Here is a 54,673-nt window from a genome sequence, read left to right on the forward strand (position 1 = left end):
GGGAAATTGAGGTTCGAGTAGCGAAAGTAGGCGCCGGGCGGATGCGCCGCGTCGAACGCCGCCGGCGACCCCGCCACCGCGCGCACCTCCGTGCCCAGCGGCACGGCATAGTCGACATTGTCGGTCAGCGAAGAGCGGTGCGACAGCAGCAGCCGGAGCGTAATCGGCCGGTCCGGAAAAGCGGGATTCCTGAGCGACCAGCCGAGATAGTCGGACACGTCCCGGTCGAGATCGATCTGCCCGTCCTCGACCAGCCGCATGACGCCGAGCGCCATCACCAGCTTCGAGATCGACGCGATCCGCACCGGATCGTCGATCGTCAGCGCCCGCCCGCGCCCCGGATCGGCAAGGCCGGAGGCGCCGGACGCGGTGACCCCGCCCCGGTCGAACGTCGCCCAGACGTAGGCGACGTTCGGGGCGGGCACGTCCGGCACCGTTGCACAGGCCGAAAGCACTGAAAGGGTGAGTAGGAGCCAAGGCCGCATCGCCCTATCGTCATTCCCGCGCACGCGGGAATCCAGCTTTTTCTTTCTTATGAGCCAAGATCGTCACCTCGGGGTTGACCCCAGGGTCCATCTTGAACACGGCCGCAAAGACAGCTGGATGCCGGATCAAGTCCGGCATGAAGAACCAAGCGCGGCTAAGGCTTGTGCGCCATGCCCACAAGCGCCGGACGCAGCAACCAGTCCTTGATCGTGTAGCCGGCCTGCATCTCCTGGACGATCGTGCCGGGCTCGGCCTCGTCCGACGGGACCTCGATCATCGCCTGGTGGAGATGCGGATCGAGCGTCTCGCCCATCATCTCGACACGGGCGATGCCATGGCGCTGGAAGACGCTGTCGATCTCACGGCCGGTCGCCTCGATGCCGGTCGAGCCGGATCACCTTTCCGTCGGCCTCGTCGGTGAGGATGTAGAGGGCACCGTCCGGTCCCTGCGTGACGTTGCGCAGCCGAACCGGCGCGTCCTCCAGCAGATACTCCACGCCGCGCACTGTGCCATGCTCCACGTCGAGGCGCATCAGGTAACCCCGCCTCAGTCCGGCGACGATCAGATCGCCGCGCCATTCAGGGAAAACATTGCCTGTATAGAAGGTGAGACCGGTCGGAGCGACGGTGCGTCCGCGCCATTCGTGGACGGGATCGGTGTAGGCGGCGCCCTCCAACCCGCGCGGACGATAGGCTGGGTCGCGATAACCGCCGCCCGTGCGCACCGGCCAGCCATAATTGGCGCCCGGGGCAAGGATGTTGATCTCGTCCCCCTGGGTCGAGCCATGTTCGGAAAACCAGATGCGTTCCGTGCCCGGTTCGGCCGCCATACCCTGCGCGGCACGAATGCCGAGCGCGTAGAGCGCCGGATGCGTGCCGGGCCCGAAATCGGGATTGCCCTCGGCCGGACGACCGTCCAGTTCGAAGCGGAAAATCTTGCCGCGCCGGTCGGTCACGTCGAGGGAAACCGGCAGCGGCGGATTGTCGCTCTCCATATAATGGCGTTCGCCCACCGTCAGGTACAGCTTGCCGTCCGGTCCGATCAGCAGTCCGCCGCCATAATGGAAGCGGTCGCCCGAACGCGGCGTCGCCTCGAACAGGGATTCGATGTCGCTCAACCGGTCGCCGTCGAGCCGCGCCCGGATCAGCCGGGTCGTCGTACCCCCCTCGCCGCGTGACGCATAGGAGAGATAGAGCCGCCCGTTCGCCGCGAAGTCCGGATGCAGCGCGATACCGAACAGGCCCGAATTGTCGCGCGGGTTCTGGCGGACATTGTCGAGATCGTCGGGAAGACCCGCGATTCGCGTCACCGCGCCGCCCGCGTCGATCCGCACCAGCCCGCCATCCTTCTCGGTCACCAGCATGCCGCCATGGGGCAGGAAGGCGATGCTCCACGGATGCCGCAGCCCGGCCGCGATCGTCACCCGCTCGATCCGGATCGCGGACACCGGTGAAGGCGGCGCGCTGTCCTCCAGGAAGCGGGGATCCTGTGCGGCGCCGATCAGCGCCGCCGCGATCAGCCAGCTCAAGGCTTCTTCGCCACGCCCACCAGCGCCGGGCGGAGCAGGCGGTCCCTGATCGTGTACCCGGCCTGCATCTCCTGGACGATCGTGCCGGGCTCGGCCTCGTCGCTCGGCAGCTCGATCATCGCCTGATGCAGGTGCGGATCGAGCTTCTCGCCCATTGCCGCGATGCGGGCGATGCCGTGGCGCTGGAAGACGCTGTCGATCTCGCGCCCGGTCGCCTCGATGCCGGCGACGAGGCCCTTCATCCGCTCGTCCTCCCGGAGATCGGCGGGGATGGCGGCGAGCGCACGCTCGAGATTGTCCTTCACGCTCAGCACGTCGCGGGCGAAGGCGGTGGCGGCGTAATTGGCCGCATTGACCTTCTCCTGCTCCAGCCGGCGGCGGACGTTCTGGGTCTCGGCCTGGGCATAGAGCACCTGCTGGCGCACCTCGGCCAGCTCGCCTTCGAGCGTCGCCAGCGGATCCGACTGGTCGTCGGCCTCCGGAATTTCAGGGGTCTCTTCGATCTTGGTCTCGTCTTCGTTCATGCCATCAATCTCGACAATGCTTTCGCGGTGAAATCCACCATGGGAACCACCCGCGCATAGTTCAACCGGGTCGGGCCGATCACGCCGACAACGCCGACGAGCCGGCCGTCCGCCCCGCGATAGGGCGCGGCAATAACCGACGAGCCGGACAAAGCGAACAGTTCGTTTTCGGAGCCGATGAAGATCTTCATCGCCGCACCGTCGCGGGCGCGATCGAGCAGGCGCGCGATCTCCGCTTTGCCCTCCAGTTCGTCGAGCAATTGGCGGACCCGGTCGAGATCGGCTGCCGCGCTCTCGTCGATGAGGTTGGCCTGGCCGCGAACGATCAGCACCGGGCGGCGGGCACCGTCCTCGGACCACAGCGCCAGGCCGCGGGCGATCAACTCCTGCGCCGCCTTGTCGAGCGCCGCCTGACCGGCGCGAATCTCCTCGGCGAGCCGCGCCTCGGCATCGCGCAGCGTCAGGCCGGACAGGCGGGCGGACACGTAGTTGCCCGCCTCGGCCAAGGTCGACACGCTTACGCCCGGCGGCAAATCGATGACGCGGTTCTCGACGCTGCCGTCGCCGCCCACCACGACCGCGACCGCCTGCCGGGGCGACAACGGCACGAAGGCGAGCTGGCGAAGCTGCGGCTCCTCCTTGGGCACCAGCACGATGCCGGCGCAGGCGGAGAGGCCGGAGAGCGCGGCGGTGGCGGCGCTGATCGCCTCCTCGATCGGCCCGCCGCGGTCGATCAGCGCCTCGATCGCGGCGCGGTCCTCGGCGCGTGGCTCGGCGACCTGCATGATCCCGTCGACGAAGAGCCTCAGGCCGCTTTCGGTCGGCACCCGCCCGGCCGACGTGTGCGGCGCGGCGAGCAGTCCGGTTTCCTCCAGATCCTGCATGACGTTGCGGATCGAGGCGGGCGACAGGTTGAGCGTCGAGGTCCGCGAGATGGTGCGCGAGCCGACCGGCACGCCGCTCTCGATATAGGCCTCGACGACGAGACGGAACACGTCCCGCGCGCGATCGCTCATTTCGCCGATGCTTCCGGTCATGGGTCCGAATGTAGGCATCGCCATGCGGATTTGGCTAGCGCCGCGGGCCGATCATCTCCGCGATGGGAAGCAGACCCGGCGCCTCCTCGAGCGCCTGCGCCAACGCCCGGTTCCCCTCGTCGCGGCAGCCGAAATAGAATCCGAGCCGGTCGTTGCGCCCCCCGCCGGCCCAGGTGACGGTCGCCGACGGATGATCTGTCGCGGCCAATTGGCAGCGCGCATGACCCATGTTGATCTCCTCCGCGCCGCGCGGCCGATAGGGCGCGAGCTTCGCGATGAAGGCCTGCCATTGCGCGGGCGTCAAGGTGAACCGCCGCTCGCCCTCCACCGCGGTGAACCGCTCGCCCACGAACACACCCGTCCCGTCCGCATTCACCGTCACCCGGTAGATCGGGCAGGCGCCGAAGCAGGGACCCCGCGTGTAGCTGATCGTCTGGGTCGGCACCTCGTTCGCGGCGGAGCTGGCGCAGGCCGCCAGGAGAAAGGTTATGGCAAGGACGAGGCGGGTCATGGCGCGTTCCTCCCGCGCCGCCCGAGCCAGATCAGCGCCGCCCCGCAGAGCGCCAGCAGGCCTCCCCAGAGCGTCCAGACGGAGGTGTCGATCATGAAGCTTTCCGCCGGCCAGCGGATCAGCCCGGTCCCCTGCCCCATCCAGAGCAGGCCCATCAGCAGTGCGAGCACGCCCAGGATCGTGAGCAGGGTCTTCATCGGGCTTCTCCTGCGACATGACTGGCATGGCGCGCCCGCTTTGGCTAAAGCCCGCCACCAATCATCACCGAGGAGTTTCTATGCGTCCCTCCGGCCGCGCGCCAGACCAGATGCGCGTCATCACCATGGAACCCGGCTTCACCCGTCATGCCGAGGGCAGCTGCCTGGTGAGCTTCGGCGACACCCGCGTGCTGTGCACCGCCTCGGTCGAGACCAACCTGCCCGCCTGGCTGCGTGGTAAGGGCAAGGGCTGGGTCACCGGCGAATATGGCATGCTGCCGCGCGCCACCCATACCCGCGGCCGGCGCGAGGCGGCGGGCGGCAAGCAGTCCGGCCGGACCCAGGAGATCCAGCGGCTGATCGGCCGCAGCCTGCGGGCGGTGGTTGACCTCGAAGCCTTGGGTGAGCGGCAGATCACGCTCGACTGCGACGTGATCCAGGCCGACGGCGGCACCCGCACCGCCTCCATCTCCGGCGCCTGGGTGGCGCTGCGCCTCGCCGTCGACGCCCTGCTCCAGAAGGAGCTGATCGCGGCCGACCCGATCCGCCAGAAGGTCGCGGCGGTGAGCTGCGGCATCCATGACGGAACCGCCGTGCTCGACCTCGATTATATCGAGGATTCGTCGGCAGGGTCGGACGGCAATTTCGTCCTGACCGGCGACGGCAAGCTGGTGGAGGCGCAGATCAGCGCGGAAGGCGAGGTGTTCGACGAGGAAGGGCTGCTGCGGCTCCTCCGCCTCGCCCGCATCGGCTGCGCGGAGATCTTCGCGGCGCAGGACAAGGCGACCGGCCGGTGACCCACAAGCTCCTGCCGGGCAAGCTGGTCATCGCCAGCCATAATGAAGGCAAGGTCCGCGAGATCCGCGAGCTGCTCGGCCCCTACGGGATCGAGCCGGTCTCCGCTGCGGAGCTTGATCTCCCGGAACCGGATGAAACCGGCGTCACCTTCATCGACAATGCCGACCTCAAGGCGCGGCAGGCCGCAGACCTCTCCGGCCTGCCGGCCCTCGCTGACGACAGTGGCCTCTGCGTCGAGGCGCTGGGCGACCGGCCGGGCATCTTCTCGGCGCGCTGGGCGGTGGTCGACGCGCATGTCGATCCTGCCGCCGATCCGGGCGAGGTGCAGGGCGGCCGCGATTTCGGTTTCGCCATGCGGCGCGTCCATGACGAGCTGGAAGCGCTGGGCGACGATGCCAGCCGCAACGCCCATTTCGTCTGCGCGCTCGCACTCTGCTGGCCGGACGGGCACAGCGAGTGGTTCGAAGGCCGGGTCGACGGCACGATCGCCTGGCCGCCGCGGGGCGACAACGGCTTCGGCTACGATCCGATCTTCGTTCCGGCCGGCCACGACATCACGTTCGGCGAGATGGACCCGGCCGAGAAGCACGCGATGAGCCACCGCGCCGACGCCTTCCGCAAGCTGGTGGTGGCGCTGCTCTAGGTGGATCATGCGCCCGCCTCGCTGATCCCGAGCGCCGGTGAGGGACGTCCGGATGCGCAGGCTGCGGGAGAGGAAACCGACCTCGCCCTCTACATCCACTGGCCGTTCTGTGTCTCGAAATGCCCTTATTGCGACTTCAACAGCCATGTGCGGGAGTCGATCGACCAGGGGCAGTGGCGCGACGCGCTGCTCGCCGACCTTGCCTATGAGGCGACGCAAACACCAGGCCACAGGCTGACCTCGATCTTCTTTGGCGGCGGCACGCCCTCGCTGATGCCGCCGAAAACCGTCGCGGCGCTGATCGAGGTGGCACAGCGTCATTGGGAGTTCGCCGACGACATCGAGATCACCTTGGAGGCCAATCCCTCCTCGGTCGAGGCACGCCGCTTCGCCGACCTTGCCCGCGCCGGTGTCAACCGCGTCTCGCTCGGTATCCAGTCGCTCGACCCGGCCGCCCTCAAGTTCCTCGGTCGCGCCCATGACGTGGAAGAGGCGCTGATGGCGCTCGGCACCGCCCAGTCGGCGTTCGCGCGAACGAGCTTCGACCTGATCTACGCCCTGCCCGGCCAAAGCGCGGAGACTTGGGAAGCGCAGCTCCGCCAGGCGCTCGACTTCGGCACCGACCATCTCTCGCTCTACCAACTGACGATCGAGCCCGGCACGCGCTTCGCGGCGCTCGCCGCGAAGGGTGAGCTGGAGTCGATCGATCCGGACCGCGCCGCGGAGCTTTACGAACTGACCGGCGAGATCACCGGTGCGGCAGGCCTGCCCGCCTACGAAATCTCCAATCACGCCCAACCGGGTCAGGAGAGCCGGCACAATCTCGCCTACTGGCGCTACCAATCCTACATCGGTGTCGGGCCCGGTGCCCATGGCCGACGCGGCGGCGCCTCCACCCAGCGCCACAAGAAACCGGAGAACTGGCTCGCCGCGCTCGGTCGCAACAGCCACGGCATCGTCGAGGAACGCATGATTGCCGCAGAAGAGCGCGGCATCGAGGCCTTGCTGATGGGTCTCCGGCTCCGCGAAGGCGTCGATCTCTACCGTATCGCCAAGCTGGCCGGGCGTGACCCTGTCGATCGCGCCGCCATTGCGCGGCTCGAAGCGCAGGGTCTTCTTGTCCGCGACGATGAGCGCCTGCGCGCCACGCCCGGCGGGATGCTGGTGCTCGACGCTCTGCTCGTCGAGATCATTTCCGCCTAGCGCTGTCGCGCGATGTCTTCGGGCTCCGCTATTGCGGTCAGGTTTGATCAGATCACTGTCGTTGTTTGACTAGACAGTCAAAAATAGGACCCAACCTCGCGACAAATGTGCCGCAACATTGACAGACGCATCCCATCGAATACTCTATCACTCCCAATATAATGAAGACAGGAAAGAGGATAGCATGAGAGCGATCATTTGTTCAGCGGCATTGATTATTTCTGCGATCTCGGTTCCGGCTGTCGCTCAGACGGCACCCTCGGCTGGCCCGGTCGCGTACGACGATCTTCCGCCGGGCTGCTATTGGGTGATGGGCAGAATTATCTGCGTGGATATGCCGATGGGCTGACAGAGATAGAAGAAGCTCCAACCTCTTGGACGGGGTCGATGCTGGGTCCTCGGGTGAGCCACATCGATCCCGTCCTTCTTACTCGAACCCGCGGGGTGCGGGCGAAACGACGCCTACGCCGCTTGCGCCAACCTCACGCACTTCCAGTGCCCGCTCCGCGACATTGTCGCGGCCGAAGCGGAAGGCGCCGTCGACGCCGGCGAAGCCGGTGGATTCGCGAAGGGTGCGCGCCGGAAAGCGGCGGCCGATCGGCCAGTTTTCGGCGATCCGGACGGTGAGCAGCACCGCATCATAGCCGAGGCTCGCGAGCCGGAACGGGTTCGCGTTGTAGCGCGCCCGGTAGCGCCGGCTGAAGGCGCCAAAATTGCCGTCGGAGGGTGCGGCGAACCAGGACCCGCGCAGCGCGACGTTGCTGCCGAGATTGGCGTCGGTCGCCCACAGCTCGGTGCCGAGGATGCGCGGCTGCGGCGAGGACTGGCGGACGATCGGAATCGCCGCCAGCGCGACCTGCGATCCGTCCGCGATCAGCACGGCATCGGCGCGGCCCCGCGCCGTCAGCCGGTTCGCCGCGGTGCGGAGGCTGGCGGTGCCGCGCTCGTAGCTCTCCATGCCGACCAGCGTTCCCCCGGCGGTTTCGACCGCCCGCGTCAGGGCCTGACCCGTGCGCTGGCCATAGACGCCGGTCGGCACCAGCGCGGCGAAACGCTGCGCGCCGCGCGAACGCGCATAAGCGACGACGCGCTCGACCGACTGCCCGGGGTTGAAGCCCAGCACATAGACGCCATCGCTGGCGATGCTGACGTCGTTCGAGAAGGCGAGGACCGGCACCCGCTCGCGCGCCGCGATCGCCGTCACCGCGCGCACGTCCCCGGCGAGCAGCGGGCCGAGGAAGAGGCCGCTGCCGTCCTCGATCGCCTCGTTGGCCGCGGCCTGGGCGCCCCGGGCGGTATCATAAGCGGTGATGCGGATGCGCTGGCCGCCGGTGTCGAGCAGGGCGAGATTGGCAGCGTTGAGGATCGACTGGCCGAGGCCGGCATTCGGCCCGGAAAGCGGCACCAGCACGGCGACGCGATTGCGCGTCTCGTCCGGCGGCAGGCGCGACGGCCCTTCCGGCTGCTCGATCGGCCCTTCCGGCTCGGGCGGCGGCGCCGGGCGGCTGCGCGGCACGCAGCCCGCGATCACCACAGCCAGGAGAAGGAGCAACAGGAGCCGCGCCAGCGACAGCACGGCCTTTCGATCCTGTTCAGGACATGCTTGCGGGCTGAGCGACAGCGATGCCATGACGTTACTCCTGATGGACGACCCACTCGAACCCGGCCTCTATATCGTTGCGACCCCGATCGGCAATCTTTCCGATCTTTCGCCGCGCGCCGCGGCGGTGCTGGCCCGCGCCGATCTGATCGCGGTCGAGGACAGCCGGGTGACCGGCAAGCTGCTCAACCATATCGGCGTGAAGCGGCCGATGACGCCCTATCACGATCACAATGCCGACAAGGTCCGGCCCGGCCTGATCGCGCGGATGGCGACGGGAGCGGTGGCGCTGGTCAGCGATGCGGGCACGCCGCTCATCTCCGATCCCGGCTACAAGCTGGTGCGCGACGCGCGGGCCGCGGGCGTGACCGTCACTACCATCCCCGGCCCCAGCGCCGTCATCGCCGCGCTGACTTTGGCGGGTCTGCCGACCGACCACTTCGCCTTCTTCGGGTTCCTGCCTGCCAAGGGTGGCGCCCGAGCGTCCGCGATCGCCGAGGCGGCCGAGTTCAGGGGCACGCTCGTCTTCTACGAAAGCGGGCCGCGTCTCGGCGCCGCGCTTGCCGCGCTACGCGACGGGCTCGGCGATCGCGATGCCGCGGTCGCGCGCGAGATCACCAAGGCCTTCGAGGAGGCCGTCACCGGCACTCTTGCCGAACTCGCCGCACGCTATGCCGTCGCGCCGCCCAAGGGTGAGATCGTGATCGTCGTCGGGCCGCCGGGCGAAGCGCCTGCGGCCGATGCCGACACGGTCGATGCCGCGCTTGCCGACGCGATGACCCGCCTCTCCGCCTCGCGGGCCGCCGCCGAGGTGGCCCAGGCGCTCGGCCTGCCACGTCGCGACGTCTATGCCCGTGCATTGGACCTGAAGGAGCAATCACAATGAGAGTGGCCCTCCTGGTTATCCCCGCCCTGTTGCTTGCCGGCTGCGCGACCACTTCGGGGCCATCGTCGACTCCGTGGCTCTCCGGCCTGTGGATCGGCATGGAGGAGGGCGTCGAATATCCGCTCGCCTGCGCCAGCGGCCTGCCGATCCGCTACCTCGCCGGCGGACGCTACGAGATTTTCGAGGAACGGGGCACCTGGCGGCTCGACGGTGACCGCCTGACCGAAACGGCGACCGAGGCCACAGGCGCGGGCGACGAGGGCACGCCCGAGATCGGCCGGCCCTACGTCTCGCGGATCGCCCGCGACGGCGACGGCGCCTTCGTCAAGACCTATGCGGACGGCGCCCAGACACGCTTCCGGCGCTGCCCGGAATGAGCCGCCGGGCGGCCGAGCGCGGCGGCCGGCGGGCCGAGACGCTCGCCGCCTGGTGCCTCAGGCTCAAAGGCTGGCGCATCCTCGCCCGCCGCGTCCGCACGCCCGTCGGCGAGGTCGATCTGATCGCCCGTCGCGGCCGCATCGTCGCCTTCATCGAGGTCAAGGCGCGTGCAACCAATGCCGGCGCCGAGCTCGCGCTCGACGACTGGCGCCTCAAACGCGTTGCCCGCGCCGCCGAGGCGCTTGCCGCGCGTTATGTGAAACCGGGTGACGACGTGCGCATCGACGCGGTCTTCGTGGTGCCGCGCCGCTGGCCCCGCCATCTCGAAAATGTCTGGCACGGGTGACAGCGGGGGTGTGGCTCTCTAATTGGGCGCCATGACATTGCGCGTCGCCGTCCAGATGGACCCGCTCGAAGGTATCAACATCGCGGGGGATTCGACCTTCGCCATCATGCTCGGCGCGCAGGCGCGCGGGCACAAATTGTGGCACTATACCGCCGATGCGCTGAGCTGGGTCGACGGGCGGCTGTGGACGATGGGCTATCCCGTCACCGTGCAGCCCGTCGCCGGCAACCACTTCTCCTTCGGCGAACCCGAAATCCTCGATCTCGGCCGCGACACCGACGTGGTGCTGATGCGCCAGGACCCGCCCTTCGACCTCGGCTACATCACCGCCACCCATCTGCTCGAGCGCATCCAGGGCGAGACGCTGGTGATCAACGATCCGGCCAGCGTCCGCAACGCCCCGGAAAAGGTGTGGGTGCTGGACTACGCCCGCTTCATGCCGCCGACCGCGGTCACCCGTTCGCTCGGCGTCGCGCGCGAATTCCTCGAGCGGCATGGCGAGATCGTGGTGAAGCCGCTGCACGGCAATGGCGGCAAGGCCGTCTTCAAGATCGGCCGCGACGGACAGAATCTCGCCTCGCTGATGGAGGTGTTCAATACTGCCTATCGCGAGCCGCACATGCTCCAGGCCTTCCTGCCGAGCGTGGCGGAGGGCGACAAAAGGATCGTCTTCGTCGACGGCGAGGTGGTCGGGGCGGTCAACCGCATTCCGGGCGCGGGCGAGATCCGCTCCAATCTCGCGGTCGGCGGCAAGGCAGCGAAGACCGAGCTGACCCCGCGCGAGGAGGAAATCTGCGCCGCGCTCGCGCCGGAGCTCAAGGCGCGCGGCCTGTTCTTCGTCGGCATCGACGTAATCGGCGGCGAGTGGCTCACCGAGATCAACGTCACATCGCCCACCGGCATCGTCGCGATCGATCAGTTCAACGGCACCGACACGCCGGCGCGCATCTGGGACGCAGTCGAATCGAAGCTCGCCTGAGCGCATGACCGACTGGGCCTTCCGCCTGATCGACGCGACCGGTTACTTCGGCGTCTTCCTGCTGATGATGCTGGAGACGGTCTTCCCGCCGATTCCGTCGGAAGTGATCATGCCGATCGCGGGGGTTCGCGCCGCGCACGGGCCGATGACCCTGCCCGGCGTGATCGCCAGCGGCACCGCCGGCGCGATGGCCGGCAATCTCGTCTGGTACGGGTTCGCGCGGCGGATCGGGCTGGAGCGCTTCAAGCGCTTCATCGACCGGTACGGACGCTGGCTGACACTCGACTGGGGCGATGTCGAGAAGGTCCGCCGCGGCTTCCGTCGCTATGGCGGCGCGATCGTCTTCTTCGCGCGATTGACCCCGAACTTCCGGACCTTCGTCTCGGTGCCTGCCGGCCTCACCAAGATGAAGCTGCTGCGCTTCCTTGCGTGGTCGACGCTGGGGACTGCGGTCTGGAGCGGACTGCTGGCGGCCGCGGGCTATGCGCTCGGATCGCAGTTCGAGAAGATCGAGCGGATCATCGGTCCGGTCTCCACCGTCATCGTCGTCGCGATCGTCCTTTTCTACATCTGGCGGCAGGTCACCTGGACACGCCGGCATGAAAGCTCCGGATCGGACTCCGTAGCGGATTAAACAGTTGAAATATCTGGATTTTACTTCCGGTCATTAACCAATTCTTGCCCGCTTGGCCGTATCCGGATCCCCTCACCGAGGAGGACCGGACATGCACCGCAAGATCCTGATCGCTCTCCCGCTGCTCGCGCTCGCCGCGCCCGCCGATGCCGTCGAGATCCGGCTGACCGGCACCCTGCTGTCGAGCTGCGTCCTGTCGCTCGCGACACCGGGCCAGCTCGCCCTATCGAGCGACGCGGGCGTCTACGGGTCCGAGCAGGTCGGCGGTCTCGCCGCCACCATGACCGTCGTCGCGATCGGCACGGTGCCGACGATCACCTTCACCGCCCCCGCCATCGATGCACCGGCCGGCTTCTCGCCGACCGCCCAGGCGCAGATCCGCTACACCTCGCTCGGCGGCTCGAACCAGGCCTATACCAGCGCGGCCTCGTCGAGCTCGGCCGTCACGCTGCTCGACACCTTCACCATCAACGGCCGCATCCTGAGCAGCGAGGGCTTCAAGGCCGGCAGCTATGCCGTGCGGACGACGGCGACATGCCAGCAATGAGGCATCTCGGTCTCGCGGTCCTGGCGCTGGCGCTCGCCACAGCGCCCGCCGCCGGAGTCGGGCTCGGCCCGCTCGCCAAGTCGGGCATCACCGACGGGCCGCGCAAGGCGTTCTACCTGACTCTCATCAATCCCTATCCGACCGCGACGGCCTTCCGGGCCTATGCCGTCGGCGAAAGGGATGAAACCGCCCAGCCGAGGGTCACGATCTTCCCGGGCGAGACGACGCTCGGCGGGAACGCCAACCGCCGCCTGCTGGTGATCGCCGATGATCTCGCGGCCGGGGAGACCTACGCGTTCCGCGTCTGCGCCGAACGTGCCGAACCGAGCGAGGGACTGATCCATGCACGCGTTTGCTCGCATCTCGCTGCTCGCCGCCTGCCTGCTGCCTAGCGCCGCGGCACTGGCCGGGCCGACCGGCATCTACCTGCCGCCACCGCCGAGCGGACCGGGCGGCGAGGATTCGATCGAGACGTCCGGCGGGACCCGATGCCGCCAGAGCATGAACAGCAACGGCGCCTATCTCGACGTCGGCGCCACCGGCAGCGCCGCGAGCCCGCTCGACGACGTCTCCCGCCAGTTCGTCACCGACAGCCGCGACCGCGAGGCGACCGCCTACGTCCGCGTCACCATCCCGCTCGGCCGCCGTCCGCAGCGGATCGACTGCCAGCAGGTCTACCAGCTCGAAATCCAGCGCCTCCAGCGCGAGATCGAGCTGTTGAGGATGGCGGTGGAATAGGGTCAGGCGCGCGGATGGGCGTGTCGATAGACGTCCATCAGGTGCGCTGCATCCACCGCGGTGTAGATCTGGGTCGACGACAGGCTGGCATGGCCGAGCAACTCCTGCAGCGCGCGCAGGTCCGCGCCACGGCCGAGCAGGTGGGTCGCGAAGCTGTGGCGCAATGCATGCGGCGTCGTTCGCTCCGACAGTCCCAATGAGCGTCGCGCCTTGCGGACGGCACGCCGCACGATTTCGCCCCGCAGCGGACCACCGCGGGCCCCGCGAAACAGGGGCTGGTCCCTCTCTAACGGCCAGGGGCAAAGCGCAAGGTAGCGCTCGATCAGCGCCCGGACCTGCGGCAGCAATGGCACGATCCGGGTCTTGTTGCGCTTGCCGGTAACGGTGAGCGCTTCGCCCAGTGGCAGGGCTGCGCCGGCGAGGCCCAATGCCTCGGCGACGCGCAGGCCAGAGCCGTAAAGCAACATCAGCACCGCCTCGTCGCGCGCCGCGATCCAGGGCAACGAGGCATCCTCGCCCGCTTCTTCCGCCAGCGATACCGCCTCGTCCGGCGAGATCGGCCGCGGCACGCTGCGCGGCTTCTTCGGCCCCCGGAGCCGCGGCAGCGACGCCTCGCGCCCCTGCTCCGCCGCGACGAATGCCAGGAATCCCCGGACTGCGGACAACTCCCGCGCTGCCGAAGCGTTGGACAGCCCCGTCGTCCGGCGCCGCGTCAGATAGGCCCGCAGATCCGTCGGCCGCAGCCTCAGCAGGGCGTCGATCCCGACGCTGCCGCCAAGATGTTCGCTCAGAAAGGCGATCAGACGATGCGCCGTTGCTACATAGGCACGCACCGTGTGCTCGGACCGGCGCCGTTCACGCGAGAGATGATCGTGCCAGCGCAGCGCCAGCGCCGAAGCCGGATGCAGGCCTAGGGAATCAACCACCGGCCCATGCAACGGGTCAGGACCCGCCCGAGGAAGAGCAGCAATTCGGAGCCATGCGGCGTTTCGAAACATTGCGGCCCGCGCTGGCCGAGCGCCAGCAGGCCGCTCGGCAAGGGCGGCTCGCTGGCCAGCCGGATCAGCGCCTCGGCCCGGATCAACTCGCAGGCCGGCCCGAACAGAGGATGACCCCGTTCGACCCCGCGCAGCAGCACCCCATCGAAATCCCGGACCGAACGCTCGATCAGCCGCGGATCGACGAACTGGAGGCCCGAGGCATCCGCGCGCACCCCGGTCTCGCCCGCCCACAAGGCGACCGCGACCGAATCGAGGCCCAGGACGTGCGGCCATTCCTGGGTGACGATATGGATCAGATGATCGAGCCCCTCGGCCTCGATCGCGGCGAGCACCGCCGCGTGAATCGAGGCGACCGCGCCCGAATGACCGCGCGCGAAGGCGATGAGGTCCTGATTGGCCTCCTCCGCCGCCGCGATTCGCGCCCTCAGGGTCGCAACCGCCCGGTCCTCGAAATTGATCACCCTTCCCATGAGGTTGAGCCTAGCCCGGATATGGTTAAGAAGCGATGGCGAAATGACATTCCGGCTCGCCACGTCCGCGACTCGGTCACTGTTCAAGGGGCACCGAGTCTTCATTTCTCCGCCGGCAAGAGGCGGCTGATGGAACCCGATCGGATCACCCGCCTGACCGAGATGCAGCGCAAATGCCTGCGGCTCGTCTATGCGCATCTCTCGTCCAAGGAGATCGCGCCACGGCTCGGCGTCGAGCCGGGGACGGTCGATCAGTATATCAAGGCGGCGATGCGCACCCTGGGCGTCAGCGATCGGCGCAAGGCCGCGCGCATGCTCGCCGAGCAGGAGGGAGCGGTCGCCCAGCCGTTGGTATACCAACCGCCGGACATTGCCCGTGGGCATGAACCGGAGAAACTGACCCCATCGATCGGAGAGCGGCCCGAAACTGCGCTCGGCGAGGCGATGCGGGAAGAACCGGTTCCCTTTCAGGTGACCGCCCCCAGCGCCGCCAGGCTGAGATTGCCGTTCGCCGCGAAAGGAGGAACGCGAAATGACCTAGGCTCGGGGCAAAGACTGGCATGGATCGCGGCGATCGCGATCCTGGGGGCACTCGCCTATTTCGGCCTGATCGAAGGGGCGGGCAAGATTGCGGAGGTCGTACGGGGGCTCCGGACGACACCCTGAAATCATCGGAACATCGGCAACTGGAGAGCCGCGTCCATGGGGCGCGGGAGGGGGTATTTATGCTCAAACAACGTCGGGAAGCCGCAGAGAAGGTGGCCGCGGGCCTGTTCGCGGTAGAGCAGGCGATCGATCTTGCGCTGGCGCGGTCGGCCGAGCTCAATGCGATCATGCCCGCGGCGCGCGCCGCGGCGAATCTCTCGGCCGTGGTCGGCCAAGGGGCGTTTGACGGCGCCGCCGAAACCTTCGCCGCGCTGGCGCGAGCCCGCCGCCATATCGTCGACACGCATCAGCAACTGCAGAGCACGAAGCTGCAGGTCGGGCTCGGCGCGGTCGCCATCGGCGACGGCACCGAAAAACCGCCAATGCCCGCCTTCACGGTGGTGGAGGATCGCAGCCTTGCGGCCTGAAGGGGGTCGTCCTTGACCGAGGCGCCCTGGGGGTGCTTCGGTCAAGGCATGACGACCCCGCTCTTCTACTGGACGGTGCTGGCGCTGTGCGGCCTGTACGTCTTCTGGCGCGGGGGCGCCGCCGAGCGGGTGGGGATGGGAATTGTCGTGGTCGGCTCCATCCTCACCACGCTCAGCGCATCGGCCAGCCTCACTGTACGCTTTCATTCCATTGAAGTGGGAATGTTCCTTGTCGATGTCGCCGTATTCGTCGCGTTCGCCGCGCTCGCGCTTTTCGCAGACAGGTTCTGGCCGCTGTGGGTAGCCGGCCTGCAGCTCGTCGGCACGCTCAGCCACACGCTCGTGTTGGCGAGCAGCCAAGTGGTCGCCTGGGCCTATGCCGTGACCCAGGCACTCTGGGCCTACCCGATCCTGCTGATCATCGTGATCGGGGCGGCGCGGCACCATCGCCGGCTGAAGCTGAGCGGTGCCGATCCCTCCTGGACGCGCTCCTCCGTCCCGCCTGGCCTGCCGACGCATCCGCCTGGGCCGACGCCCTGATCGCCGAGTTCGGCTCCCTGCCGGCGGCGCTGGCGGCGGGCACGAGCGATCGGGCGCGGGTGATTGGCGCCGCGCCGGCGCGTTTCCTCGCGCAGATCCAGGCGACACTGCTCCATGCCCTGCGCCTCCCGATCGCCGGCCGGCCAATCATCTCCACTTCGAAGCAACTGCTCGACTATCTGCGGGCGGACACCGCCAATCTCATCACCGAGCGTTTCCGCGTCCTCTTCCTCAGCTCCCAGAACGAGCTGATCGACGACGATCTCGTCTGGAACGGCACCGTGGGCGAGGCGCCAGCCTATCCCCGCGAGGTGGTGAAGCGGGCGCTCGAGGTCGGCGCGACCGGCATCATCCTGGTCCACAACCACCCGTCAGGCAGCCACCAGCCGAGCAAGGGCGATATCGAGGCAACCCGGCGGATTGCCGATGCGGCCAGCTTGCTCGGCATCTGCCTGCACGACCACATCATCGTCTCGCGCGCCGGCTGGGCGAGCTTCCGGATGCTGGGCCTGCTCGACACACCGGCCTCCAAGGCTGCGTAAGTAAGCGAGCCTTTCAGATGCTGCGCTTCCCCGCCGTCCTGCACCGGCTGGCGAGTGGACAGGTGCTGCAGTCGGGCGCCTCGAAGCGGCAGATCGTCTGGCCGAGCCGCTTCATGTTCCGGAACAGCTGGAACATACCGTCCGCGCCGAGCGCATGGCCCGAGATCGTGACGAGTTCGCTCGCGGCACGGGCGGTGGCATTATCGGAAACGGTGCCGAACCGGATCATCACGCGATGGACATGGCTGTCGACGATGAAGATCGGTCGCCGCAAAGTACTGGCATTCAGCGTCGACGCGGCGACCTTCTGCCCGACACCGGGATAACGCTCCAGCGCGGCGCGAGCCGCCTCGACCGGCCATGCGGCCAGCCTGTCGAGCCGGAATCCGGGAAAGTCCGCTTCGATCCGGCCCAGCGCCGCCGGCAGGTGCTCCGCCTTCGCTTCGGCAAAGGTCACCGCGCGGATTTCCCGCTCGACCTCCGCCGGCGAGGCTCTCGCCAGATCCCTGGCTTTCGGCCAACGGCGGCCGAGCCGGTGATAGGCGTGCAGGGCGACCTCGTCCCTGGTGCGGCAGCCGAGCATCGAGCGGACGAGCTGCCCGATCGGCTTGCGCCGCCGAGGCTCGATCACGCGGCCGAAGCTGCGGCTCAGCGCATGATCCCAGAAGGCAAGCTCGCGCGACTCGAAGTCGAACATGGAGTGATGGTAGAACGAAAGCAGAACATCCGCAACGCTCAGTTGACCTGCTCGATCTCCAGCCTGCCCGCCGGCAAGGATCGGATCACCTCACTGGCCGGCACCGCCGGATCGAGCCAGCGGACCCAGTCGGCTCGGGCGAGAACGGCCGCCTGGCGATTGTGATAGGGCGCAATGTCCGGGCCGGGCGCGCAGGTCAGCATGGTGAAGGCCTCGCCGACTTGCCGATCGGCCCGCCACAGGCCGGCGATGCCGAACCAGCGCTCGCCCGTCAGGGTGAACAGCCATTTGTGCTTGCGCTTCGATTTCGGGTCGCTGTGGGCGGTGAACTCGTAGAAGCCGTCGGCGACGATCAGGCAGCGGCCGCGCGGAAAATCGCGCCCCTCCGAGCGGAAATTGTAGACCGGCTTGCCGCCCGGCCCCGGCCAGCTCCAGCGCCGCTGGACCAGCTCGACCGCGCCCGGCGTGTCGGTTGCGGCGCGGACGATCGGGCCCCGGTCGGTGATGCGGATATCGTCGCGCGGCTCCAGATTCGGGATGCCCTCGGGGTAAAGCAGCCGGACGTTCACGCTGTCGAAGAAGTCGGCGAGCGTCGGCACATCGACATGGCTGCGATAATCGTTGCACATAAGGGGTGTGTACCCCCTAGCGCGGGCGCCGGCCGCGCGGTGCTTCCGAGGCGAGCAGCTTGTCGATCTTGCGGCCGTCCATGTCGACGATCTCGAAGCGCCAGCCGCCATAGCCAAAACGCTCGCCCACCTCCGGCAGGTGCTTCAGCACCGAGAGCGCGAAGCCCGCCGCGGTCGCATAGTCGCGGTCCTCGGGGAGCCTGAGGCCGAGCCGGTCGGCAAGCATATCGGCCGAGACCGAGCCCGAGATCCACCAGCTGCCGTCGTCGCGCTCGATCAGCGGCGGATCGGTGTCCTCCTGATCCGAAGCGAAGGCGCCGGCGAGCGCGACGAGCAGATCGGACGGCGTCACCAGCCCCTCGAAATGGCCATATTCGTCATGGACGAAGGCCATCGGCACCTCGGCCGACTGCAGCACGACGAGCGCGTTCATCGCGTCCATCTGGTCGGGAACGATCGGCGCGTCGCGCATCAGCGCGCGCAGGTCGAGCGGCCTGCCCTCGAGTGCTGCGGTCAGGATGTCGCGCGCCTGAACCACGCCGACCAACTTGTCGACCGAGCCCTTGGCGACCGGCAGAAGGCTGTGTGACGAGGCCAGAAGCGCGGCGCGGACTGCTTCGGCGTCGGCGTCGACGTCGAGCCAGGCGACCTCGGTGCGCGGCGTCATCACTTCGCGCGTCGGCCGGTCGGCGAGACGGACGACGCCGGAGATGATCTGCCGCTCGCTCTCCTCGAGCACGCCCGCCGTCGCGGCCTCGGCGACGACCATGTGGAGGTCTTCCGCCGTCACCTGGTCGGCCGATTCGCGGTTGAGGCCGACGAGGCGGAAGACGAGCGCCGTGGTGCGGTCGAGGAGCCAGACGAACGGCGCGGTGATCCGCGAGAGCCAGAGCATCGGCACCGCGACGAGGACCGCGATCGGCTCGGGCGAGCGCAAGGCGAATTGCTTGGGCACCAGCTCGCCGATCACCAGCGACGCATAGGTGGTGAGCACGATGACCAGCGCGAAGCCAAGATTCTCCGCCGCTTCATGTTGGAGGCCGAGCAGCTCGAGCCGCTGCCCGGTCGGCCCGCCCAAGCTGGCGCCCGAATAGGCGCCGGCGAGGATTCCGATGAGCGTGATGCCGATCTGCACGGTCGAGAGGAACCGGCCGGGATCGGCGGCAAGATCGAGCGCGGTCTGTGCGCCGGTGCGGCCGGTCTTGGCCATCGCCCTCAGTCGCGCCCGGCGCGAGGAGACGATGGCGAGCTCCGACATGGCGAAGACGCCGTTCAGCGTCACCAGGAAGAGGATGATGATGACATCGATCCAGGGGAAGGGTGCGAGGGGGGCGGGCATGGCCGTCGCTTATCCTCTAGCCTTAATGTTCCGGGTTCGACAACCGTCTCGTCAGCGCCGCTCGCGGAAGAAGGCACGCAGGAGCGCGCCGGCCTCGCCCTCGCCGATGCCCGAATAGACCTCCGGAGCGTGGTGGCAGGTCGGCTGCACGAACAGCCGCGGCCCATGCAGGACCGCGCCGCCCTTGGGGTCAGGCGCGGCGAAATAGAGCCGGCCGATCCGCGCCAGCATGATCGCCCCTGTGCACATCGCGCACGGCTCCAGCGTCACCCAGAGGTCGCAGTCGTCAAGCCGCGAAGTGCCGAGCGCTGCGGCGGCAGCCCTGAGCGCGACCATCTCGGCATGGGCGGTCGGATCATTGTCGTCGCGCATCCGGTTGCGCGAGGTCGTGATCACCTCGGTCCCCCGCATGACCACGGCGCCCACAGGTACTTCGCCCTCGCGCGCCGCGGCGGCGGCCTCATCGAGGGCGAGGCGCATCGGCGGGGGCAGCGGGAAGCTCATGCCCGCCTGCTACCCGCCAGGCAGCCGACGGAAAAGACTTACTGCGCGCTGTTGCCGTCGCTCAGGGTGACACTCGGCACTTCGACCTGGCGATTCTCGATCGTCACCGTCGGCAGCTGGACGTTGGCCGGGGTGGTGCCGACCTCGATGTCCTTGGTCTGGACCGAGACGCCGCTGCTCTCCTGGCGCAGGTTGACGAAGCCGGTCATGACCAGGGCGATGAAGATGACGATGACGAGAACGATCAAGAGAAGCAGGGTACGAAGCATCGATTCCTCCCCTTTTCGGGCAAACTGGATTGCCCTAGCAACGAAGCGGTGCCGGATTGGTTGCCGGGCCGCAACGATCTTCGCGCCCAAGAGCGGTTGACGAATCTCCCTCTCCCCTCTATCTGCGCCCAGCTTTCAGGGGCAAAACGGCTCCGATTCCAGAAGAAGAGATTCGATCATGTCGCGCATTTGCGAGCTGACCGGCAAGGGCCGTCAGGTGGGGCACAACGTTTCCCACGCCAACAACAAGACCAAGCGGACATTCCTGCCGAACCTGCAGAACGTGACGCTGATCTCGGACGCGCTCGGCCGCAGCGTGAAGCTGCGCGTGTCGACCCATGGCCTGCGCTCGGTCGAACATGTCGGCGGCCTCGACAACTGGCTTGCCAAGGCCAGCGACGACAAGCTGAGCCTCAAGGCCCGCCGCCTGAAGCGCGAGATCGCCAAGAAGGCTGTTGCCGCTTAGGGCCTACTGGCGCCGCAGTTGCGGCGCCCTTTCCGGAAGCAGCTCGAACTCGAGCAGCAATGTGCGCTGGACGCGCATGAAATTGTCGTCGGAGGCGATGCGGACGATGGTTCGCCCATTCTCGCGCGCGACACTCAGCGCCTCCATATTGTCGACGGTGAGCGGCGCTTCCAACGTCGCAACCTCCCGTCCTTCGATCACGGCGCCGGCGCGCCAGGCTGGCAGGTCCGCGATCACCAGCTTGGCCGAGAGGCGCACCGGCCAGTCCACCCGCCGGTTGAGAATCATCAGGCGGCTGTCGGGAAGCAGCGCCGCATCCGTCGGCCGATAGCCGGTGGGGCGACGATAGCGCGCTTCCACCGATCGTGTGCCGGCCATCGCGGGATCACCCGCATATAGCAGCACCCGGCTGGCGGTCCCTCCGCCTTCCGCGAACAGGATGAAGCGGCCGTCAGGCAGCCGCACCATGGCTTCGGCACCGGAATTGCCTCCCCAGCGCCGCATGGCCTCCGGCCGCTGAAAGGCTTCGAGGCGCCAATCGCTGCGGCGGTAGCGGGCGATCAGATTGTTGCGCTCGAAGCTGACCCAGGCCTCGCCGCCGGCCACCGCCACGGCCTCGGTGTCGCGATTCCGCTTTCGAAGCGGCGAGCCGTAGGGCACCGGCAGCGCCGTGATCGCAACCCGCCCGGTATCTCCAGTCCCCGGCAACCGGAATCTTAGCACGTCGCCGACGTCGCTGATCGCTGTTACTGCGCCATTCTCGACGTGCATGGCCGAGAGGCCACCGAACCGCGGCGCGTCGCTGCGCAGCACCCAGCCGCGCCGATAGATCAGTGCACCGACGCGGCCCCGGGCAGGATCACCCGGGTCGAGTGCCACCGGCTCTGCCGTCAACCTCCCCTCCACTCGCGCCGCCCGCGGCGGCGGCGGCGCGGGCTCGACGATCGTGGTCAGCGCGAAGAAGGCGGCGAGCAGAAACAGCAGCCGGCCTGACTTGGGCACCGATCGCTTTTTGTTCAGGAAAGTCGTCACTTTTATGAACGAGTCCTGTCAGGTGCATTCAGGGCGGTCTCACCCGAATCATGCGAAAAGCCCCTCATGTCGAAGGCGGTCGCCGCGCCGATCGGGGCGCGGCAACCGACGGGACCAGAGGAGTTTGAGACCATGTTGAAGACGCTCGTTCTTTCCACTGCGGTCGCCGCTTCGGCGCTGACCGCTCTTCCGGCCGCGGCGCAGGCCCAGGGCCGCTACGGTTACTACGACAATCGCGGCTATGACTATCGCGACTATGATCGGCGCTACGACAACCGGCGCTACGACAACAACCGTTATCGCGACCGCGCTTATTATGGGGGCCGGTACAACTATGACCGCCGCTACGGCAATTATTACGGCCGTCGCTGCAGTGGCGAGACCGGCACGATCATCGGCGCCATCGCCGGCGGCCTGCTCGGCAGCCAGGTCGCAGGACGCGGCGACCGCACCGTCGGAGCGCTGATCGGTGGTGCGGCGGGCGCCCTCGCCGGCAACGCGATCGACCGGGGCGATTGCCGCCGCTGAACCAAAGTGGTCCTCCCGTTGCGTATCGAGGACCGGGGCCGGTCGCCTGCAAGGGCGGCCGGCCCTTCTCATTTGCAGATATAAACATGTCTTTATATTTGCCTTGACAGGTCTCCTTGCAGCGCGCATTCTCTAGGGCGTCGAGGTTCTCCGCCTCGTGCGAGCGTGGCGGAGCTAAGACGGGAAGCCGGTGCGAAGCCGGCGCTGCCCCCGCAACTGTAAGCGGCGAGCGGCGGTCCATATCGAGTCACTGGCGGTTCTACCGTCGGGAAGGCCGGACCGGCGCTGTGACCCGCGAGCCAGGAGACCTGCCTCGGCGCGATAACGTCCTTCCGGCGGGGTGCCCGGGCAGGTCGCTTGCAGGACCGTCCGGCATCGCCGTGGCGCTCCTGCCCGCGTCCGACCCGGTCGTCCCGCCCCAATCGGGGTAGAAGACATGACCGTCACCGTCGCCACCTTGGGCTTCCCACGTATCGGCCCGCGTCGCGAGCTCAAGTTCGCGCTCGAATCCTTCTGGGCCGGAAAGATCACCGAAGGCGAACTGTGCGAAGCCGCCGCGGGTCTGCGCGCCGCCGTCTGGGCGCGCCAGCATGCGCTCGGTGCCGACCACATTCCGACGGGAGACTTCTCCTTCTACGACCATGTCCTCGACACCAGCGCCATGCTCGGCGCGGTTCCGGCGCGCTATGGCTGGACGGGCGATGCCGTCGGTCTCGGCACCTATTTCGCGATGGCGCGCGGCACGCCGGGAGAGGGCGGCCACATCGCCCAGGAAATGACCAAGTGGTTCGACACCAACTATCACTACATGGTGCCGGAGTTGGCCGCCGGACAGGCACTGAGGCTTTCGTCGACCAAGGCTCTGGACGACTATCTGGAGGCCAAGGCGCTCGGCTACGACACCCGGCCGGTGCTGCTTGGCCCCGTCACCTGGCTCAGCCTCGCCAAGGGTCGCGACGTCGACCCGTTCGACCGGCTCGACGACGTGCTCGCCATCTATTGCGAACTGCTCGAGAAGTTGCGGGACGCCGGAGCGCAATGGGTGCAGATCGACGAGCCGGCGCTCGTCCTCGACCTCGACGGGCGGCAGCGGGCCGCCTTCACCCGCGCCTATGCGCGTTTCGCGCGGCGCGGGCCGAAGATCATGCTCGCCACCTATTTCGGTGCGCTCGACGACAATCTCGGCCTCGCGACGTCGCTTCCCGTCGAGGGCCTGCATGTCGATCTGGCCCGCGCCCCGGAACAGCTCGACACCGTGCTCGCCGCCGCCCCGAAGGAGATGCTGCTGTCGCTGGGCGTCGTCGACGGCCGCAATGTCTGGCGCGCCGATCTCGAGACGCTGCTCGACCGGCTGGAGCCGCTGGCAGCCCGCCGCGACTTCATCGTCGCACCCTCCTGCTCGCTTCTCCACGTCCCGGTCGATCTCGGCCTCGAAAAGAGCCTCGATCCGGAAGTCGCGCAATGGCTCGCCTTCGCCGTCCAGAAGATCGAGGAGCTGGCGACGCTCAAGCGCGCGCTGAACGGTGGCCGCCATATCGTCGCCGGGGCGCTCGCCGCCTCGTCGCAGGCCGCCGCCAACCGCCGCACCTCGCCGCGCATCCACAATCCGGCCGTTGCCGCGCGTCTTGCCGCCGTGACCCCGGACATGGCGCGGCGCCGCTCGCCTTATGCGGAGCGGACGTCTGCACAGCGCGCGCAGCTCAACCTGCCGGCCTTCCCGACCACCACGATCGGCTCCTTTCCACAGACCGAGGCGGTGCGCGCGGCCCGCGCCCGCTTCAACCGCGGCGACATCGACGCCGGGGAATATGAAGGCTTCCTGCGCGCCGAGACCGAGCAGGCGATCCGCTGGCAGGAGGAGGTGGGTCTCGACGTCCTCGTCCACGGCGAGTTCGAGCGCAACGACATGGTGCAGTATTTCGGCGAGCAGCTTGCCGGCTTCGCCTTCACCAGGAACGCCTGGGTGCAAAGCTACGGCTCACGCTGCGTCCGTCCGCCGATTCTCTACGGCGACGTGTCCCGTCCGACGGCGATGACGGTCGACTGGTGGCGTTACGCCCAGGGGGCGACCGAGCGGCCGATGAAGGGCATGCTGACCGGCCCGGTCACGATCCTCAACTGGTCCTTCGTCCGTGACGACCAACCGCGCGAGGCGAGCTGCAGACAGATCGCGCTCGCGATCCGCGACGAGGTCGTCGACCTCGAAGCGGCCGGCGCCAGGGTCATCCAGATCGACGAGGCGGCGCTGCGCGAGGGCCTGCCGCTCCGCCGCAGGGACTGGGCGCATTATCTCGGCTGGGCGGTCGAGTGCTTCCGCCTGACGGCTTCGGGCGTCGAGGATGCGACGCAGATCCACACCCATATGTGCTATTCGGAATTCAACGACATCCTGCCGTCGATCGGGGCGATGGACGCCGACGTGATCTCGATCGAGACGGCGCGTTCGCAGATGGAGCTGATCGAGGCGTTCGCCGACTACAAATACCCCAACGAGATCGGCCCGGGCGTCTACGACATCCACGCACCACGCATTCCGGACAGCGAGGAGATGGCGCAGCTGCTCCGCCTCGCCCGCGGGCATCTGCCGCCCGAGCAGCTCTGGGTGAACCCCGATTGTGGCCTCAAGACCCGCAAGTGGGAGGAAGTGCGCCCGGCGCTGGTCAACATGGTCGCGGCCGCCCGCGCGCTGCGCGAGAGCGCGGCATGAGCGAGACGATGCCCGCGGGCGACCCGGCCATCCGGGTCACTGCGGTGCCCGCCGACACCAACGTCTATGGCGACATTTTCGGCGGCTGGCTGATGGCGCAGATGGACCTCGCCGCCTCCTCGGTGGCCTCGCGCCATTCGGGCGGCCGGGCGGTGACGATCGCGGTGGACTCCATGACCTTCCACCGCCCGGTCTTCGTCGGCGACGAGGTGTCGGTGTTCGCGACGCTGGAGAAGGTCGGGCGCACGTCGATGACGGTCGCGGTCGACACCTGGCGCCGCGACCGCCATTCGGACGAGGCCTATCTGGTGACCAAAGCCCATTTCAGCTTCGTCGCCATCGGTCCGGACCGGAGGCCGAGGCCGGTGCGGCCGCTCTAAATCCCGACTCCGCTCATCCTGAATAGGGACTGAGCTTGGCGAAGGCCCGTATCGAAGGACGCAGGGCCTTTTCGTCCGGCCCTTCGATACGCCATTTCGACTTCGCTCAATGGCTACTCAGGATGAGCGGATGGAGGACTTTCTCGCGATCAGGACTTGTCGAACAGGCTCGCGAGCTGCTCGATCATCGTCCCGCCGAGCTGCTCGGCGTCCATGATCGTGACCGCGCGGCTGTAGTAACGGGTCACGTCATGGCCGATGCCGATCGCGACCAGTTCGACCGGCGAGCGGCCTTCGATCCAGCCGATCATCTGCCTGAGATGCCGCTCCAGATAGGTGCCTGAGTTCACCGACAGGGTCGAATCATCGACCGGCGCGCCGTCCGAGATCACCATCAGGATCTTGCGCTCCTCGACCCGGCCGATGAGGCGGTTGTGCGCCCAGAGCAAAGCCTCGCCGTCGATATTCTCCTTGAGCAGGCCCTCGCGCATCATCAGGCCGAGATTCTTGCGGGCATGCCGCCATGGCTCGTCGGCGCGCTTGTAGACGATGTGGCGGAGATCGTTGAGCCGGCCCGGCTGGGGCGGCCGGCCGTCGGCGAGCCATTTCTCGCGGCTCTGCCCGCCCTTCCAGGCCCGCGTCGTGAAGCCGAGAATCTCGACCTTCACCCCGACCCGCTCGAGCGTGCGCGCCAGGATGTCGGCGCTGATCGCCGCGATCGAGATCGGCCGCCCCCGCATCGACCCCGAATTGTCGATCAGCAAGGTGACGATCGTATCGCGGAACTCGGTGTCCTTCTCGACCTTGTAGGACAGCGAATACATCGGATTGACCACCACGCGGGCGAGGCGGGCGACGTCAAGCAGCCCCTCCTCCTGGTCGAACTCCCAGGAGCGCGACTGCTGCGCCATCAGCCGTCGCTGCAGCCGGTTGGCGAGCTTGGTGACGGCGCCCTGAAGGTGAACGAGCTGCTGATCGAGATAGGCCCTCAGCCGCCCCAGCTCCTCCTCGTCGCAGAGCGCGGCGGCCTCGACGATCTCGTCATACTGCTCGGTGAACACGCGATAGTCGAAGGACGGCGGCAGATCAGACAAGGGCCGGTTCGGCCGGAAGGGCATCATCCCCTCCTCGCTCTCCTCGCCGAGCCCGTCGCCCGAATCGGACGCATCCTCTTCCGACCAGTCGGAGTCCGATTCGTCGTCGCTGTCCTCGGCCTCGCCCCTGATCTCGGCCTCGCCGCGGCCGGCATTGTCGTCCTGCGACCCCTCGTCCTCGTCGTCGCCGCCTTCGGACTGGTCGTCGCCCTCGCCTTCGTCGCCCTCCTCGGGCTCGGCCGGCGCCTCGGGCTCGCCCTCGACCAGCTCGAGATCGCGCAGCAGCTTGCCGACCAGATCGGCGAAGGCCGCCTGGTCGTCGAGCGCGAGGCCGAGCGCATCGAGATCGGCGCCCGCCTTCTTCTCGATCCAGTCGGCAACGAGATCGAGGCCCGCGCGCGCCTCCTCCGGCACCCCCTCGCCGGTCAGCCGCTCGCGCACCATCAGCCCGACCGCCGATCCCAAAGGCACCTCGTCGCGGTTGCGCGCCCGGGTGAGCGGATCGGTGCGCAGCCTGAGCCGGGTCAGGCTCGCTAGATTCTCCCGCACCCCCGCCATCGACCGCGCGCCCAGCGCCTCGCAGCGCGCCTGCTCGGCTGCGTCGAACACCGCGCGGGCGACTTCGTCGGCTGGCGCGGCCCGTGCGTGGAGCTTGGCATTGTGGTGCCTCAGGCGGAGCGCCGCCGCATCGGCGAAGCCCCGCGCCTCGGCCACCTCCCCGGCACCGAGCGCCCGGCCCGGCATCGGCGCCTTCACCCCCTTGCCGGAGACCGAAGGCGCATCGGTGGTGAAAGAGAGCTCGACCTCGGCATCGCCGGCGATCGCGCGCGTCGCGCCGGCCAGCGCGCTGCGAAAGGCTTCGAGGGGATTGTCTTCCGCCAAGCCGTCATCCCAGCGAAAGCTGGGATCTCCCTTCTTCAGGGGCAAAGAGATTCCAGCTTTCGCCGGAATGACGAAGGATGGGCACCGCTACGCCTTCCCGACCACGCTTTCCGGCAGGTCCTTGCCGAACACGCGCTGGTAATATTCGGCCACCGTCGCCCGCTCGGCCTCGTCGCACTTGTTCAGGAAGGTGAGGCGGAAGGCGAAGCCGATATCGCCGAAGATCATCGCGTTCTGCGCCCAGGAAATGACAGTGCGCGGGCTCATCACGGTCGAGATGTCGCCGTTGACGAAGCCGCGCCGCGTCAGGTCCGCGACCTTGATCATCTTCTCGACTTCGGCCCGGCCGCCTTCGTGATCATATTCGCCCGACTTGGCGAGCACGATCCGCGCCTCGGTCTCGGCTGGCAGGTAGTTGAGCGTCACCACGATGTTCCAGCGGTCCATCTGGCCTTGGTTGATCTGCTGGGTGCCGTGATAGAGGCCGGTCGTGTCGCCGAGGCCAACCGTGTTCGTCGTCGCGAACAGCCGGAAATAGGGATGCGGGCGGATCACCCGGTTCTGGTCAAGAAGGGTCAGCTTGCCCTCGGTCTCCAGCACGCGCTGGATGACGAACATCACGTCCGGCCGGCCGGCGTCATATTCGTCGAAGACGAGCGCGGTCGGCGTCTGCAGCGCCCAAGGAAGGAGCCCTTCGCGGAATTCCGTCACCTGCTGGCCATCGCGCAGCACGATCGCGTCGCGGCCGATCAGGTCGATGCGGCTGATATGGGCGTCGAGGTTGATCCGGATCAGCGGCCAATTGAGCCGCGCCGCGACCTGCTCGACATGGGTCGACTTGCCGGTGCCGTGATAGCCCTGGATCATCACCCGGCGGTTCTTCGAGAAGCCGGCGGCGATCGCCAGCGTCGTGTCCGGATCGAAGACATAGGCGGGGTCGAGGTCCGGCACCCGCTCGTCGGCTTCGGAGAAGGCCGGGACCTCCATGTCGCTGTCGATGCCGAAGAGGTCGCGGACCTTCTTCATCTGATCCGGCGCGTCCATCACCGTCGCGGCGCGGCTGTCGGGGTTCACGTTGGGAATGTCTGCCATGGTCGTTTCTCTGGATGTCGGGCAAAGGCCCACCGGCTCCGTGACGTGCCGTATAAGCCTCGCTCACCTGCTGCAACGCTTCATCGTCCGTTCAGGGCCGGAATGGCGATTTGCGACCCGCATACCGGAGGCCTGTCGCTCATGTCATTGTCGGTCTCCTGTCCCGAAATTCAAGCAGGAGCCCGCTCTTGAGCGCAGGTCGAATCGCGAAACTGGTCGTTGCCGCCGCCCTCCTGTCCGGAAGCGCCACGCAAGCCGCGGCGCAGGACGCCCGTGCCGCGCCGCCCGATTTCGCGAACGGCCTCCGGCGCGCGATCGTCACCGAAGGCGCGGCGCCCGAGCGCCTGCCGATCGCCGAGCGAATGGCACGCTGGCACGTCCCCGGCCTCTCCGTGGCGCTCATTGAGGGCTGCCGGGTCGTCGACGTGCGCAGTTTCGGCGTAGTCCGCGCTGGCGGTCCGGCGGTCCGGCCCGAGACGCTGTTCCAGTCCGCGTCGGTCAGCAAACCCGTCGCGGCACTGGCCGCACTGCGCCTGGTCGAGCAAGGCGTGCTCGATCTCGATGCCGACGTTGCGGCCCGGCTGCGCAGCTGGACCCTTCCCGCGAGCCCGCTGACCGAGGGCCACCCGGTCACCTTGCGCGGCATTCTCAGCCACAGCGCCGGCCTCGTCCCCGGCGGCTATGGCGGCTACGCGCGAGGCACGGCGATCCCAACCCCGATCCAGACCCTCAACGGCACGCCACCCGCCCAGCCGAAGCCGGTGCGCGTCAACTATGTCCCGGGATCGGCCTGGCGCTATTCCGGTGGCGGCTACCAGGTCGCCCAACTGCTGATGACCGAGGCGACCGGCCGGCCGTTTCCCGATATCGTCGGTGACCTCGTCCTCACCCGGGCCGGCATGACCCACAGCCTGTTCGGCGAACCGCCGACAGGCGCCAGCGTCGCCTCGGGCCACAATGCGGGCGGTCAGATGATCGAGGGCGGATGGCATATCTTCCCCGAATATGCGGCCGCCGGCCTGTGGAGCACGCCCTCCGATCTCGCCCGCTTCGCGATCGCGGTAATGACCGCCAATCGCGGCGAACCGAGCGCGATCCTGGGCAGGGCCATGACCGCGGAAATGCTGGAGACGGAGATCGGCCCGCGCAGTCTCGGCTTCGTCGTCGGCGGCGAAGGCCAGGCGCGCCAGTTCGGCCATGAGGGCGCCAATGAAGGCTATAACGCGATGCTCATCGCCTTCCCGGAAACCTGCCAGGGCGCCGCACTCATGGCGAATTCGGACAATGCCAAGCCACTGATGTACGAGGTCCAGCGCGCCATCGCGGACGCCTATGGCTGGCCGGACGCGATGGCATCGGCGACCCAGCCCGCCACCGCGTTCACACCCGCGATCCTCGAACGATTCGCCGGCACCTACCGGTTCACCGAAATCGACGTCCCGCCCTTCCGGATCGTGCGCGACGAAGCCGGCGGCCTGACCTTCGATCGCGGCGACGGCCACACCGAGCCGCTGCGTGCCTCGCCCGACGGCTTGTTCGCCCCCGACAGCGGCGTGCTGATCCGCGCCGTCGCCCCGGAGGCCGGCCCGGCAGGAACGATTACCTATGGTCGGATCGGCGGGCGCGGCCCGGCGGAAGCCCGGCGGGAGCCACCGCAAAAGGCGGCGGACGCCGTCACACGCCGTTAATATCTACTGTGGTAGTAGACTATCCGGATGCACGAGACGGATCGTCCCGGCTCATATGCGGAGCACCCGATCTGGGTGGCGCTCTCCCGTTATTCCATCGGACCTGAAGACACGGCGCTCACCTTCGCCGACCGACTGGCGCGCGAGAATGGCTGGAGCAGCGCCGAGGCCGAACGGGTCATCGACGAGTACAAGCGCTTCTGCTTCCTCGCGGCAACGGTGGACCACGAGGTCACCCCCTCCGACGCAGTCGACCAGGCCTGGCACCTGCACCTCATCTACACCCGCGACTATTGGCAACGCTTCTGTCCCGAGGTGCTGGTGAGGCCGCTCCATCACGGCCCCACCGCCGGCGGCCCGGCCGAGCAGCACCGCTATTTCGCGCAATATGCCGAAACCTTGAAAAGCTACGAGCGCGTCTTCGGCAAAGCCGCGCCGACCGATCTCTGGCCCGATGCCGCGCGGCGATTGATCGAGGATCCCAAGGCGCGGCGCGTCCATCCGCGCGACGGGATCGTCATCTCGCACCGGCTGGGCACCATCCTGATGTGGCTGGCCATCCTCGTCGTGCTGGCGCACATCATCTTCTGGAGGAGCTGATCTTATGTCGCTCGGGCCCTTCGATATGACCGGCGGACCCTTCCTGATCCTCTACGGCGTGCTCTTCGTGGCCACCATCATTGCCGGCTTCGTCATCCCCCGCGCCATGCGCCCGGACGGGCGGCCGGGCCGCGTCACCGACGAAGACCAGATCGCCTGGCTCGCCGGCGGCAAGGCCCGCTTCGGCGATGCGCTCGTCGCCCGGCTGCTCGCGGCACGGGACCTTGTGATGACCGGCAAGGACCATTTCAGCGTGCACGGGCGAGGCGGTGGCGCCACGGCGGCGGAGAAGAGCGTGCTCGCCCTCTACCCGCCGGTCCGCTGGCGCGACATCGAGCAGGCGTTGAAGCCTTATGTCGAGCCGATCGCGCGCAAGCTGGCCAAGGCCGGCCTGCTGGTCACCGACGGCGAGCATGCGAACCTGCGCTTCTATGCGGTGCTGCCGTACCTGATGCTGTTCGTCTTCGGCGCGACCAAATGGGTGATCGGCGACCTGCGCGACAGGCCGATCGGTTTCCTCAGCGTGCTGCTGATCGCCACCTTCGTCTTCGGCATCATCCGCTTCTTCACCATCGATCGACGCGCGCGAAGCGGCCTCGATGCCCTCGAGAATGCCAAGCTGCAGGCCCAGCGGCTGAAGGCCGCGCCGACCGCTCCAGAAATGGGCCTCGCCGTCGCCCTGTTCGGGACGGTGGTCCTGGTCGGCTCCGGTTTCGACGACTTCCACAAGCTGCGCAACGCCAGCAGCGGCGATAGCGGGAGTGGCGGCGACGGAGACGGCGGAGGATGCAGCGGCGGCTGCGGAGGGTGCAGCTAGGTCTTCCACTCGTCATTGCGAGGAGCGAAGCGACGAAGCAATCCAGACTGCGCCCGAGGCAGCACTGGATTGCCGCGCTACGCTCGCAATGACGGTCTCAAAATCAAGCGAAAGCAGGCCGGCTCTTGAGGGCGGTATAGGCCTCGATCACCTGCTGCAGCGCCTTTTCGTGGCTGCGGTCGCCGCCATTGTGATCGGGATGATAGCGGCGGAGCAGCACGGTATAGCGCATCCGCAGCTGCCGCCGGTCGGCATCTACCTCCAGCCCCATCAGCCTCAGCGCCTTGCGGTCGCCCTCGCTCAGCGGTTTGCCGTCCTTGCGCTCCTGCGGCTGCGCGGCGCGGAAGCGCGCGCCGATCGCGTCGAGCGGGTCGGCGAAGTCCGCCCATTTCGGTGGCCGGTCGGCGCCGTTGGAGGCGAAGGCGCGAGTCTCGCGGTCCCAGCCGCCATAGGGATTCTGCGCCGCGGAGATCTCCTCCGGCGTCATGCCGTCAAACCAGTTGTAGGCGCTGTTGAACGCGCGAACATGGTCGAGGCAGAGCCAACGCCAGTCGCCCGGCCCGTTGAAGTCGGGCCGCTGCGCGCCGGGGGCGCGAAACTCCCCGGGCGCCTCGCACCCGGGATGCGCGCAATGCTGCGCCCGCCCCTCGACCCGCCCGTGAAATCGCTGCTTCCTGCCCGAACTCGCCAAACCCGACTGCCTTTCCCAATCGACCCCTCTATATAGAGCGGATGACCGACACATCCATCGGCCCCGTCGCCGCCGAAATCGAAAGGCGCCTGCGCACGGCCCTGAATCCCACCCGCCTTGCCGTGATCAACGATTCGGACAAGCATCGCGGCCATGCCGGCCATGACGGCAGCGGCGAAAGCCATTTCACCGTCGAGATCGAATCGCCCGCCTTCGCCGGCAAGACCCGCCTGGAGCGCCAGCGCGCCGTCAACGCCGCGATCGGCGACCTGATGCAGGAGCGGGTCCACGCGCTCGCGATCCGCGCGAAGGCGCCGGGGGAGGCATAGCAGGCACCGGGTCCATGATCAGCCGCGCGCCGCGCTCGTAGGTGAGGTAGCGCCACAGCCACTGGATGCTGACCAGCACGCGCTTCTGGAAGCCGACCAGCAGATAGACGTGGACGAACGCCCAGAGCAGCCAGGCGAGGCGCCCGGTGAGCTGGTATCTGCCGAAATCGAACACCGCCGCGCTGCGCCCGATGATCGCGGTGTTGCCGCGGTTGTGGAAGCGGAACGGCGCCGGCGCCTCGCCGCGCGCCACCTCGCGCGCCAATGCCGTGCCGAGATAGATGCCCTGCTGCTTGGCGACCTGGGCGAGCGCCGGGAGCGGCGCGCCGTCCGCGCCGGCGAGCAGCGCCATGTCGCCGATCACATAGACGCCCGGCCGCTCCGGCACCGAGAGATCCGGCGTCACGGCGATCCGCCCGAGCCGGTCGCCGGAAAGCCCGAGCCATTCGGCCGCGGGCGCGGCGCGGATGCCGGCGCCCCAGATCACCGCCGACGCGCCGATCCGCTCGCCCGAGACGGTCACGCCGTCGGGGCCGACATGCTCGACCGCGCGATCGAGCAGCACCTCGACACCGAGTTTCGCGAGCCTCGCCTCGGCATAGGCGCCGAGATGCGGCGGAAAAGCGGGCAGCAGCCGCGGCCCCGCCTCGACCAGCACGACCCGCGCCTCCTGCGGATCGATCCGTCGGAAGTCCCTGGCGAGCGCGTGGCGGGTGAGCTCGGCGACCGCGCCGGCCGTTTCCACTCCGGTCGGCCCGCCGCCGACCACGATCGTGGTCATCAGCGCGCGCCGCCGATCGGCATCGGCGCCGGCCTCCGCCTCTTCGAGCGCGCGGAGCACCTGCGCCCGCACCGCCCGCGCATTTTCCAGATTGCGCAGGCCCGGCGCATAACGCGCCCATTCATCATGGCCGAAATAATTGTAGACCGAGCCGGTCGCGATCACGAGCCGGTCGTAGTCGAGCGCCGGGCCCTCCCCGAGCAGCACCCGCTTCGCCTGCCAGTCGACGCCGGTGACCTCGCCCAGCCGCACCTCGACATTCTCGTAGCGGCGCAGGATCCGCCGGATCGGCTCGGCGATGTCCGATGGCGACAGCGCCGCGGTCGCCACCTGGTAGAGCAGCGGCACGAACAAATGATAGTTGACGCGGTCGACCACGGTCACGCGCAACGGCCGCAGGCCCAGCGCCTTGGCGCATGCAAGTCCGCCGAAGCCGGCGCCCACGATCACGACATGCATGGCCGCTCCCCTGAGTCTGGAGCCCGGAACGAGGAAGCCGTCGGTCGGTTGCGGGGCTGCCGGCGCGAGATCACGATGTCAGACCTCATGGCCGCTCCGCCCGGCCCCGGCAACGTTTGCCTGCATTGCATCTTGCGCACCCCCAGGATCGCGGGGCAGCATCGACGGATCGCCGGGAGGAGATGTGGCTTGCTGGCAATGACTCTCGCCTTCGCGCTGATGGCGCAAGCGCCCGAACCACCGCCGGACATCTGGACCGCCGTCGATCCGACGCGGGTGTGCACCATATCGAGCTTTCGCCGACTCGGTGTCGGCACCGCACGGCCGAACGACGCGATCGAAACGGTGCTGCCGTTGACCGTCGACGGCCGGGAGGTGTGGCGCATCATCCATTCGCTGGCACGCACCATCGACGATGTCCCACCCACCGGCGCGGTGCCGCTCGACGTCTACGATCTCGATCGGGCGACGCTGCGGCCGATCCGCAGCGAGCACAGGAGCCCGCGTCCCGATGGGCGGCCGCCGGTCGTCACCCGTTTCGTCTATGAGGCGGATGTCGCGAGACGGCTCGACGATCGCGGCGAAGAGATCGAACGGGTAGCACTCGCCGGCAGAACGCCGCTCCCCGAGGGGCCCGGCTCGGCCGCCATCTTCCAGGCGATCCGTTGGCGCGAAGGCCTGCGGTTCGCGGCCCATGCCGTCAATCGCTTCGAGGGGACCGGCGATGCGCGCCTCCATGCCGTGACCGTCGAAGTGACCGGCCGGAGCGTCGCGGCGGTCGGCGCCCGCCAGGTGCCGGTCTGGGTGGTCGCGCAGGCGGCGGCGGACGGCAGCTACCGAACCGTCTATCAGATCACCGTCGCGGCGCCCCATGTCATCGTCGGGGCGACACACAGCGCCGGAAATCGCCGGCCCTTCATAACGGAAGGATTGGCCATGGCCCAGGATCCCGGCTGCATGGCGACAACGGACTAGGTCGCTCTTCGCCCGTCAGGAGATGCGCTGGCCCGTCTTCTCCCAGTCCGCCAGGAAGGCCTTGAGGCCGTTGTCGGTGAGCGGATGCTTGAAGAGCTGGCGGATCACCGCGGGCGGCGCGGTCATCACGTCGGCGCCCAGCTTGGCGGCGTCGTGGACATGGATGGGATTGCGCACCGAGGCGACCAGGATCTCGGTCGGGAAATCGTAATTGTCGTAGATGAGCCGGATGTCGGCGATCAGCTCCATGCCGGGGTAGCCGACATCGTCATGCCGCCCGACGAACGGCGAGACGAGGGTCGCCCCCGCCTTGGCGGCGAGCAGCGCCTGGTTGGCCGAGAAGCACAGCGTCACGTTCACCATTGTGCCGTCGCTGGTCAGCTTCCGGCAGGTCTTGAGGCCGTCGATCGTGAGCGGCACCTTGACCGCGATGTTGTCGGCGATCTTCCGCAGCACCTCGGCCTCGCGCATCATCCCGGCATGGTCGGTCGCGACCACCTCGGCCGAGACCGGGCCGGAGACGATCCCGCAAATCTCCTTCACCACTTCGAGGAAATCGCGCCCGGCCTTGTGGATGAGCGACGGATTGGTGGTGACGCCGTCGAGCAGCCCCGTTTCGGCGAGGTCGCGGATGTCGGCGGTGTCGGCGGTGTCGACGAAGAATTTCATGTGACTCAAGTCCCTGGCGCGGCGAACGATCTGAGCCGCTTAGCGTGGGACCGCACCGCTTCGCAATCGACAACCTGACGCGCGGAACAGGGACGCGGCCAGGTCCGGCGGACTCATTGCCCGCCGGATGACGCCGGCGCCGGCACCACCTCCACCGGCAGGCCGGTCTGCTCGAGCTGCGCCCGCACCCGGCTGGCGTCGCCGACCACCACCCACACGAAATTGTCCGGGTTGATGTAGCGCCGCGCGGTCTGGTCGAGCTGCTGCTGGCTCATGCCGCGGTAGCGGTCGGCGATCGTCGTCCAATAGTCGTCCGGGCGATGGTAGAGCGCGTTGGTGCGCAGCGCATTGAGCACCGCCGGCGACGTTTCGAACTGGCCGGGCAGCTGGCGGGTGTTGCCCAGGATCACGCGCTGGAGCTCGGCCGGCTGCACGCCGTTCGCGCCCATGAAACCGCCCACCTGCTCGCGGATCGCCTGGATCGAATCGCCCGTGCGGTCGGCCTGGACCGGCGCCTGGATGATGAACGGCACCTGGTGCTCGCGCAGGTTCGGGCCGCCGCCGGCGCCGTAGGACCAGCCCTTCGTCTCGCGCAGGTCCATGTTGATCCGGGCGAGGAAGTTGCCGGCCAGCACCTCGTTGGCGGCCTGGAGATTGAGCAGATCCTCGGTCCCGTCGGCGGCGAGCAGCTGGCCGGTGAGGATCACCGACTGCGGCGATTGCGGCCGGTCGATCAGCACGATGCGCGGGCGGTTCGTCGTCGCATGGCCCGGGAAGGTCTTCGTGCCCCTCGGCGCGGCCGGCGGCTGCCAGTTGCCGAAGCGCCGCTCCAGCTCCGGCACCAGCCGGTCGAGCGGCAGATCGCTCACCGCGAAGATCGTGGCATTGTCGGGCCGGATCCAGCGCTGGTGGAAGGCGGTCAGCTCGTCGCGGGTGAGGTTCTGAACGACCGCGGCATCGCCGGTGCCGGTGCCGGGTTTCCCATAAGGATGCCGGGCGCCGTAGAGCACCGCCGGCAGCGTGCGGGCGGCGAGGGCCTGCGGATTGGTCATCTCGTTGGCGATGCCGGCGAGCTGCTGCTGACGAACCCGTTCCAGCTCGCGGGGATCGAAAGCGGGGTTGCGGATCACCTGGGCGAGCAGGTCGAGCGACGGGCCGATGCTGGGGCTCATCGCGGTCAGCGACACCGTCGTGCGGTCGAGGCTGGCGCCGGTGGCGACGCTCGCGCCCAGCCGCTCCTGCGCCTCGGCGAGCTGGATCGAGTTGAGGCTGGTCGTCCCCTCCTCGAGCATGTTCAGCATCAGCGCCTGGGTGCCCTGGCGCTCCGTCGGATCGGCGGCGATGCCGGCATCGAACTCGACCGCGACGCGGGTGACCGGAACGGCATTGCGGCGGGCATAGATGACATGGATGCCGTTGGAGAGTGTCGCCCGCTCGGTCGCCGGGAATTCGAGATTCGCCTGCCCGGTGACGCCGGGTGCCTCGCGACGCGTCGTCGCGGCGGGGGCCGGCGCGAGTGGCCGGTCGCCCGCCTGCGGCTGCGTGTAGTAGCGCGGCCGCTGGCTCGACGTGTTGACCGCCGCGCCGCCGCCGGTGACGCCGGGGGCCTCCTCATAGGCTTCCCGTTCGCCGGGTGCGACGGTGAGCGCATAGACGGGCCGGTTGAGCCAGCGCTGCATCGCCACCCGGACCTGCTCCGGGGTGACCCGGGCGAGCTGCTCCAGCCGGGCGCGATAGAAATCGGGATCGTTGGCGTAGAGCGTGCCTTCCGCCAGCGCGACGGCCTTGCCGCCGAAGCCGCCGACCTGCTCCAGGCCCTGGATGCGGCCGGAAAGGGTGCGCATCACGGTGCGCCGCACCTCGTCCTCGGTCGGGCCGGTGCGGACGAACTCGGCGATGATCTCGTCGAGCCGGCGCGATACCGCCGCGGCGTCCTGGCCCGATTTCACGTCGACCTGGACCTCGAACAGGCTGATCCGGTGGAAGGGCTGCACCTCGGCGCTGACGCGGACCGCGGTCTGCTCGCCGCGCACCAGCAGATTGTCGAGCCGCGAGCTGGCGAGGCCGCCGAGGATGGTCGCGCCGACCGACAGCGGCACCACGTCCTCGTCGGTGAGGCCGGGCACCACCCAGTCGCGGTAGAGCCGGGTATTGGCGACCCGATCATGCATGGTTCGGTCGACCCGCGCCGGCAGGGTCGGGACCGGCGCCTCGGCCGGATTGTTTACCGGCCCGCGCGCGATGTCGCCGAAATAGCGCTCGACCAGCGGCCGCGCCTCGGCGGCATTGATGTCGCCGGCGAGCACCAGCACCGCATTGTTGGGGCCGTATTTGCTGCGGAACCAGTCCTGCACCGTCGCAAGCGAGGCGGCGGAGAGGTCCGCCATCGATCCGATCGTCGAGTGGCGGTAGGGATGGCCTTCCGGGAACAGAGCCTCCAGCTGGGCATATTCGACCAGGCCGTAGGGCTGGTTGTCGCTCTGGCGCTTCTCGTTCTGGACGACGCCGATCTGGTTGGTCAGCGTCTCCTGCGTCACCGCGCCGAGCAAGTGGCCCATCCGGTCGCTTTCCAGGAACAGGGCCTGCTCCAGCGCCGGCCGCGGCACCGTCTCGAAATAATTGGTGCGGTCGAACCAGGTCGTGCCGTTGAGGTCGGTCGCGCCGATCGCGCGGGTATATTCGAAATATTCGCCCGGCGCGTTCTCCGAGCCGTTGAACATGATGTGCTCGAAGAGATGCGCGAAGCCGGTGCGGCCGGCCGGCTCGTCCTTGGAGCCGACATTGTACCAGACGCTGACCGCGACGATCGGCGCCTTGCGGTCCTCGTGGACGACGACGCGCAGGCCGTTGGCGAGGGTGAAAGTCTCGTAGGGGATGCGCACCCGCTCCAGCAGTGCCTGCGGATCGGCGCCCTGCGCCTGGGCGGCGGGCGCCTGCGCGAGGGCGGCGGCGCCGGCGAATGTCGTGGATCCGGCGACCGACAAAATGGCGGCAAGGGCGATGAAGAACCTGCGCATGCGACTCCCCTAAAGGCTTTCGCCGAACAGTAACGCGCCGTACTGCCAAGGCAAGACAGTCAGGGAACCGGAGGCCGTTTCGGCGGCTTTTTGTGACCGACCCTTGTGTTGCACAAGGGCAACACTAAATCCCGGTGACCAGGAGGGGCGAACTGCACCATGAATCTCGAAAAGTTCACCGACCGCGCCCGCGGCTTCCTTCAATCGGCGCAGACCGTTGCCTTGCGGATGAACCACCAGCGCATCGCACCGGCGCATGTGCTGAAGGCCCTGCTCGAGGACGAGCAGGGCATGGCGTCAGGCCTCATCGCCCGCGCCGGCGGCGGCGCCGAGGCGGCGCGGCGCGAGGTTGACGAAGCGCTGGCGAAGATCCCGGCCGTCTCTGGCAGCGGCGCGACGGCGACGCCCGCGCTCGATGGCGAAACCCTGCGCGTCCTCGATAGCGCTGAGCAGATCGCCCAGAAAGCTGGCGATTCCTATGTCACGGTCGAGCGGCTGCTGCTGGCGCTGGTGCTGGCGACCAACACCGACGCCGGCAAGGCGTTGGCCGAGGCCGGGGTGAAGGCGGATGCGCTCAACACCGCGATCAACGATCTGCGCGGCGGCCGCACCGCCGACACCGCCGGCGCCGAGGACCGCTACGATGCGCTGAAGAAGTTCGCACGGGACCTCACGCAGGCGGCGCGTGACGGCAAGCTCGACCCGGTCATCGGCCGCGACGAGGAGATCCGCCGCACCGTCCAGATCCTCGCCCGCCGCACCAAGAACAATCCCGTGCTGATCGGCGACCCCGGCGTCGGCAAGACCGCGATCGCGGAAGGCCTCGCGCTCAGGATCGCCAATGGCGACGTGCCGGACAGCCTCAAGGACCGCCGCCTGATGGCGCTCGACATGGGCAGCCTGATCGCGGGCGCGAAATATCGCGGCGAGTTCGAGGAACGCCTCAAGGGCGTGCTCGACGAGGTCCGGCAGGCGGAAGGCGACGTCATCCTGTTCATCGACGAGATGCATACGCTGATCGGCGCCGGCGCCAGCGAGGGGGCGATGGACGCGTCCAACCTGCTGAAGCCCGCGCTCGCCCGCGGCGAGCTGCACTGTATCGGCGCGACCACGCTCGATGAGTATCGCAGGCACGTCGAGAAGGACCCGGCGCTGCAGCGGCGCTTCCAGCCGGTCTTCATCGGCGAGCCGACCGCCGAGGACACGATCTCGATCCTGCGCGGCCTCAAGGAGAAATACGAGCTGCACCACGGCGTCCGCATCACGGACAGCGCACTGGTCGCCGCAGCGACGCTCTCCAACCGCTACATCACCGACCGCTTCCTGCCCGACAAGGCGATCGACCTCATGGACGAGGCCGCGAGCCGCATCCGCATGGAGGTCGAGTCCAAGCCCGAGGAGATAGAGACGCTCGACCGGCGGATCATCCAGCTCAAGATCGAGCGCGAGGCGCTGAAGAAGGAGAGCGACACGGCGTCCAAGGACCGGCTGAAGACGCTGGAATCCGACCTCGGCAATCTGGAACAGCAGTCGGGCGAGCTGACGCAGCGGTGGCAGGCGGAGAAGGACAAGATCCACGCCGAGGCGAAGGTCAAGGAGCAGCTCGACGCCGCCCGGCTGGAGCTGGAGCAGGCGCAGCGCTCGGGCGACCTCGCCAAGGCGGGCGAGCTGCAATATGGCCGCATCCCCGCGCTGGAGAAGCAGCTCGAGGAGGCCCAGGCGTTGAGCGGCAGCGCCATGCTGCGCGAGGAGGTGAACGCCGAGGACATCGCCTCGGTCGTCTCGCGCTGGACCGGCATCCCGGTCGACAAGATGCTCGAAGGCGAGCGCGAAAAGCTGCTCGCGATGGAAGAGATGCTTGGGCGTCGCGTCATCGGCCAGAAGGATGCGGTCGAGGCGGTGAGCCGCGCGATCCGCCGCGCCCGCGCCGGCCTGCAGGACCCGAACCGGCCGATGGGCTCCTTCCTGTTCCTTGGCCCGACCGGCGTCGGCAAGACCGAGCTCACCCGCGCGCTTGCTGGCTTCCTGTTCGACGACGACAGCGCGATGGTCCGCATCGACATGTCCGAGTTCATGGAGAAGCACTCGGTCGCCCGGCTGATCGGCGCGCCGCCGGGCTATGTCGGCTATGAGGAAGGCGGCGTGCTGACCGAGGCGGTCCGCCGGCGGCCCTATCAGGTCGTGCTGTTCGACGAGGTCGAGAAGGCGCATGCAGACGTGTTCAACGTCCTCCTCCAGGTGCTCGACGACGGCCGACTCACCGACGGCCAGGGCCGCACCGTCGACTTCACCAACACGATCATCATCCTGACCTCGAACCTCGGCAGCCAGTTCCTCTCCGGCCTCGCCGACGATCAGAGCGTCGAGAGCGTCGAGCCCCAGGTGATGGAGGTGGTCCGCGCCCATTTCCGGCCGGAGTTCCTCAACCGGCTCGACGAGATCATCCTGTTCCACCGCCTCGGCCAGGAGCATATGGGCCCGATCGTCGACATCCAGATCGCGCGCGTCCAGAAGCTCCTGAAGGACCGCAAGATCGCGCTCGACCTGACCGACGGCGCCCGCGCCTGGCTCGGCCGGGTCGGTTACGATCCGGTCTACGGCGCCAGGCCGCTGAAGCGCGCCGTCCAGAAATACCTCCAGGACCCGCTCGCCGACGCCATCCTGCGCGGCGACGTCAGGGACGGTCAGACGGTCCATGTGGAGGACGGGGACGGGGCGCTTCAGCTCAAGATCTAGGCCGGGATAGATAGACCATCCCTTCGGACCGCCGGTTGCCCGTGAAGCCCGCCGATCCTATAGTCCGGCCGCTCGTGCGGGCCCATTCCGGGGGAGACCTATGGTTCGGCAGGACGTCACGCGGCGCGGATTCCTCGCCATGGCCGGCGCGGCTGCGCTGACCGGCAGGGCCGTCGCCGCCGAGGCGGAAGCGCGCCCGATCCGCTATGTGGACAGCCTGCTCACGCTGCCCGAAGACCTCGCCGATTTCGGCCGCGCCGGCCTGTCGGCGCTGATCTGCGACGTATCCAATGGCCAGGGGGTCTATAACGAGGACGGCACCCCGGATTATTTCCGTACCTACGACGGCAACATCGATCGGACGGTCACGCGTCTCGCGGGCAGCGCCGATGCCTTCGTGGCGCGCAGGGGCAGCGACATCGGAAGCCGGCCCGGCTGCGCCATCGTCATGCAGATGCAGACGACCACGCCGATCGGCACCGATCTGTCGCGGATCGCCCGTTTCCACGGCAAGGGTCTGCGCGTCCTCCAGTTCACGCACCATCGCGACGAGCCCTTCGCGGGCGGCGCGCTCGAGCGGGTCCAGAGCGGCCTGACGCCGCTGGGCATCGACGGTCTGGCCGAGATGAACCGGCTGCGCATCGTCCCCGACGTCGCGCATGGATCGGTGCCGACGATGGTCGAGGCGGCGCAGCGCAGCGCGACCCCCATCGTGCTCTCGCACGGCGCGGCGCGCGCGATCGTCGACAATCCCCGCTGCGCGCCCGACACCGCGATCCGCGCGATCGCCGAAAAGGGCGGCGTGATCGGCATCTTCATGCTGAGCTTCTGGCTGACACCGGATCCCGTGCCGACGGTGGACCATCTGCTGGCGCATATCCGCCATGTCGCGCGGATCGGCGGGATCGACGCCGTCGGCATCGCCAATGATTTCTCGCTCGCGGGCCACAATGTCGACGCCGCGTTCGTGCAGGGCTATCGCGAATGGTGGGTCGCGATGCGCGACGAGGGGCTTCCCGGCTTCGATGCGCCGCTCCGGCACGTCGTCATCCCCGAGCTCAACCGGATCGACCGGATGGCGCGCATCCATGCCGCGCTGGAAAGGGACGGCTTCCGCGCGGGCGAGATCGAGAAGATCATGGGCGGCAACTGGACACGGGTGCTGATCGATGTGCTGGGATAGGGCGTCGCAGGACCCGCTCGCCGCTGGACAGGACGCCGTCTGACCGCGCATCATCGCGCAATGGTGACCACCGACATCAACATGCTGTTCGCGCGGGCCGAGCGTGCCTTCGCCGCCGGTCAGTTCGACGACGCGCGGCGGGATCTGGTCGCAATCGGCCGCGCGGCGGGCGATCACCCGGCCGTGCTCCATCTGCTCGCGCTGGTCGAGCGCAGGAGCGGCAACATCGCCGCGGCGCGCCAGGCCTTCGAGCGCGCCGGCGCCCTCGCGCCGCACGACGCGAAGCTGCTGGGCAATCACGCCAACCTGCTGGGCAGCCTCGGCGAAGCGGAGGCTGCCCTCGCCCTCTATGCGCGCGCGCTGGCGATCGACCCCGCCTTCGCCGATGCACGCTACAATCGTGCGCTGCTGCTCCAGAAGCTCGGCAGGCTGGACGAGGCACTTGCCGACCTGGATGCGGTCGTGCCGCCCGATGCGCGGGCGCATTCCGCGCGCGGCAGCGTGCTGCGTGCGCTGGGTCGCCTCGACGCCGCTTCCGGCGCTTATGACGCCGCCTTGCGGCTGGATCCCGGCCGGTTGACCGCCCTCCATGGCCGCGCCCGCACTGCGATGGAGCGGGGCGAGACCGGGGCGTCCGATCTCTATGCGCGCGCGCTGGCCCAGAAGCCCGGGGATCTGGAGCTGATCCTGGGCGTGGCCGAAGCATTGGAAGCCGAAGGGAAGCCAGAGGGCCTGGACATCCTCAAGGAGGCGGTGACGCGCAATCCCGACTGGGTCGCGGGCCACGCCACGCTCGCCCGGATGCGGTCGGAGGCCGGCGATGGGGCCGGCTTCGCGGACCACTATCTCCCGTCGCTCGCGGCGCGCCCCGCGGACCGTGCGCTCCACGCAGCCCATTGGCGCAGCCTGATCCATGGCGGCCGGCATGCCGAGGCCCTGGCCGCGCTGCATGGCGCCCGCAAAACCCTGCCCGAAGATCCGGATATCCTGCTCATGGAAGCCATGCTTGCCGGCGAGACGGGCGATTTCGATGCGGCCTTTGCGATCACCGAACGGCTCGGTCTCGAGCAACCGGAGGTCGCCTCGGTTCGCGGGCGGGCCGCCCTTGGGGCCGGCGACGCCGAGCAGGCCGGACGACTGTTCGAGCGAGTGGTCGAGGCCGATCCCGCGTCCGTGAACGGCTGGGCCCATCTCGATCTGGCCTGGCGCCTGATCGGCGATCCGCGGCACGACTGGCTCGCGCTCCAGCCCCGCCTGTTTGATGCGCGCGAGATCGGCCTGGACGAGAGCGAGCTTGCGCGGCTGGTGGGCCTGCTGCGCAGCCTCCATGTCACCCGGGCGCATCCCATCGGCCAGTCGCTGCGCGGTGGCACACAAACCCGGGGGCGCCTCTTTGCCCGGAGGGAACCGGTATTGGGCCGACTGCGCGAAGCCATCATCGAGGCGGTGCGCGGTCATTTCCGCGCATTGCCGCCGCGGGACGATCGCCATCCGCTCCTTCGTCATCGCGATGCGGAGCCGGTGCTGGCCGGCTCCTGGTCGGTGCGCCTGACGGGCCAGGGATTCCATGTGAACCACATCCACCCCGAGGGCATTTTGAGCTCGGCCTGCTACATCAGCCTGCCGGAAGCCCTTGGCGACGAGCGCGACCGGGACGGGTGGCTGGAGCTCGGCCGCCCGCCTGCTGAACTGGGGCTTCCGCTCGAGCCGATCGCGGTGATTGAACCAAAGCCCGGGCGGCTGGCGCTGTTCCCGAGCTACCTGTTCCACGGCACCCGCCCCTTCGCGGACGGCGAGCGGCTGACGGTCGCCTTCGATGTGGTGGTGCGATGACCGGCACCCATTGGGATCGCTATTGGATACAGGGCGGGGGCGGGTGCCTTCCCGACGCCGACCGTGCGTTCGGCCCGGTGCTCGAGACGTTGTGGCGCGATTTCGGCGCCCAGCTGCCGCCGGGCGCGAGGGTGCTCGATCTCGCCACCGGCAACGGCGTCGTGCTACGCATGCTCGCCGCAGGCGGACGCCGGCTCGATCTCACCGGCATCGATTCCGCCGGCACGCTGCCGAAGCCCCCGCCCGGCATCGCGCTCAGGGCTGGTGTGGCCATGGAAAAGCTGCCCTTTCGCGACCGCCAGTTCGACGCGCTGACCAGCCAGTTCGGCATCGAATATGGCGACACCGCGGCGATCGCCAGGGAAGCGGTGCGCGTGCTGAAGCCCGGCGGCCGGTTCCGGTTCGTCGTCCATCACGCCGATGGTCCGATCGTCGCGCACAATCGGGCCCGCCGTGAAGCGATCGCTTGGGCGCGCGACGAAAGCGGCGTGCTCCCGCGGGCCCGGCAGCTTGCACGCGCCCGCCTTGGCGCGCGCCTGCCCACCCCCGCCTCGTTCCGGGTCGCGGTCGAAGACGCCCGAGCCCGTTTTCCGGGACAATCGGCCGCCGCCGAATTCCAGGCCGCCATCCTCCAGACGCTCGACATGGGCGCATCCCGTCCGCCTGCGGAGACGCTGGAGGTGCTTGCGGAGATCGAGCGGCGGGCCGGCGAGGAGATCGGCCGGCTGGACGCGCTCGCCGGTGCCGCGCAGGACGAAGACGGCGTCCGCACAATCGTCGGCCAGCTGTACGCGGCCGGGCTCGATCCGGACGAGGCGACAATCGTCATCGACGCCGGCGTCCCTCTGGCATGGCGCCTCGACGGCACCGCCTGAAAAAGAATGGGGCGGCGGACCGATATGGTCCACCGCCCCGAAAGGTCTTCCGGCTTTCGCTTAGAAGCGGAAGCTTGCCGAGACGAAGAAGTCCCGACCGAGCACGTCGTACACGCCCGGATAAGTGTTCGCCTGCTCCTGGTTGTCGCCCATCAGCGGCGGACGCTTGTCGAACAGGTTCTGGACACCGACGTTGACGGTGAAGTTGTCATTCACATCGAACGCAACGGTGAGATCGAACAGATCGTACGCACCGATCCGCTCCACGACGAAGTCCGTATCGTCGTCGTCGTCGCGAACCGAGCCGACACGCCGCCAGCGGAAGCTGGTAGTCAGCGGACCGTCGATCCAGGACAGGCGGCTCGACCACTTCCACTTCGGCGTCGGGTTGCCGCAGTTCAGGCCGAATCGACCCGCGCACTCGACCACTTCATCCGGCAGCTCAATGAGCGGGGTGAAGTTGTTCTCCCAGGAATAGTTACCGAGGAAGAAGAAGCTGAGCCGCGAGCTGCCGCCGTTCAGCAGGCTGAAGTTCAGCGGCAGGCTGTAGTCCACCTGGAAGTCGATGCCTTCTGTCGAAAGCGAGGCCAGGTTGGCGTTGATCGCCGACACGATGTTCGGCGGACCGGAGATAACGCCCTGATCGTCGCGGCTGATCAGTCCGCAAATCGCGCTGTTGGCATCCTGGATCGTGTTGTAGCACAAGCTCAAGATGTTGTTGACGCTGCCGCCGGCGACCGCGATCGCATTGTCGACCTTGATGTTATAGTAGTCGACGGTGACGTTGAGCCTCGGAATGAAGCGCGGCCGGATCACGACGCCCGCCGTCCAGGTATCGGCGACTTCTTCCTGCAGGTTCGGATTGCCGCCGAAAACGCCCTGAATCTGCGCGTTCGGCTGGAGGGTGGACTGACCGACGCTCGCTTCGGGCACGCCCGTGGCGACGCAGACTGCACGGATGGTTGGATCCGTGGCAGCCGAAGGAAGTGCGCAAGGATCGGTCGCTGGCGGGAAGCCCACGGCCTGACCGCCGAACAGCTCGCCGACGTTCGGCGCGCGGATGGCGCGCTGATATTGGCCGCGGAAGGTGATGTCCCGGATCGGCGCAAGTTCGATGCCGCCCGAATAGGTCCACACGCCACCGACCGCCTCGAGCGAGTAGTCGGAATAGCGCGCCGCGCCGCTCAGCTCCAGTCGATGGATGAAATTGTCCTGGATGATCGGCACGCGAAGCTCGGCGAACACTTCCCTCGCGTCGTAGCTTCCTTCGGTCGGCTGTCCGGCGTTGAAGCCGACGACATCGCCCGAGGATAGCGCCGTGTCAGGAATAAACTCGGCAGCCATCGAGCGCCATTCGACGCCGGCGGCGAAGGCGACCGGATCGGTCGCGGTCCCGAAGGTGAACAGCGGGCCGGAGATGCTGGCCTGCGCCACCTGGAGCTCGGAGATGTCCTGATTCTGCGCCAGGATCGAGATCTGGTTGATGCAGTCCGCGCTCAGCAGGTTCTCGCCGAACACGTTGCAGGTGCCGTCCGCCGCGAGCCGGGTGAAAGCCGAACGCGAGACGTTGCCGAGCTGCACCGACGCGTTCCGGGTCCGCGAATACATATAGTAGACGTCATAGGTCAGCGAGTCGGTGATGTTGCCCTTGAGGCCGGTCAGCACGCGGAAGGCGTTGCGGTCGTCGGTGACGTTGCGCGAGGCGATGCCGGTGGTGCGGCCATTGAGCTGGAGCCGTACGAAGCCGGGCTGCAATGCGCCGAACGAAGCGCTTCCCGCCGCGAATGGCCCGAAAGGGTTCGGTGCGCCCGCGGCGGCCGCGGCCGCGATCGCCGCCTGCTGATTGGCCGCGATCTGCTGCATCTGGGCAAAGTCGGCGGCCGAGACCAGCGGCTGGATCGCCGCCAGCTCGAAGTCGACATTCTGGGTGATCGGCGTCGCGGCCAGCTCGTTCTGGACGCGGTTGTTGATGTAGGCCACTTCGGCATAGGCGGTGATGCCGTCGGCGATCTCATATTCGCCATAGCCGCCGAGCGTCCAACGCTCCTGCGGCACCATCAGATAGTTCGCCGGCGCATAGTTGTACGCATTGGCATCGACATACGGGGTGCTGGTACCCGGGGTGCCGAAGAAGGCGCCGAGACCAGGATAATTGGTGCCGATGGCGATGGGGAAGCAGTTGTTGCGCGGGATGGCCGGCGGCGGCGCGCCGACCGGCGCGCAGCTCGCACCCGTGCCAATGGGGATTTCCGGCGCCGCGACAAAGCGACCCTGCGGAACACCGGCGGAACCGCCCGGAATCAACTCGCCATCACCTTCAGTGAAGGCGAAGAAGGACCAATCGCGATCGGCCTGCATGATCTGGCCGCGATTGTAATATTCACCGTAGACGGTGATGTTGCCGCGGCCGTCGGCGAACTGGGTGCCCATCGCGATATAGGCGTTGTAACGACGGCCGTCGCCTTCCTCGGTGATGTTGTACTGCGCGCCGGCAATCAGACCGTCGAGATCCTGGCGCAGGCGGAAGTTGACGACGCCCGCGAGCGCGTCCGAGCCGTAGACCGCCGAAGCGCCGCCGGTGACGACGTCGACGCTGTCGATCAGGAACTGCGGGATCGTGTTGAGATCGACCGTCTGGGCCGTATCGAAGAAGATGTAGCGGCGGCCGTTGACCAGCACGAGGTTGCGCTGGGTGCCGAGACCGCGCAGGTTCAGCGTCGCGACGCCACCGCCAGGGTTGTTCGAGAAGGAGTTGGCACCCGGGATCACCTGCGGCAGGGTGTTGATCACCTGCTCGACGTTGACCGCACCGGAGAGCGTGAACTCCTCGTTCGACACGACCGCCACGGGGCTGGTCGAGGTGAGGTCGCGCCGGGCGATGCGCGAACCGGTGATGACAATCGCTTCGCCGGTATCGGCCTCCTGAGAAGCGACCGGCGCCTGATCGGCCTGGTCGTTCTGGGCAAAGGCAGGCGTGGCAATCCCGGTCATACCGAGCAACAGCGTCGACGTGAGCAGACGCTGACGAAGAGTGATCTTCATGTGTAGGTCCCCTAGCAAGTGACGGCGAGCCGTCCAAACTGCTCCCGGCCCACGTCGCCCTTTCCGGGTCGTCCGCATGACCGGCAACAAACCAAAAAACGGCGCGAAGCCGTTTTTCCGTCGTCGCGTTTAGGCCACCTCTCGAAAGTAAGGCAATTGGACTTTACTTTCGAGAGGCGAGTTATCGGGACCGTGTAGCAAAAAGGTCACATGCCGGTGGCAGGGCCGGCAACCCGGCGCGACGGAGCACGGCCGGCACCCACTTGCCACCCGGGTCTTTCAACCGCTAACTCTCAGCTTCTCACGGCCGACTGGAGCGACCATGCGTCCTGCTTTTCTCTTCCTGCTGGCCCCGGCCATCGTCGCGACGCCGGCCTCCGCCCAGGAAACAAGCCAGGAGCGCCCGGAGGCGCTGATGCGGGTGCTCGCATGCCGCGCGCTCCAGTCTTCGGAGGAGCGACTGGCCTGCTATGACCGGGAGGTCGGGGCCTTCGAAGCGGCCGAATCGAGCAATCAACTCGTCGTGATGGACCGAGAGCAGGTTCGCCGCACCCGCCGCACCTTGTTCGGCCTCGCCCTGCCCGATCTCGGCGTCTTCGGCGACAACAATCAGGATCCGCAGGAAGCCGTCGCCGAAATCCAGACGACGATCCGCAGCGCCGCGCAGAACCCTCTCGGCAAATGGATCATCGTCCTGGAGGATGGCGCCCGCTGGATCCAGACCGACGTGCGCGAGCTGGCGCGAGAGCCGCGCGGAGGCATGCCGATCCGCATTCGCCGGGCGGCGATGGGCTCCTACCTCGCCAATATCGACAATCAGGTCGCGGTGCGCGTGCGCCGCGAGCGCTAAGGGTCCAGACCCGTAACCGGCAATGGTCGGGATCGCTTGGAGAGGCCTGCTGGCAAGGAGCGCAGCGCAGTCGCGTAGCTGACCGCTACGCGCAAGCAAGCGACGTAGCCAGCGGGCCTCTCCAGGCGACCGCTGAAGGCGGCGGGCGGCTTTTGGTGCAGGGCGGCGTCGCTCGTCGGTCACGATGCGTTGAGCATCGCTTCCTCCTCGCTCCTTGACCTGCACCAGAATCCACTCCGTCACGACCGTTGCCAGTTATGGGTCTGGACCCTAATCCTCATTCCATCGCGCCGGCCGCCGCCTGCGGATCGAGCCGGGCCCCGTTCCAGACCAGGCTCCAGTGGAGATGCGGGCCCGTGGCGCGCCCGGTGGCGCCCACGACGCCGATCGGCTGGCCCTGCCGCACCACCTCCCCCTCGCGCACGTGGGCACGCGCGAGATGCAGGAAGGCGCTGCTGAGGCCCATGCCGTGGTCGATGATGACGAGGTTGCCCTCCAGGCTGAACATCGGCGGAGACGCCAGCACGACGGCCCCGTCCGCGGGTGCGAAGACGATCGCGCCGGCCCCAGCGGCAATGTCCGTGCCACTGTGGTAGGCGGCGGGAACGCCGCGATAGATGCGCTGCGCCCCGAACCGTCCGCTGATTCGCCCGCGCGCCGGCCAGATCAAGCGCTGTGTCCAGCCCATGCTGTCCGAACGCCGAGCGCGCGCCGCGCCGATCCGGGCAAGCTCGCGTTCACGCCGGCGCCGGAACTCCGGCGTGGGGCCATCGGACGGACGCGCCATGTTCACCCGCTGGATTGGCCAGATGCGCGCGGCGACCGATATGATCTGCGCCACCTCGGTGCCGTCCGCCAGTCGAGCAACCAATCGCATGCTCGAAGGCGCATCGCGGTCGAAGCCGACGAGAAACCGGCCATCCGGCGCAACGGGCACGTGACGGCCATCCAGTGTCAGCGATTGAGTTCCGGCCGGCGCGCGGGCGCGCAGCAGCGCGCCCTGCCCGGGTTCGCCATACAGCTGAAATATGTGGTCCGGGGGTCCCTGGGCGATGCCGGCAGAAGCGAACAGCCCGATCGCACATGCAATCACGCGCTGGCTCGCTGCGCGCATGTCAGCCGACAACGCGCACCACGGCCCGCTCCGCCTCGGTGAGAAGTGGATTCCAGACATCGAGGATCAGGATGGCGCGCGGCCGATCGCTGTCGTTCCAGGCTTCGTGCTCGATCGTGTCGTCGAACGCCCAGGCCTCGCCCTCGCGCCATTCGCGCGTCTCGGCGCCGACCCTGAAGCCGCAGCCGTCCGGCACGACGAGCGGAAGATGGACGGTCGTGCGCACGTTGCTCGATCCGGTGTGCGGCGGAATGCGCGTGCGCGGCTCCAGGATCGAGAACATCACCGTCGGCGCCTTGCCGGGATGGTCCATCAGCGGGACCGCTTCCAGCGCGTGCGTCGTGGCAGGGCAGCGGGCGCAATGCGCCTCCTGCTTCACCCCGTCCTTCCACAGGAACCAGGCGCTCCAGCGTGGCGAATGATTGAGCTCCGTCCACTGGTTGACCGGCTCGGTCGGCGCGAAGGCGACATAGGGGCGAAAGTCATCGTCGCTTTCGTCCCAGAGCGAGACCAGCTCGCGCCGGATCTCGGGAGTCGCGGCTTCCAGCGATTCGAACCAGGGAAAGCAGGTCCGGTCGAAGAACTCGATCGCGGGGAGATAGGGAAAATGCCCATCGACCGGCTGTTGCTGATAGACTCTTCGCCGGCCGAACTTCTGGTCGACATAACCCTGGACCCGCCTGAGGTCGGCATCCGCATGGGTTGTATAGACGGCGGCCAGCCGATCCTCGAACGTGTCGGACCGGCGTGTATCCTCGGCGCGAACAATCTCGCGACCGTGATCGAGCGCCTGCCGCACCGCCTGAGGCAGGCTGGACGAATCCTCAGTCGCAGCCAGGAGCGCGCGATAGATATCTGCGCTTTCCGGAACACGGCTGACGCGCTCCAGCGCCTGCGCCTTCTGCAGGACAGCCGGCAGAAGATGAGGGTCGATCGCGAGCGCGCGGTCCAGGCTGGCGATCTCGCCGGGCACGTCGCCGGCACTGCGCTGCGCCTGGGCCAGATTGAGCCACAGCGGCGGTGCCGCCGGGTCCGCGGCGGTCGCGCGCTCGAAATAGCCGATGGCGCCGCGCGAATCGCCCGCCCCGAGGGCGATGAGTCCGAGAGAGTTCAGGGCAGCGGCATGGCCGGGCTGGCGTGCGACCAGCATCTCGAGCAGCCGCCTCGCTTCCCCCGCGTCTCCCCGGCGACGCGCTTCGTTCGCCCGCGCCAGCAAGTCTTCCGGTCCCCCCGCGGGCGTCATGCGCCCGACCGGTTCAGCGCTGTCATGATTTTCCTTCTGCTTTCAGCGAGGCTTCGGCCGAGGCATAGGCTTCCTGCCGCTCGACGCTCCAGTAACGCAGATCGGAGAGCGGGATCGGCTGGTGCGTCACCGCGCAGACGACATGGTCACCGGGGGTGAGCACCCGATAGGTGCCGGGAAGATAGTGGATCCGGGCGAGCCGGTTCTTGTTCGACATCAGCATGATGCTCTCCCGTCAATCACAAGAGCTTGGGCTGATCAACCCTGGGCGGCGCCGGACCGCCGCGTCGCGGTGGCGGCGGACCGCCCTCCCCGACGGTCGCGTCGACCGCGCCATCGTGGAAGACGAGGCCGAGGAGCCGCGCCTCGCGTGCGGCTGCCGCGGAGGTGAGGACGTGGCCGGCACGGTCCTTCACCAGCGCATAGCCGCGCCGCAGCGGCCGCTCCGGATGCGCGGCTTCGGCGATCCGCCACAAGGCGGCGATCCGCTCCTTTGCCCGCTCGTGCGCGGAGCGCAGGAGGACCGGGCGCAGCGCGCCGGCGGCGTGGCCGAGCTCGCCGCGGGCGCGGTCGAGTCGGCCCCGCAGCGCGCGCGGCAGGCGCTCGCCGAGATCGTCGAGCCGCTGGCGCTGCGGGGCGAGCAGATCTTCCCTGGCCGGCCAGTGCCGCAGCAGCGCCTGCAGCTGCTCGCCCGCCCGCTCGTGCGTCCGCCGGGCGCAGCGTTCGGCGCGCGCGCCGAGCTCGCGCACCTGCCCTATCAGCTCGGCGCGGACCGGCACGGCGAGCTCGGCCGCGGCGGTCGGCGTCGGCGCGCGCCGGTCGGCGGCGAAGTCGCACAGGGTGGTGTCGGTCTCGTGGCCGACCGCCGAGATGGTCGGGATGGCGGACGCCGCGACAGCGCGCACTACGACCTCCTCGTTGAACGCCCACAGATCCTCGATCGAGCCGCCGCCGCGCGCGACGATCAGCAGATCGGGCGGCGCCGGCAGCGCGTTGAACCCGCGCACCGCCGCGGCGACTTTCTCCGCCGCGCCGTCGCCCTGCACCGGAACCGGCCAGAGGACGACGCGCACCGGGAAGCGGTCCTCCAGCCGGTGGAGGATGTCGCGGATGACGGCGCCGGTCGGCGAGGTGACGACGCCAATCGTCCGCGGCGCGAACGGCAGCGGCCGCTTGCGCGCCTCGTCGAACAGCCCCTCCGCCGCCAGCGCCTGCCGCCTTCTGTCGAGCAGCGCCATCAGCGCGCCCTGCCCCGCCAGCTCCAGCCGCTCGACGACGATCTGGTAGCGCGAGCGCGCCGGATAGGTGGTGAGCCTGCCGGTCGCGATCACCTCGATCCCGTCCTCGGGCCGGAAGCGCAAGGCAGCCGCCTGGCCGCGCCAGATCACCGCGTCGATGTTCGCCGCCTCGTCCTTCAGGGTGAAATAGCAATGGCCCGAGGCGACCCGCTTGAAGCCGGAAATCTCGCCGCGCACCCGGACATGGTCGAACGCCCCCTCGACCGTGCGCTTCAAGGCGAAGGACAGCTCCGACACTGATAGCGCCGGCGCGTTGTCGCCCGCCACCTCGCTTGCTAGGAGCCCGCCATCGGGAAGGAAATCGTCGCTCATGCCAGAGTCTTGTTCATGAATGTGTTGCTCATCGGTTCGGGCGGGCGCGAACATGCCCTTGCCTGGAAGCTCGCGCAATCGCCGCGGCTGGGCAAGCTCTACGCGGCGCCGGGCAATCCGGGCATCGCCGAAGCCGCCGAACTGGTCGCGCTCGATCCCGCCGACCACCGCGCCGTCATCGATTTCTGCCGCCGCCATTCGATCGGGCTGGTCGTGATCGGCCCCGAGGCGCCGCTGGTCGACGGCCTCGCCGACAATCTGCGCACCACCGGCATCCCGGTCTTCGGCCCGAACCGCATTCCCGCCCAGCTCGAAGGCTCCAAGGGCTTCACCAAGGATCTGTGCGCGCGCGCCGGCATCCCGACCGCCGGCTATGCGCGGGTCAGCGACCGGCTGGCGGCCGAGGCGGCTTTGCCCGATTTCGGCCTCCCCGTCGTCATCAAGGCGGACGGGCTCGCCGCCGGCAAGGGCGTGATCATCGCCGAGACCGAGGCGGAGGCCGCCGCGGCCCTCGACACGATGTTCGACGGCAGCTTCGGCGCGGCCGGTGCCGAGCTGGTGATCGAGGAATATATGACCGGCGAGGAGGTGAGCTTTTTCGCCCTGGTCGACGGCGAGACGGTGCTGCCCTTCGGCTCCGCCCAGGACCACAAGCGCGTCGGCGATGGCGACACCGGCCCCAATACCGGCGGCATGGGCGCCTACAGCCCGGCCTCGATCTTCACGCCGGACCTGGAAACGCGCGCCCTCGACGAGATCGTTCGCCCCACGGCGCGGGCGCTGGCCGAGGCCGGCACGCCCTATTCCGGCATCCTCTATGCCGGCCTGATGCTGACCTCCGAGGGTCCCAAGCTGGTCGAATACAATGCCCGCTTCGGCGATCCCGAATGCCAGGTGCTGATGATGCGGCTGGACAGCGATCTTCTCGACCTGATGCTGGCGACGGCGACGGGCGAGCTGGCCGATGCCACGCCCCCCAGGTTCAGGCCGGATGTCGCGCTGACCGTTGTGATGGCCGCCAAAGGCTATCCCGGCACACCCGAAAAGGGCGGCGCGATCGGCGGGCTCGACGCGGCCGAGGCGACCGGCGCCAAGGTCTTTCACGCCGGCACCGCGCAGGACGGCGGCAAGCTCGTCGCCAATGGCGGGCGCGTGCTCAATGTGACGGCGCTTGGGCCGACCGTGCTGGAGGCGCAGGCCGCGGCCTATGCCGCTCTCGACGCGATCGACTTCCCGACCGGCTTCTGCCGCCGCGACATCGGCTGGCGCGAGGTCGCGCGCCTGAAGGGCTGACGCGGGCGCCGACGCGGGATATTGTGGCGTTCGAGAACGTTGGGGAGGCGCAATGCCGGCCTGGGGCAAATTCACGATCGGACTGGCCGCCGCCCTCGCTGCGGGCTGGATCAGCCACGGCCCGCTTGGCCGGGGCGCCGCCTTCGTCGATTCGCTCCAGACCCAGGCCGACGCGGTGCTGGCGCGGGCCGAGGTGCCGGGCGTCCGCGCCCGCTTCGAGCGCGATCCCTTGAACCGGGAAGCCATCCTCTCCGGCGATGCGGACGAGTTCCAGCGCGAGGGTCAGGGCCAGTTTCCCGGCATCAACGACCGGATCGCCGCCATTCCCGGCATCTCCGGCTACCGGTGGGAGAACTGACCATGCCGCTCATCGCCGAAACCGAAATCCTCGTCGCCGCGGCTTACCTGATCGGCGTCGGCGTCGGCTGGCTGCTGTTCCGGCCGAAGCGCGAGACCTTCCTGTGAGGGCGCCCGGACGATGCTGACGCTCGCCCAATTCAACCTGCCGCTCCTCGCCACCGCGCTGGGAATAGGCCTCGTCACCGGCTGGTGGATGTTCCGCCGGCCCAACCGGAAATAACCAGGAA

At 68.3% G+C, this 54,673-nt stretch carries 58 protein-coding genes, 1 pseudogene and 1 riboswitch (1 of these 60 only partly in view); of the genes and pseudogenes, 32 read left to right on the forward strand and 27 right to left on the reverse strand.

Going from position 1 to position 54,673, the window contains the following annotated elements; all coding sequences use genetic code 11:
* The 7 genes and pseudogenes from RCO27_RS09300 to RCO27_RS09330 form a co-directional block, all read right to left on the reverse strand.
* Positions 1-425, reverse strand: the 5' portion of a protein-coding gene (locus RCO27_RS09300) for a serine hydrolase (protein ID WP_309002398.1). 703 nt of this gene lie to the left of the window's left edge; the window shows 425 of its 1,128 coding nt (coding positions 1-425); it begins with the start codon at positions 423-425; its stop codon lies off the left edge, out of view.
* 215 nt (positions 426-640) lie between these two features.
* Positions 641-871: pseudogene (gene grpE / locus RCO27_RS09305) on the reverse strand (nucleotide exchange factor GrpE); the annotation flags it as partial.
* Positions 846-1,934, reverse strand: a complete 1,089-nt coding sequence (locus tag RCO27_RS09310) for a PQQ-dependent sugar dehydrogenase (protein WP_374990384.1) — start codon at positions 1,932-1,934, stop codon at positions 846-848. The gene RCO27_RS09310 and the pseudogene grpE (RCO27_RS09305), both read right to left, overlap by 26 nt.
* Positions 1,935-2,011: 77 nt before the next feature.
* Complete coding sequence (gene grpE, locus RCO27_RS09315; RefSeq protein WP_309002399.1) at positions 2,012-2,539, reverse strand: nucleotide exchange factor GrpE; 528 nt, start codon at positions 2,537-2,539, stop codon at positions 2,012-2,014.
* Positions 2,536-3,576, reverse strand: a complete 1,041-nt coding sequence (gene hrcA / locus RCO27_RS09320) for a heat-inducible transcriptional repressor HrcA (RefSeq protein WP_309002400.1) — start codon at positions 3,574-3,576, stop codon at positions 2,536-2,538. Before hrcA ends, grpE (RCO27_RS09315) begins: the two co-directional genes overlap by 4 nt.
* Positions 3,577-3,610: 34 nt before the next feature.
* On the reverse strand, positions 3,611-4,087 hold the full coding sequence (locus RCO27_RS09325) for a DUF6438 domain-containing protein (protein WP_309002401.1): 477 nt from the start codon (positions 4,085-4,087) through the stop codon (positions 3,611-3,613).
* Complete coding sequence (locus RCO27_RS09330) at positions 4,084-4,284, reverse strand: hypothetical protein (protein WP_309002402.1); 201 nt, start codon at positions 4,282-4,284, stop codon at positions 4,084-4,086. The genes RCO27_RS09325 and RCO27_RS09330 overlap by 4 nt, the downstream gene beginning before the upstream one ends.
* Before the next feature lie 80 nt (positions 4,285-4,364).
* Here RCO27_RS09330 and rph point away from each other — a divergent pair, with 80 nt between their 5' ends.
* The 4 genes from rph (at position 4,365) to RCO27_RS09350 (ending at position 7,277) form a co-directional block, all read left to right on the forward strand.
* The gene (gene rph / locus RCO27_RS09335) at positions 4,365-5,081 is read left to right on the forward strand and encodes a ribonuclease PH (protein WP_309002403.1); all 717 of its coding nucleotides are present in this window, start codon (positions 4,365-4,367) and stop codon (positions 5,079-5,081) included.
* Positions 5,078-5,725 carry an RdgB/HAM1 family non-canonical purine NTP pyrophosphatase gene (gene rdgB, locus RCO27_RS09340; RefSeq protein ID WP_309002404.1) on the forward strand — a complete coding sequence of 216 codons (648 nt, stop codon included), beginning with the start codon at positions 5,078-5,080 and terminating at the stop codon, positions 5,723-5,725. Before rph ends, rdgB begins: the two co-directional genes overlap by 4 nt.
* A 24-nt stretch (positions 5,726-5,749) precedes the next feature.
* On the forward strand, positions 5,750-6,928 hold the full coding sequence (gene hemW, locus RCO27_RS09345; RefSeq protein WP_309003193.1) for a radical SAM family heme chaperone HemW: 1,179 nt from the start codon (positions 5,750-5,752) through the stop codon (positions 6,926-6,928).
* A 184-nt stretch (positions 6,929-7,112) separates the two neighbouring features.
* On the forward strand, positions 7,113-7,277 hold the full coding sequence (locus RCO27_RS09350; protein ID WP_309002405.1) for a hypothetical protein: 165 nt from the start codon (positions 7,113-7,115) through the stop codon (positions 7,275-7,277).
* 78 nt (positions 7,278-7,355) lie between these two features.
* Here RCO27_RS09350 and RCO27_RS09355 read toward each other — a convergent pair whose 3' ends face one another.
* Positions 7,356-8,558, reverse strand: coding sequence for a penicillin-binding protein activator (locus RCO27_RS09355; RefSeq protein ID WP_309002406.1), 1,203 nt, complete (start codon positions 8,556-8,558; stop codon positions 7,356-7,358).
* A gap of 13 nt (positions 8,559-8,571) precedes the next feature.
* On the opposite strand from RCO27_RS09355, the gene rsmI reads away from it, so the two are divergent.
* The 8 genes from rsmI (at position 8,572) to RCO27_RS09395 (ending at position 13,036) form a co-directional block, all read left to right on the forward strand.
* Positions 8,572-9,414, forward strand: a complete 843-nt coding sequence (gene rsmI / locus RCO27_RS09360; RefSeq protein ID WP_309002407.1) for a 16S rRNA (cytidine(1402)-2'-O)-methyltransferase — start codon at positions 8,572-8,574, stop codon at positions 9,412-9,414.
* Entirely contained in the window at positions 9,411-9,791 is a 381-nt protein-coding gene (locus RCO27_RS09365; RefSeq protein ID WP_309002408.1) for a hypothetical protein, read from the forward strand. Before rsmI ends, RCO27_RS09365 begins: the two co-directional genes overlap by 4 nt.
* On the forward strand, positions 9,788-10,138 hold the full coding sequence (locus RCO27_RS09370; protein WP_309002409.1) for a YraN family protein: 351 nt from the start codon (positions 9,788-9,790) through the stop codon (positions 10,136-10,138). The genes RCO27_RS09365 and RCO27_RS09370 overlap by 4 nt, the downstream gene beginning before the upstream one ends.
* A 31-nt stretch (positions 10,139-10,169) precedes the next feature.
* The gene (gshB, locus tag RCO27_RS09375; RefSeq protein WP_309002410.1) at positions 10,170-11,117 is read left to right on the forward strand and encodes a glutathione synthase; all 948 of its coding nucleotides are present in this window, start codon (positions 10,170-10,172) and stop codon (positions 11,115-11,117) included.
* A gap of 4 nt (positions 11,118-11,121) precedes the next feature.
* Complete coding sequence (locus RCO27_RS09380; RefSeq protein ID WP_309002411.1) at positions 11,122-11,751, forward strand: DedA family protein; 630 nt, start codon at positions 11,122-11,124, stop codon at positions 11,749-11,751.
* Between the two features lie 91 nt (positions 11,752-11,842).
* Entirely contained in the window at positions 11,843-12,298 is a 456-nt protein-coding gene (locus RCO27_RS09385; RefSeq protein ID WP_309002412.1) for a hypothetical protein, read from the forward strand.
* On the forward strand, positions 12,295-12,690 hold the full coding sequence (locus RCO27_RS09390; RefSeq protein ID WP_309002413.1) for a hypothetical protein: 396 nt from the start codon (positions 12,295-12,297) through the stop codon (positions 12,688-12,690). The genes RCO27_RS09385 and RCO27_RS09390 overlap by 4 nt, the downstream gene beginning before the upstream one ends.
* Positions 12,641-13,036, forward strand: coding sequence for a hypothetical protein (locus RCO27_RS09395; protein WP_309002414.1), 396 nt, complete (start codon positions 12,641-12,643; stop codon positions 13,034-13,036). The genes RCO27_RS09390 and RCO27_RS09395 overlap by 50 nt, the downstream gene beginning before the upstream one ends.
* Positions 13,037-13,038: 2 nt before the next feature.
* Here the strand turns inward: RCO27_RS09395 and RCO27_RS09400 are convergent, their stop codons facing one another.
* Positions 13,039-13,962 (reverse strand): tyrosine recombinase XerC, encoded by a 924-nt coding sequence (locus RCO27_RS09400; protein ID WP_309002415.1) that lies wholly within the window; start codon positions 13,960-13,962, stop codon positions 13,039-13,041.
* The gene (locus tag RCO27_RS09405; protein WP_309002416.1) at positions 13,947-14,507 is read right to left on the reverse strand and encodes a DUF484 family protein; all 561 of its coding nucleotides are present in this window, start codon (positions 14,505-14,507) and stop codon (positions 13,947-13,949) included. The genes RCO27_RS09400 and RCO27_RS09405 overlap by 16 nt, the downstream gene beginning before the upstream one ends.
* Positions 14,508-14,636: 129 nt before the next feature.
* Here RCO27_RS09405 and RCO27_RS09410 point away from each other — a divergent pair, with 129 nt between their 5' ends.
* The 4 genes from RCO27_RS09410 to RCO27_RS09425 all read left to right on the forward strand — a co-directional run bounded on the left by RCO27_RS09410 (position 14,637) and on the right by RCO27_RS09425 (position 16,662).
* The gene (locus RCO27_RS09410) at positions 14,637-15,173 is read left to right on the forward strand and encodes a helix-turn-helix transcriptional regulator (RefSeq protein ID WP_309002417.1); all 537 of its coding nucleotides are present in this window, start codon (positions 14,637-14,639) and stop codon (positions 15,171-15,173) included.
* Between the two features lie 92 nt (positions 15,174-15,265).
* Positions 15,266-15,580, forward strand: coding sequence for a hypothetical protein (locus tag RCO27_RS09415; protein WP_309002418.1), 315 nt, complete (start codon positions 15,266-15,268; stop codon positions 15,578-15,580).
* Between the two features lie 48 nt (positions 15,581-15,628).
* A complete protein-coding gene (locus RCO27_RS09420; RefSeq protein WP_309002419.1) occupies positions 15,629-16,120 on the forward strand; it encodes a hypothetical protein in 492 nt (163 codons plus the stop codon).
* Positions 16,117-16,662, forward strand: a complete 546-nt coding sequence (locus RCO27_RS09425) for a JAB domain-containing protein (RefSeq protein WP_309003194.1) — start codon at positions 16,117-16,119, stop codon at positions 16,660-16,662. The genes RCO27_RS09420 and RCO27_RS09425 overlap by 4 nt, the downstream gene beginning before the upstream one ends.
* A 13-nt stretch (positions 16,663-16,675) precedes the next feature.
* Here RCO27_RS09425 and nth read toward each other — a convergent pair whose 3' ends face one another.
* Genes nth through RCO27_RS09450 form a run of 5 tightly spaced genes read right to left on the reverse strand, consistent with a single transcriptional unit; the run spans position 16,676 to position 20,100 of the window.
* Positions 16,676-17,359, reverse strand: a complete 684-nt coding sequence (gene nth, locus RCO27_RS09430) for a hypothetical protein (RefSeq protein ID WP_309002420.1) — start codon at positions 17,357-17,359, stop codon at positions 16,676-16,678.
* A gap of 38 nt (positions 17,360-17,397) precedes the next feature.
* Complete coding sequence (locus tag RCO27_RS09435; protein ID WP_309002421.1) at positions 17,398-17,988, reverse strand: SOS response-associated peptidase; 591 nt, start codon at positions 17,986-17,988, stop codon at positions 17,398-17,400.
* A gap of 16 nt (positions 17,989-18,004) precedes the next feature.
* Positions 18,005-19,327 carry a hemolysin family protein gene (locus RCO27_RS09440; protein WP_309002422.1) on the reverse strand — a complete coding sequence of 441 codons (1,323 nt, stop codon included), beginning with the start codon at positions 19,325-19,327 and terminating at the stop codon, positions 18,005-18,007.
* 51 nt (positions 19,328-19,378) lie between these two features.
* Positions 19,379-19,831, reverse strand: a complete 453-nt coding sequence (locus RCO27_RS09445) for a nucleoside deaminase (protein WP_309002423.1) — start codon at positions 19,829-19,831, stop codon at positions 19,379-19,381.
* Positions 19,832-19,869: 38 nt separating this feature from the next.
* Positions 19,870-20,100, reverse strand: coding sequence for a hypothetical protein (locus RCO27_RS09450; protein WP_309002424.1), 231 nt, complete (start codon positions 20,098-20,100; stop codon positions 19,870-19,872).
* Between the two features lie 178 nt (positions 20,101-20,278).
* Here RCO27_RS09450 and rpmB point away from each other — a divergent pair, with 178 nt between their 5' ends.
* Positions 20,279-20,566, forward strand: coding sequence for a 50S ribosomal protein L28 (rpmB, locus tag RCO27_RS09455; protein WP_309002425.1), 288 nt, complete (start codon positions 20,279-20,281; stop codon positions 20,564-20,566).
* Between the two features lie 3 nt (positions 20,567-20,569).
* On the opposite strand, the gene RCO27_RS09460 is transcribed toward rpmB, so the two are convergent.
* Entirely contained in the window at positions 20,570-21,568 is a 999-nt protein-coding gene (locus RCO27_RS09460) for an esterase-like activity of phytase family protein (protein WP_309002426.1), read from the reverse strand.
* Between the two features lie 162 nt (positions 21,569-21,730).
* On the opposite strand from RCO27_RS09460, the gene RCO27_RS09465 reads away from it, so the two are divergent.
* The 3 genes from RCO27_RS09465 (at position 21,731) to RCO27_RS09475 (ending at position 25,213) form a co-directional block, all read left to right on the forward strand.
* On the forward strand, positions 21,731-22,126 hold the full coding sequence (locus RCO27_RS09465) for a glycine zipper 2TM domain-containing protein (RefSeq protein WP_309002427.1): 396 nt from the start codon (positions 21,731-21,733) through the stop codon (positions 22,124-22,126).
* Positions 22,127-22,252: 126 nt separating this feature from the next.
* Positions 22,253-22,457: riboswitch (cobalamin riboswitch) on the forward strand.
* Between the two features lie 105 nt (positions 22,458-22,562).
* Positions 22,563-24,833, forward strand: a complete 2,271-nt coding sequence (gene metE, locus RCO27_RS09470) for a 5-methyltetrahydropteroyltriglutamate--homocysteine S-methyltransferase (protein WP_309002428.1) — start codon at positions 22,563-22,565, stop codon at positions 24,831-24,833.
* On the forward strand, positions 24,830-25,213 hold the full coding sequence (locus tag RCO27_RS09475; RefSeq protein ID WP_309002429.1) for an acyl-CoA thioesterase: 384 nt from the start codon (positions 24,830-24,832) through the stop codon (positions 25,211-25,213). The genes metE and RCO27_RS09475 overlap by 4 nt, the downstream gene beginning before the upstream one ends.
* A gap of 149 nt (positions 25,214-25,362) precedes the next feature.
* On the opposite strand, the gene cobT is transcribed toward RCO27_RS09475, so the two are convergent.
* Both cobT and cobS read right to left on the reverse strand, forming a co-directional pair.
* Positions 25,363-27,189, reverse strand: coding sequence for a cobaltochelatase subunit CobT (gene cobT, locus RCO27_RS09480; RefSeq protein WP_309002430.1), 1,827 nt, complete (start codon positions 27,187-27,189; stop codon positions 25,363-25,365).
* 87 nt (positions 27,190-27,276) lie between these two features.
* Positions 27,277-28,281, reverse strand: a complete 1,005-nt coding sequence (gene cobS / locus RCO27_RS09485) for a cobaltochelatase subunit CobS (protein ID WP_309002431.1) — start codon at positions 28,279-28,281, stop codon at positions 27,277-27,279.
* Positions 28,282-28,469: 188 nt separating this feature from the next.
* On the opposite strand from cobS, the gene RCO27_RS09490 reads away from it, so the two are divergent.
* The 3 genes from RCO27_RS09490 to RCO27_RS09500 are packed head-to-tail and all read left to right on the forward strand — an operon-like array spanning position 28,470 to position 31,386.
* Positions 28,470-29,969, forward strand: coding sequence for a serine hydrolase domain-containing protein (locus tag RCO27_RS09490; protein ID WP_309002432.1), 1,500 nt, complete (start codon positions 28,470-28,472; stop codon positions 29,967-29,969).
* A gap of 27 nt (positions 29,970-29,996) precedes the next feature.
* Positions 29,997-30,569, forward strand: coding sequence for a hypothetical protein (locus RCO27_RS09495; protein WP_309002433.1), 573 nt, complete (start codon positions 29,997-29,999; stop codon positions 30,567-30,569).
* 4 nt (positions 30,570-30,573) lie between these two features.
* The gene (locus tag RCO27_RS09500) at positions 30,574-31,386 is read left to right on the forward strand and encodes a TIGR04222 domain-containing membrane protein (RefSeq protein ID WP_309002434.1); all 813 of its coding nucleotides are present in this window, start codon (positions 30,574-30,576) and stop codon (positions 31,384-31,386) included.
* A 103-nt stretch (positions 31,387-31,489) separates the two neighbouring features.
* On the opposite strand, the gene RCO27_RS09505 is transcribed toward RCO27_RS09500, so the two are convergent.
* On the reverse strand, positions 31,490-32,077 hold the full coding sequence (locus RCO27_RS09505; RefSeq protein WP_309002435.1) for a J domain-containing protein: 588 nt from the start codon (positions 32,075-32,077) through the stop codon (positions 31,490-31,492).
* A gap of 41 nt (positions 32,078-32,118) precedes the next feature.
* On the opposite strand from RCO27_RS09505, the gene RCO27_RS09510 reads away from it, so the two are divergent.
* Positions 32,119-32,406: a BolA family protein gene (locus tag RCO27_RS09510; protein ID WP_309002436.1), complete on the forward strand. Its 288-nt coding sequence runs from the start codon at positions 32,119-32,121 to the stop codon at positions 32,404-32,406.
* Here the strand turns inward: RCO27_RS09510 and RCO27_RS09515 are convergent.
* On the reverse strand, positions 32,327-33,646 hold the full coding sequence (locus RCO27_RS09515; RefSeq protein WP_309002437.1) for an NAD(P)/FAD-dependent oxidoreductase: 1,320 nt from the start codon (positions 33,644-33,646) through the stop codon (positions 32,327-32,329). The genes RCO27_RS09510 and RCO27_RS09515 overlap by 80 nt on opposite strands.
* A gap of 189 nt (positions 33,647-33,835) precedes the next feature.
* Here RCO27_RS09515 and RCO27_RS09520 point away from each other — a divergent pair, with 189 nt between their 5' ends.
* Positions 33,836-34,621 (forward strand): hypothetical protein, encoded by a 786-nt coding sequence (locus RCO27_RS09520; protein WP_309002438.1) that lies wholly within the window; start codon positions 33,836-33,838, stop codon positions 34,619-34,621.
* Positions 34,622-34,636: 15 nt separating this feature from the next.
* Here RCO27_RS09520 and fsa read toward each other — a convergent pair whose 3' ends face one another.
* Entirely contained in the window at positions 34,637-35,290 is a 654-nt protein-coding gene (gene fsa, locus RCO27_RS09525; RefSeq protein ID WP_309002439.1) for a fructose-6-phosphate aldolase, read from the reverse strand.
* A 113-nt stretch (positions 35,291-35,403) separates the two neighbouring features.
* A complete protein-coding gene (locus RCO27_RS09530) occupies positions 35,404-38,307 on the reverse strand; it encodes a pitrilysin family protein (protein WP_309002440.1) in 2,904 nt (967 codons plus the stop codon).
* Between the two features lie 159 nt (positions 38,308-38,466).
* On the opposite strand from RCO27_RS09530, the gene clpB reads away from it, so the two are divergent.
* The 4 genes from clpB to RCO27_RS09550 all read left to right on the forward strand — a co-directional run bounded on the left by clpB (position 38,467) and on the right by RCO27_RS09550 (position 44,934).
* The gene (gene clpB / locus RCO27_RS09535; RefSeq protein WP_309002441.1) at positions 38,467-41,043 is read left to right on the forward strand and encodes an ATP-dependent chaperone ClpB; all 2,577 of its coding nucleotides are present in this window, start codon (positions 38,467-38,469) and stop codon (positions 41,041-41,043) included.
* A 100-nt stretch (positions 41,044-41,143) separates the two neighbouring features.
* Positions 41,144-42,226, forward strand: a complete 1,083-nt coding sequence (locus RCO27_RS09540) for a membrane dipeptidase (RefSeq protein WP_309002442.1) — start codon at positions 41,144-41,146, stop codon at positions 42,224-42,226.
* A gap of 60 nt (positions 42,227-42,286) precedes the next feature.
* Entirely contained in the window at positions 42,287-44,059 is a 1,773-nt protein-coding gene (locus RCO27_RS09545) for a tetratricopeptide repeat protein (protein WP_309002443.1), read from the forward strand.
* On the forward strand, positions 44,056-44,934 hold the full coding sequence (locus RCO27_RS09550; protein WP_309002444.1) for a methyltransferase domain-containing protein: 879 nt from the start codon (positions 44,056-44,058) through the stop codon (positions 44,932-44,934). Before RCO27_RS09545 ends, RCO27_RS09550 begins: the two co-directional genes overlap by 4 nt.
* Positions 44,935-44,994: 60 nt before the next feature.
* Here RCO27_RS09550 and RCO27_RS09555 read toward each other — a convergent pair whose 3' ends face one another.
* Complete coding sequence (locus tag RCO27_RS09555; protein WP_309002445.1) at positions 44,995-47,976, reverse strand: TonB-dependent receptor domain-containing protein; 2,982 nt, start codon at positions 47,974-47,976, stop codon at positions 44,995-44,997.
* 322 nt (positions 47,977-48,298) lie between these two features.
* On the opposite strand from RCO27_RS09555, the gene RCO27_RS09560 reads away from it, so the two are divergent.
* A complete protein-coding gene (locus RCO27_RS09560) occupies positions 48,299-48,826 on the forward strand; it encodes a hypothetical protein (RefSeq protein ID WP_309002446.1) in 528 nt (175 codons plus the stop codon).
* Between the two features lie 277 nt (positions 48,827-49,103).
* Here RCO27_RS09560 and RCO27_RS09565 read toward each other — a convergent pair whose 3' ends face one another.
* The 4 genes from RCO27_RS09565 to xseA are packed head-to-tail and all read right to left on the reverse strand — an operon-like array spanning position 49,104 to position 52,793.
* Positions 49,104-49,940 (reverse strand): M23 family metallopeptidase, encoded by an 837-nt coding sequence (locus RCO27_RS09565; RefSeq protein WP_309002447.1) that lies wholly within the window; start codon positions 49,938-49,940, stop codon positions 49,104-49,106.
* A gap of 1 nt (position 49,941) precedes the next feature.
* Positions 49,942-51,183, reverse strand: coding sequence for an aspartyl/asparaginyl beta-hydroxylase domain-containing protein (locus RCO27_RS09570; RefSeq protein ID WP_309002448.1), 1,242 nt, complete (start codon positions 51,181-51,183; stop codon positions 49,942-49,944).
* Between the two features lie 22 nt (positions 51,184-51,205).
* Positions 51,206-51,406 carry a DUF2093 domain-containing protein gene (locus tag RCO27_RS09575; protein ID WP_309002449.1) on the reverse strand — a complete coding sequence of 67 codons (201 nt, stop codon included), beginning with the start codon at positions 51,404-51,406 and terminating at the stop codon, positions 51,206-51,208.
* 16 nt (positions 51,407-51,422) lie between these two features.
* Positions 51,423-52,793, reverse strand: a complete 1,371-nt coding sequence (gene xseA, locus RCO27_RS09580; protein WP_309002450.1) for an exodeoxyribonuclease VII large subunit — start codon at positions 52,791-52,793, stop codon at positions 51,423-51,425.
* A 15-nt stretch (positions 52,794-52,808) separates the two neighbouring features.
* Here xseA and purD point away from each other — a divergent pair, with 15 nt between their 5' ends.
* Together purD and RCO27_RS09590 are read left to right on the forward strand one after the other, a co-directional pair.
* Positions 52,809-54,086: a phosphoribosylamine--glycine ligase gene (purD, locus tag RCO27_RS09585; protein ID WP_309002451.1), complete on the forward strand. Its 1,278-nt coding sequence runs from the start codon at positions 52,809-52,811 to the stop codon at positions 54,084-54,086.
* A 52-nt stretch (positions 54,087-54,138) separates the two neighbouring features.
* On the forward strand, positions 54,139-54,444 hold the full coding sequence (locus RCO27_RS09590; protein ID WP_309002452.1) for a hypothetical protein: 306 nt from the start codon (positions 54,139-54,141) through the stop codon (positions 54,442-54,444).
* Positions 54,445-54,673 lie beyond the last annotated feature (229 nt).

This window comes from Sphingosinicella sp. LHD-64, assembly GCF_031157375.1.
Taxonomy (GTDB): Bacteria; Pseudomonadota; Alphaproteobacteria; order Sphingomonadales; family Sphingomonadaceae; genus Allosphingosinicella.

Coding starts and splice junctions, on each gene's coding strand:
- RCO27_RS09555 (WP_309002445.1), bottom strand. CDS start 47,976: ATGAAGATCACTCTTCGTCAGCGTCTGCTCACGTCGACGCTGTTGCTC.
- rpmB (WP_309002425.1), top strand. CDS start 20,279: ATGTCGCGCATTTGCGAGCTGACCGGCAAGGGCCGTCAGGTGGGGCAC.
- RCO27_RS09355 (WP_309002406.1), bottom strand. CDS start 8,558: ATGGCATCGCTGTCGCTCAGCCCGCAAGCATGTCCTGAACAGGATCGA.
- RCO27_RS09545 (WP_309002443.1), top strand. CDS start 42,287: ATGGTGACCACCGACATCAACATGCTGTTCGCGCGGGCCGAGCGTGCC.
- RCO27_RS09325 (WP_309002401.1), bottom strand. CDS start 4,087: ATGACCCGCCTCGTCCTTGCCATAACCTTTCTCCTGGCGGCCTGCGCC.
- RCO27_RS09450 (WP_309002424.1), bottom strand. CDS start 20,100: ATGCTTCGTACCCTGCTTCTCTTGATCGTTCTCGTCATCGTCATCTTC.
- RCO27_RS09510 (WP_309002436.1), top strand. CDS start 32,119: ATGACCGACACATCCATCGGCCCCGTCGCCGCCGAAATCGAAAGGCGC.
- RCO27_RS09365 (WP_309002408.1), top strand. CDS start 9,411: ATGAGAGTGGCCCTCCTGGTTATCCCCGCCCTGTTGCTTGCCGGCTGC.
- fsa (WP_309002439.1), bottom strand. CDS start 35,290: ATGAAATTCTTCGTCGACACCGCCGACACCGCCGACATCCGCGACCTC.
- grpE (WP_309002399.1), bottom strand. CDS start 2,539: ATGAACGAAGACGAGACCAAGATCGAAGAGACCCCTGAAATTCCGGAG.
- gshB (WP_309002410.1), top strand. CDS start 10,170: ATGACATTGCGCGTCGCCGTCCAGATGGACCCGCTCGAAGGTATCAAC.
- RCO27_RS09405 (WP_309002416.1), bottom strand. CDS start 14,507: ATGGGAAGGGTGATCAATTTCGAGGACCGGGCGGTTGCGACCCTGAGG.
- metE (WP_309002428.1), top strand. CDS start 22,563: ATGACCGTCACCGTCGCCACCTTGGGCTTCCCACGTATCGGCCCGCGT.
- RCO27_RS09385 (WP_309002412.1), top strand. CDS start 11,843: ATGCACCGCAAGATCCTGATCGCTCTCCCGCTGCTCGCGCTCGCCGCG.
- purD (WP_309002451.1), top strand. CDS start 52,809: ATGAATGTGTTGCTCATCGGTTCGGGCGGGCGCGAACATGCCCTTGCC.
- rph (WP_309002403.1), top strand. CDS start 4,365: ATGCGTCCCTCCGGCCGCGCGCCAGACCAGATGCGCGTCATCACCATG.
- RCO27_RS09395 (WP_309002414.1), top strand. CDS start 12,641: ATGCACGCGTTTGCTCGCATCTCGCTGCTCGCCGCCTGCCTGCTGCCT.
- RCO27_RS09465 (WP_309002427.1), top strand. CDS start 21,731: ATGTTGAAGACGCTCGTTCTTTCCACTGCGGTCGCCGCTTCGGCGCTG.
- RCO27_RS09440 (WP_309002422.1), bottom strand. CDS start 19,327: ATGCCCGCCCCCCTCGCACCCTTCCCCTGGATCGATGTCATCATCATC.
- rsmI (WP_309002407.1), top strand. CDS start 8,572: ATGGACGACCCACTCGAACCCGGCCTCTATATCGTTGCGACCCCGATC.
- hrcA (WP_309002400.1), bottom strand. CDS start 3,576: ATGACCGGAAGCATCGGCGAAATGAGCGATCGCGCGCGGGACGTGTTC.
- RCO27_RS09540 (WP_309002442.1), top strand. CDS start 41,144: ATGGTTCGGCAGGACGTCACGCGGCGCGGATTCCTCGCCATGGCCGGC.
- RCO27_RS09330 (WP_309002402.1), bottom strand. CDS start 4,284: ATGAAGACCCTGCTCACGATCCTGGGCGTGCTCGCACTGCTGATGGGC.
- RCO27_RS09530 (WP_309002440.1), bottom strand. CDS start 38,307: ATGCGCAGGTTCTTCATCGCCCTTGCCGCCATTTTGTCGGTCGCCGGA.
- RCO27_RS09350 (WP_309002405.1), top strand. CDS start 7,113: ATGAGAGCGATCATTTGTTCAGCGGCATTGATTATTTCTGCGATCTCG.
- xseA (WP_309002450.1), bottom strand. CDS start 52,793: ATGAGCGACGATTTCCTTCCCGATGGCGGGCTCCTAGCAAGCGAGGTG.
- clpB (WP_309002441.1), top strand. CDS start 38,467: ATGAATCTCGAAAAGTTCACCGACCGCGCCCGCGGCTTCCTTCAATCG.
- RCO27_RS09515 (WP_309002437.1), bottom strand. CDS start 33,646: ATGCATGTCGTGATCGTGGGCGCCGGCTTCGGCGGACTTGCATGCGCC.
- RCO27_RS09570 (WP_309002448.1), bottom strand. CDS start 51,183: ATGACGCCCGCGGGGGGACCGGAAGACTTGCTGGCGCGGGCGAACGAA.
- RCO27_RS09420 (WP_309002419.1), top strand. CDS start 15,629: ATGACGACCCCGCTCTTCTACTGGACGGTGCTGGCGCTGTGCGGCCTG.
- RCO27_RS09475 (WP_309002429.1), top strand. CDS start 24,830: ATGAGCGAGACGATGCCCGCGGGCGACCCGGCCATCCGGGTCACTGCG.
- RCO27_RS09495 (WP_309002433.1), top strand. CDS start 29,997: ATGCACGAGACGGATCGTCCCGGCTCATATGCGGAGCACCCGATCTGG.
- RCO27_RS09575 (WP_309002449.1), bottom strand. CDS start 51,406: ATGCTGATGTCGAACAAGAACCGGCTCGCCCGGATCCACTATCTTCCC.
- RCO27_RS09390 (WP_309002413.1), top strand. CDS start 12,295: ATGAGGCATCTCGGTCTCGCGGTCCTGGCGCTGGCGCTCGCCACAGCG.
- RCO27_RS09550 (WP_309002444.1), top strand. CDS start 44,056: ATGACCGGCACCCATTGGGATCGCTATTGGATACAGGGCGGGGGCGGG.
- RCO27_RS09410 (WP_309002417.1), top strand. CDS start 14,637: ATGGAACCCGATCGGATCACCCGCCTGACCGAGATGCAGCGCAAATGC.
- RCO27_RS09370 (WP_309002409.1), top strand. CDS start 9,788: ATGAGCCGCCGGGCGGCCGAGCGCGGCGGCCGGCGGGCCGAGACGCTC.
- RCO27_RS09590 (WP_309002452.1), top strand. CDS start 54,139: ATGCCGGCCTGGGGCAAATTCACGATCGGACTGGCCGCCGCCCTCGCT.
- cobS (WP_309002431.1), bottom strand. CDS start 28,281: ATGGCAGACATTCCCAACGTGAACCCCGACAGCCGCGCCGCGACGGTG.
- RCO27_RS09500 (WP_309002434.1), top strand. CDS start 30,574: ATGTCGCTCGGGCCCTTCGATATGACCGGCGGACCCTTCCTGATCCTC.
- RCO27_RS09445 (WP_309002423.1), bottom strand. CDS start 19,831: ATGAGCTTCCCGCTGCCCCCGCCGATGCGCCTCGCCCTCGATGAGGCC.
- RCO27_RS09565 (WP_309002447.1), bottom strand. CDS start 49,940: ATGCGCGCAGCGAGCCAGCGCGTGATTGCATGTGCGATCGGGCTGTTC.
- RCO27_RS09380 (WP_309002411.1), top strand. CDS start 11,122: ATGACCGACTGGGCCTTCCGCCTGATCGACGCGACCGGTTACTTCGGC.
- RCO27_RS09435 (WP_309002421.1), bottom strand. CDS start 17,988: ATGTGCAACGATTATCGCAGCCATGTCGATGTGCCGACGCTCGCCGAC.
- RCO27_RS09560 (WP_309002446.1), top strand. CDS start 48,299: ATGCGTCCTGCTTTTCTCTTCCTGCTGGCCCCGGCCATCGTCGCGACG.
- nth (WP_309002420.1), bottom strand. CDS start 17,359: ATGTTCGACTTCGAGTCGCGCGAGCTTGCCTTCTGGGATCATGCGCTG.